General features: G+C 46.3%; 43 protein-coding genes, 1 CRISPR repeat array and 1 riboswitch (1 of these 45 only partly in view). Of the genes, 39 read left to right on the plus strand and 4 right to left on the minus strand.

Annotation, left to right across the window (positions count from 1 at the left end; genetic code table 11):
• The 9 genes from pepT to cas2 form a co-directional block, all read left to right on the plus strand.
• A protein-coding gene (gene pepT / locus DW677_RS10030; RefSeq protein ID WP_117483149.1) for a peptidase T crosses the window boundary here: on the plus strand, positions 1-83 show its 3' portion. Its footprint begins 1,159 nt before the window's first position; 83 of the gene's 1,242 nt are visible here — the last part of the coding sequence; its start codon lies off the left edge, out of view; it ends in the stop codon at positions 81-83.
• A 238-nt stretch (positions 84-321) separates the two neighbouring features.
• Positions 322-1,071 (plus strand): YoaK family protein, encoded by a 750-nt coding sequence (locus DW677_RS10035; protein WP_117567091.1) that lies wholly within the window; start codon positions 322-324, stop codon positions 1,069-1,071.
• Between the two features lie 353 nt (positions 1,072-1,424).
• Complete coding sequence (cas3, locus tag DW677_RS10040; RefSeq protein ID WP_117567093.1) at positions 1,425-3,584, plus strand: CRISPR-associated helicase Cas3'; 2,160 nt, start codon at positions 1,425-1,427, stop codon at positions 3,582-3,584.
• A 432-nt stretch (positions 3,585-4,016) separates the two neighbouring features.
• Positions 4,017-4,673: a type I-C CRISPR-associated protein Cas5c gene (cas5c, locus tag DW677_RS10045; protein WP_117567115.1), complete on the plus strand. Its 657-nt coding sequence runs from the start codon at positions 4,017-4,019 to the stop codon at positions 4,671-4,673.
• Complete coding sequence (gene cas8c, locus DW677_RS10050; RefSeq protein WP_117567095.1) at positions 4,670-6,418, plus strand: type I-C CRISPR-associated protein Cas8c/Csd1; 1,749 nt, start codon at positions 4,670-4,672, stop codon at positions 6,416-6,418. Before cas5c ends, cas8c begins: the two co-directional genes overlap by 4 nt.
• The gene (cas7c, locus tag DW677_RS10055) at positions 6,415-7,329 is read left to right on the plus strand and encodes a type I-C CRISPR-associated protein Cas7/Csd2 (RefSeq protein ID WP_117567097.1); all 915 of its coding nucleotides are present in this window, start codon (positions 6,415-6,417) and stop codon (positions 7,327-7,329) included. Before cas8c ends, cas7c begins: the two co-directional genes overlap by 4 nt.
• Positions 7,326-7,991: a CRISPR-associated protein Cas4 gene (cas4, locus tag DW677_RS10060; RefSeq protein WP_117567099.1), complete on the plus strand. Its 666-nt coding sequence runs from the start codon at positions 7,326-7,328 to the stop codon at positions 7,989-7,991. Before cas7c ends, cas4 begins: the two co-directional genes overlap by 4 nt.
• Positions 7,988-9,019, plus strand: a complete 1,032-nt coding sequence (cas1c, locus tag DW677_RS10065) for a type I-C CRISPR-associated endonuclease Cas1c (RefSeq protein WP_117567100.1) — start codon at positions 7,988-7,990, stop codon at positions 9,017-9,019. Before cas4 ends, cas1c begins: the two co-directional genes overlap by 4 nt.
• 10 nt (positions 9,020-9,029) lie before the next feature.
• Entirely contained in the window at positions 9,030-9,320 is a 291-nt protein-coding gene (cas2, locus tag DW677_RS10070) for a CRISPR-associated endonuclease Cas2 (protein WP_117567102.1), read from the plus strand.
• Between the two features lie 182 nt (positions 9,321-9,502).
• A CRISPR array of direct repeats spans positions 9,503-11,458; the repeat unit is 32 nt; unit sequence GTCGCCTCCCTCGCGGAGGCGTGGATTGAAAT.
• 194 nt (positions 11,459-11,652) lie between these two features.
• Here cas2 and DW677_RS10075 read toward each other — a convergent pair.
• Complete coding sequence (locus DW677_RS10075) at positions 11,653-12,540, minus strand: LysR family transcriptional regulator (protein ID WP_165859938.1); 888 nt, start codon at positions 12,538-12,540, stop codon at positions 11,653-11,655.
• A 177-nt stretch (positions 12,541-12,717) separates the two neighbouring features.
• Here DW677_RS10075 and DW677_RS10080 point away from each other — a divergent pair, with 177 nt between their 5' ends.
• The 6 genes from DW677_RS10080 (at position 12,718) to DW677_RS10105 (ending at position 21,416) form a co-directional block, all read left to right on the plus strand.
• Entirely contained in the window at positions 12,718-14,112 is a 1,395-nt protein-coding gene (locus DW677_RS10080) for a TIGR00366 family protein (RefSeq protein WP_117567105.1), read from the plus strand.
• Between the two features lie 18 nt (positions 14,113-14,130).
• Positions 14,131-15,879 carry a M28 family peptidase gene (locus DW677_RS10085; RefSeq protein WP_117567107.1) on the plus strand — a complete coding sequence of 583 codons (1,749 nt, stop codon included), beginning with the start codon at positions 14,131-14,133 and terminating at the stop codon, positions 15,877-15,879.
• Positions 15,876-17,060: a M20 family metallopeptidase gene (locus DW677_RS10090; RefSeq protein WP_117567109.1), complete on the plus strand. Its 1,185-nt coding sequence runs from the start codon at positions 15,876-15,878 to the stop codon at positions 17,058-17,060. Before DW677_RS10085 ends, DW677_RS10090 begins: the two co-directional genes overlap by 4 nt.
• 96 nt (positions 17,061-17,156) lie before the next feature.
• Positions 17,157-18,458, plus strand: coding sequence for a citrate:proton symporter (locus DW677_RS10095; RefSeq protein WP_117471798.1), 1,302 nt, complete (start codon positions 17,157-17,159; stop codon positions 18,456-18,458).
• 102 nt (positions 18,459-18,560) lie between these two features.
• Positions 18,561-19,253, plus strand: a complete 693-nt coding sequence (locus DW677_RS10100; RefSeq protein ID WP_117469574.1) for a response regulator transcription factor — start codon at positions 18,561-18,563, stop codon at positions 19,251-19,253.
• 9 nt (positions 19,254-19,262) lie between these two features.
• Positions 19,263-21,416: an ATP-binding protein gene (locus DW677_RS10105; protein WP_117567110.1), complete on the plus strand. Its 2,154-nt coding sequence runs from the start codon at positions 19,263-19,265 to the stop codon at positions 21,414-21,416.
• A gap of 360 nt (positions 21,417-21,776) precedes the next feature.
• Here DW677_RS10105 and DW677_RS10110 read toward each other — a convergent pair whose 3' ends face one another.
• From DW677_RS10110 to DW677_RS10120, 3 genes are all read right to left on the minus strand, one after another.
• Positions 21,777-22,301, minus strand: a complete 525-nt coding sequence (locus tag DW677_RS10110; protein WP_242992145.1) for a heme-binding protein — start codon at positions 22,299-22,301, stop codon at positions 21,777-21,779.
• Positions 22,302-22,416: 115 nt separating this feature from the next.
• Entirely contained in the window at positions 22,417-22,962 is a 546-nt protein-coding gene (locus tag DW677_RS10115; protein ID WP_117469576.1) for a BMC domain-containing protein, read from the minus strand.
• On the minus strand, positions 22,959-24,314 hold the full coding sequence (locus tag DW677_RS10120; RefSeq protein ID WP_117469577.1) for a 4Fe-4S dicluster domain-containing protein: 1,356 nt from the start codon (positions 24,312-24,314) through the stop codon (positions 22,959-22,961). The genes DW677_RS10115 and DW677_RS10120 overlap by 4 nt, the downstream gene beginning before the upstream one ends.
• A 351-nt stretch (positions 24,315-24,665) precedes the next feature.
• Here DW677_RS10120 and DW677_RS10125 point away from each other — a divergent pair, with 351 nt between their 5' ends.
• The 24 genes from DW677_RS10125 (at position 24,666) to DW677_RS18310 (ending at position 47,839) form a co-directional block, all read left to right on the plus strand.
• Entirely contained in the window at positions 24,666-25,046 is a 381-nt protein-coding gene (locus DW677_RS10125; RefSeq protein ID WP_117469578.1) for a BMC domain-containing protein, read from the plus strand.
• Between the two features lie 49 nt (positions 25,047-25,095).
• The gene (eutP, locus tag DW677_RS10130) at positions 25,096-25,566 is read left to right on the plus strand and encodes a EutP/PduV family microcompartment system protein (RefSeq protein ID WP_117469579.1); all 471 of its coding nucleotides are present in this window, start codon (positions 25,096-25,098) and stop codon (positions 25,564-25,566) included.
• Complete coding sequence (locus DW677_RS10135; RefSeq protein WP_117469580.1) at positions 25,563-26,138, plus strand: DJ-1/PfpI family protein; 576 nt, start codon at positions 25,563-25,565, stop codon at positions 26,136-26,138. The genes eutP and DW677_RS10135 overlap by 4 nt, the downstream gene beginning before the upstream one ends.
• 258 nt (positions 26,139-26,396) lie before the next feature.
• Positions 26,397-28,958: a glycyl radical protein gene (locus DW677_RS10140; protein WP_117567112.1), complete on the plus strand. Its 2,562-nt coding sequence runs from the start codon at positions 26,397-26,399 to the stop codon at positions 28,956-28,958.
• 22 nt (positions 28,959-28,980) lie between these two features.
• On the plus strand, positions 28,981-29,898 hold the full coding sequence (locus DW677_RS10145; protein ID WP_117471800.1) for a glycyl-radical enzyme activating protein: 918 nt from the start codon (positions 28,981-28,983) through the stop codon (positions 29,896-29,898).
• A gap of 27 nt (positions 29,899-29,925) precedes the next feature.
• Positions 29,926-30,717: a propanediol utilization microcompartment protein PduB gene (gene pduB / locus DW677_RS10150; protein WP_117471801.1), complete on the plus strand. Its 792-nt coding sequence runs from the start codon at positions 29,926-29,928 to the stop codon at positions 30,715-30,717.
• Between the two features lie 99 nt (positions 30,718-30,816).
• Entirely contained in the window at positions 30,817-31,095 is a 279-nt protein-coding gene (gene pduA, locus DW677_RS10155; protein WP_117469584.1) for a propanediol utilization microcompartment protein PduA, read from the plus strand.
• Between the two features lie 84 nt (positions 31,096-31,179).
• Positions 31,180-31,977 (plus strand): hypothetical protein, encoded by a 798-nt coding sequence (locus DW677_RS10160; protein WP_117483139.1) that lies wholly within the window; start codon positions 31,180-31,182, stop codon positions 31,975-31,977.
• Positions 31,978-32,080: 103 nt separating this feature from the next.
• The gene (locus DW677_RS19070) at positions 32,081-32,683 is read left to right on the plus strand and encodes a BMC domain-containing protein (RefSeq protein ID WP_117483138.1); all 603 of its coding nucleotides are present in this window, start codon (positions 32,081-32,083) and stop codon (positions 32,681-32,683) included.
• Between the two features lie 40 nt (positions 32,684-32,723).
• The gene (locus DW677_RS10170) at positions 32,724-32,987 is read left to right on the plus strand and encodes a EutN/CcmL family microcompartment protein (RefSeq protein ID WP_117469587.1); all 264 of its coding nucleotides are present in this window, start codon (positions 32,724-32,726) and stop codon (positions 32,985-32,987) included.
• Positions 32,988-33,020: 33 nt separating this feature from the next.
• Positions 33,021-34,334: an aldehyde dehydrogenase family protein gene (locus tag DW677_RS10175; RefSeq protein WP_117483137.1), complete on the plus strand. Its 1,314-nt coding sequence runs from the start codon at positions 33,021-33,023 to the stop codon at positions 34,332-34,334.
• 14 nt (positions 34,335-34,348) lie between these two features.
• Positions 34,349-35,533, plus strand: a complete 1,185-nt coding sequence (metK, locus tag DW677_RS10180; protein ID WP_117471804.1) for a methionine adenosyltransferase — start codon at positions 34,349-34,351, stop codon at positions 35,531-35,533.
• Positions 35,534-35,645: 112 nt separating this feature from the next.
• Positions 35,646-35,924: a propanediol utilization microcompartment protein PduA gene (pduA, locus tag DW677_RS10185; protein ID WP_002568818.1), complete on the plus strand. Its 279-nt coding sequence runs from the start codon at positions 35,646-35,648 to the stop codon at positions 35,922-35,924.
• Between the two features lie 80 nt (positions 35,925-36,004).
• Positions 36,005-36,646, plus strand: a complete 642-nt coding sequence (locus DW677_RS10190) for a phosphate propanoyltransferase (protein ID WP_117469589.1) — start codon at positions 36,005-36,007, stop codon at positions 36,644-36,646.
• A 25-nt stretch (positions 36,647-36,671) separates the two neighbouring features.
• Positions 36,672-37,484 (plus strand): ethanolamine utilization protein EutJ, encoded by an 813-nt coding sequence (eutJ, locus tag DW677_RS10195; protein ID WP_117469590.1) that lies wholly within the window; start codon positions 36,672-36,674, stop codon positions 37,482-37,484.
• A 34-nt stretch (positions 37,485-37,518) separates the two neighbouring features.
• The gene (locus DW677_RS10200) at positions 37,519-38,934 is read left to right on the plus strand and encodes an aldehyde dehydrogenase family protein (RefSeq protein WP_117469591.1); all 1,416 of its coding nucleotides are present in this window, start codon (positions 37,519-37,521) and stop codon (positions 38,932-38,934) included.
• Positions 38,935-38,971: 37 nt separating this feature from the next.
• Complete coding sequence (locus DW677_RS10205) at positions 38,972-40,087, plus strand: 1-propanol dehydrogenase PduQ (protein ID WP_117469592.1); 1,116 nt, start codon at positions 38,972-38,974, stop codon at positions 40,085-40,087.
• 112 nt (positions 40,088-40,199) lie between these two features.
• Entirely contained in the window at positions 40,200-41,531 is a 1,332-nt protein-coding gene (locus DW677_RS10210) for a PocR ligand-binding domain-containing protein (protein ID WP_117471805.1), read from the plus strand.
• Positions 41,532-41,534: 3 nt separating this feature from the next.
• The gene (locus DW677_RS10215) at positions 41,535-42,575 is read left to right on the plus strand and encodes a response regulator transcription factor (protein WP_117469594.1); all 1,041 of its coding nucleotides are present in this window, start codon (positions 41,535-41,537) and stop codon (positions 42,573-42,575) included.
• A 71-nt stretch (positions 42,576-42,646) separates the two neighbouring features.
• Positions 42,647-43,360: an MIP/aquaporin family protein gene (locus tag DW677_RS10220; RefSeq protein WP_117469595.1), complete on the plus strand. Its 714-nt coding sequence runs from the start codon at positions 42,647-42,649 to the stop codon at positions 43,358-43,360.
• Positions 43,361-44,180: 820 nt separating this feature from the next.
• The gene (locus tag DW677_RS10225; protein ID WP_117469596.1) at positions 44,181-44,921 is read left to right on the plus strand and encodes a hypothetical protein; all 741 of its coding nucleotides are present in this window, start codon (positions 44,181-44,183) and stop codon (positions 44,919-44,921) included.
• A 110-nt stretch (positions 44,922-45,031) separates the two neighbouring features.
• On the plus strand, positions 45,032-46,429 hold the full coding sequence (locus tag DW677_RS10230; RefSeq protein WP_117469597.1) for an ATP-binding protein: 1,398 nt from the start codon (positions 45,032-45,034) through the stop codon (positions 46,427-46,429).
• 57 nt (positions 46,430-46,486) lie between these two features.
• Positions 46,487-46,654: a helix-turn-helix domain-containing protein gene (locus tag DW677_RS10235; RefSeq protein WP_117471808.1), complete on the plus strand. Its 168-nt coding sequence runs from the start codon at positions 46,487-46,489 to the stop codon at positions 46,652-46,654.
• 836 nt (positions 46,655-47,490) lie between these two features.
• A riboswitch (cyclic di-GMP riboswitch) is annotated at positions 47,491-47,566 on the plus strand.
• 99 nt (positions 47,567-47,665) lie between these two features.
• Positions 47,666-47,839 carry a hypothetical protein gene (locus tag DW677_RS18310; protein WP_158553092.1) on the plus strand — a complete coding sequence of 58 codons (174 nt, stop codon included), beginning with the start codon at positions 47,666-47,668 and terminating at the stop codon, positions 47,837-47,839.
• The last annotated feature ends 36 nt before the right edge of the window (positions 47,840-47,875 follow it).

The following is a 47,875-nucleotide window of genomic DNA, read 5'->3' on the forward strand; positions in this document are numbered from 1 at the left end:
TCTGCATTCAGTCCATGGAGAAGACAGTGGAGCTGCTTCTTAAGATCGCAGAAAAGTTTACGAAGGTTGAGAAGCAGGCATAAAATCCGGATCAGGATATGGCTGTTTAGAAAATGCGGGAGGCGCTGGATGTCGCTTCCCGCTTTTCTTTTTGGATGTATGAATGTAATTTAGAACATGGCTTTATGTTGAAGGGGCAGATTATTCATGATATAATGAGCGAAAGTGAGTCAGAAGCGTGCTTGCACGGTTATGGCGAACGGCGAAATTAGTGAGTGACGAAGTCACGATATAATCATGCGCAGAAAGGCGGTACAGATTATGATAAAAACGATTCAAAGACGTCTGGACGCGATCCTGCATTGGAATATTTCCTTTGTGGGCGGTTTCCTCGGCGGTTATGCAATCCTTTCCCATGCCGGAGTCTTCGGCTCTGCACAGACAGGAAACCTGATGGAGATGGCTTCGAACGTCCGATTTATGGAATGGGAGGAATTGGGACTCCGTCTGCTGGCGATGGTGATCTTCGCCTGCGGTGTGATCGCCTCCTATATGCTGACAAACTATACAAACTTACATATGCGGAAGCTGGCGATCTGGGTGGATGCGACCGGTCTCGGACTTACGGCCCTGCTGCCGGATTGGTTCTCGCCGATTGCGGGTGTTTACCCGATCTTTTTTTGCTCAGCATTCCAGTGGGGGGTATATTCCGGCGCAGATGGTTTCAACAGCGCGACGGTTTTCATCACAAACAACTTCAAACAATCCGTCCTCGGCTGGACGCAGTATGCGTTGACAAAAGATAAAGAATTTAAGAGAAAAGCCGTGCTCTACAGCAACACGGTACTTATGTTCTTTCTCGGTGCCCTCCTCGGTGTCACCGGTGTAGCTGCCTTCGGCAACGCACTCGGTGCCTGCGTAGGCTTTATTCCCCTTGCTGTCGCGCGGATCTTTATCAGCATCGGTGAACTTCCGATAGAAGATGAGACTCCGGAGGAGACAGAGGAGGAGGCAGAAGAGATGATGGAAGAGGCGAAGATTTTGGAGAAGGAAGAGAAGAAGAAAATTTAAAAATTGGATATTTGATGAACGGGAATGGGCAGTTGATTCAGGGATGGGTCGGCTGCCTGTTTTGTATATCGGGAAATGCCGAAAAATTCCCTGGTACACAAAAAGACACGAATGTGCGAATGATAGTAAACGCTCCAAAAATCACCTAAAAGGCAGAAAAATATGGTAATATAAGAGTTATATAAAAGGTAAATTCTGTGGATTCAGGTGCGGCTCAGTCAGGAAGAGAAAGCTGACGGAGAAAACGGAGAAAACTGGGATCTGCGAGATTTGCAGGTGATGGCGGCTATTTTCAGACATGGAATAATATCAGGAATTCGTTGCAGAGAAGAAATGAACTGAAAGGAGACAGTATGAAATATCTGGCACACATAGAAGGGGAACGGGAACAGACCATAAAAGAGCATTCCATAGGAACTGCCGAATTGGCAGCAATGTTTGCTAAAGCATTTGTCAAAGATGATTGGGGATATTGTGTCGGAATGTTGCATGATATTGGTAAGTATTCTGAGCAGTTTCAGAAGAAAATTCAGGGAGACAACAATATTAAAGTGGACCATTCAACTGCAGGAGCAAAAGTATGCTATGAGATGGGTGGCTTATATGGGATCTTAAGCTATTGTATTGCCGGGCATCATGCAGGTTTGCCGAATACGGGGACTATATCAGGATTGGATAAATCGAGTCTGTTTGGACGATTGAAGAAAGGGGTGGATGATTTTAGCCGTTATAAAGATGAAATAAACATTCCATGTTTAAAAACATTTCCTTTCAATCCCCAGAAGACGGTAACTCCGGATTTTTCACTAAGTGTTTTTATTCGGATGATGTATTCCTGTCTGGTAGATGCGGATTTTTTAGACACAGAATATTTCATGGAGAATGGAGCAACAAATCGAGATGCGGGCGATCCGTTAAATAAGTTATATCAAAGATTATACAACCATGTAGGCGGTTGGCTGTCAAATGAAAATTTGGAAACTATTAATGGACGGCGCAGTGAAATTTTACGACATTGCATTGCTTCAGGAAAAGAAGAACCGGGAATGTTCCGCCTTACGGTGCCAACCGGAGGAGGAAAAACATTGGCATCTTTGGCATTCGCTTTGAAGCATGCAATCGAATACGGGATGGAACGGGTAATTTATGTAATTCCATATACGAGCATAATTGAGCAGAACGCAAAAGTATTTCGGGATATATTGGGCAGCCAAAATGTTCTCGAAAATCATTATAATGTGGACTATGAATCTTCCGAGGAATTTCGACCAATGCAGCTTGCAGCGGAGAACTGGGATAAACCAGTTATTGTCACAACGAATGTTCAATTTTTTGAGTCCTTGTTTTCTAATAAATCCTCGAAGTGCCGGAAATTACATCGAATTGCAAATAGTGTGATCATATTTGATGAAGCGCAAATGCTGCCAACTGACTATCTAATCCCATGTCTGGCGGTGATGGAAGAGCTGGTTCAAAACTATCACTCAAGTCTTGTTCTTTGCACTGCAACACAACCTGCATTGGATGGATTGTTTCGGAATAAATGGAATATTCGCGAATTATGTCCGAGAAAAGAAGAGCAGTTTCAGTATTTTACGAGAACAAGTTTCCGGACAATTGGCAGAATCAGTGAGGACGAGCTTGTGGAACGTTTAATGGAAGAAGAACAAACACTTTGCATTGTCAATACAAAAGCGCGGGCACAATCCGTGTACGAAAAATTAAAAGGGAATGGAAAAGAGCACGTGTACCATCTTTCCACATCAATGTATCCGAAACATCGAATGTCCGTGCTTCAGAAAGTGCGGGAGAGATTAAAACAGAAAGAAGGGGAGTGCAGAAAATCCTGTATTTTAATAGCCACGAGTTTGGTGGAAGCAGGAGTTGATCTTGATTTTCATTCGGTATACCGTCAGCTTGCGGGAGTTGATTCTATGATTCAGGCTGCAGGTAGGTGCAATCGTGAAGGAAAACAGGCAGCAGAAGATAGTAATGTCTACATCTTTTCATTGGCGGAAAGAGAGTACATGCCGGGGCAGAGAAAACAAATGGATGTAGCAAACTCGCTTATGAACCGGGGGATGGATTTCTCGGACCCAGAAACTGTTGAACAATATTTCAGAGAATTGTATTATCTTCAAAGAAATGTTTTGGATAAAAAGAATATCATGGATGAGTTTAAAAAGAACAGTTACAATTTCTCGACAGTTGCAAAAGAGTTCAAACTGATAGAAGAGAATACCATTTCGATTTTGGTGCCGCGCGAGGAAGAGGCGAAACAGATCTTAAGCGAAATTCGTTGTAAGGGATATACGAAATCATTGATGAGAAAAGCAGGACAGTATTGTGTTAATGTATACGAGAAAAATTTTAAAATGCTGTATGATGCCGGGATGCTTCGGGCAATATCGGAGGATATCAAGGATTTGTATGAACTTTGTAAAGAAGATGAGTATGCGAAGGAATGGGGGCTTACATTAAAAATCGAATCGGGGATGGGAGTATTTTATTAGCGGTCGGGAAAAAGGATCGTTAATTGTTTCTAAAATGGAGGTCCAACGGGATAAAACGTTTTATCCATGTTGGACCTTGCTTCATGTTGGCGTATTTGTCAACATTTCAATCCACAGCTTTAATTAAAGTGAAAGCTGACATTTAAATTATAATACAAAACAATATAGTTGTGTAAAAAATATGAGACTAATACAGATCCATTTACTTATGCTAATGCAAATAAAAAGTTTATTTCGTTGATAAATAAGCAAACAGAATTATGAGGCTATTGATTTTATGATAGGGGTGTGATATAGTATAACTGTAAAATAACAGACAATAATTGATAAAAATTCAAAATGCGTAACATTAGTGCGTTGACGTGCGATGTATACTTTGAATTGTGAAAATCAAAAATCACATGAGCATTACAGGAAGAGGTGATGAAATTCATGAGTGTAAAAGTAAAGGTTTGGGGTGATTACGCTTTGTTTTCCCGTCCGGAGATGAAGGTGGAACGTTGCAGCTATGATGTAATCACACCGTCAGCAGCACGAGGAATTCTCGAAGCAATATACTGGCACCCAGGTCTTAGATGGGTAATTGACAAGATTTATGTAAACAAACCAATCCGGTTTACCAGTGTACGGAGAAATGAGGTAAAGAGCAAAGTTTCTGCCAATAATGTATTGCAGGTTTATAATGGTGCAGATAAACTACTGTACATAAATACAAAAGAGGATATTGTCCAAAGGGCTTCGTTGATTCTTTGTGACGTAGAGTATGTGATCGAAGCGCACTTTGAAATGACTGACAAGGCAAATAGCACAGACAATCCAGGCAAGTTTCAGGATATTATGATGCGAAGGCTTAAACGGGGAGAATGTTACCATATGCCATGTTTTGGCTGTCGGGAGTTCCCGGCAAATTTTGCTTTGTGGGAAGAAGAAAAATGTGATTCGTATTATGAAAATGTTCCGGAGAAGGATTTGGGCTTTATGTTATATGACATAGATTATACAGATCCTGATCATATAGAGCCTATGTTTTTCCGCGCAGTCATGAAACATGGCATAATCGATTTAAGGAATTGCGAGGTGATACGGTGATACTTCAGGCACTTGTAAAACAGTATGAAAATCTGGCAGCAGACAATCGTGTGTCCAGAGAAGGTTGGTGTGAAGCAAAAGTATCATATGCAATTGATCTGGCGTCAGATGGCACGGTCAGAGGTTTTATAAACTTAAAAAAGGAAGAAGAACGTGGCAAAAAAAAGGTCTTGGTTCCGGATTTCAGAAATGTTCCCCAGATGGTAACGCGATCTTTAGGAGTAGCGGCAAATTTTCTATGTGATAATTCCAAATATATGTTGGGTCTGGATAAAGATGGAAGCTCAAAACGAATGCTGGATTGTTTTCAGGTCGCGAAAGAAAAGCATTTAAAACTGTTAGGCAGTGTGGAAGGAGAAATGGCATCTGCGATCCGGGCATATTTTGAGAATTGGGATCCTGAGCATTTACCGGAAGATTTAGCCCAAACAGCAATCTGGGAAGAAATCACAGATGGCGGCAATCTGATTTTTATTTTGAATGGGTTGGAAGCTCAAGAAGATGAAGCAATCCGGTCAATGTGGGATCAAATGCAGATATCCGGTACCGAGACAGAAGATGAGGCGATTGGAACTTGCTTAGTTACCGGAGTGAAGACGAAGGTATCTCGAATCCACAGAGCAATCAAAGGTGTTCCCGGAGCACAATCCAGTGGTGCAGCACTGGTATCTTTTAATGCTCCGGCGTTCGAATCATATGGGAAAGAACAAAGCTATAATGCTCCGGTAGGAAAATATGCAGAATTTGCTTATACAACAGCACTGAATTATCTTTTAGCACAGAGAAAATATACATTTCAGTTAGGTGATACGATTGTAATATATTGGGCGGATAACGGACAACAGACCTATCAGGATATTTTTTCGTTTTCTCTTGAGCCAACCATTGATAATCAGGAGACGATATATGAGATTTTCGAATGCATAAAGAAAGACCAGCCTATTGAAATAAAAGACATTAGCTTGGATCCGGATCAAAAATTTTATATTTTAGGTCTTGCACCGAATGCCGCAAGAATTTCCGTTCGCTTTTTCTATCAAAATTCATTTGGAAAGATTTTGGAGCATCTGTCGGAACATTATGAACGCACCAGAATTGTAAAGCCATCATGGGAAACGCAGGAATATATAGGAATACGAGAGATGTTAATGGAAACCGTTAATATGAATTCTCGTGATAAAAACCCTGTCGCTAATATGGCATCTATGGTGTTGCAGGCAATACTTGCAGGCGGACGTTATCCGGCGAGCCTTTATACGGACACATTAATTCGAATTCGGGCTGACCAGGGAGATAAAAAAATGACCTGGGGGCGTGCCGCAATTCTCAAATTATATCTAATACGAAATACAAATTGGAAGGAAGGAGTGAATTTTATGGGATTAAATAAAAACTGTAAAGATCCGGCATATTTGCTGGGACGTTTGTTTGCAGTACTTGAATTTGTTCAGAAGGATGCCAATCCGGGAATTACTTCTACAATTCGTGATAGATATTTTAATTCCGCCTGCACGACTCCAGCATCAGTTTTTCCTATCTTGATTCGACTGAAGAACAGTCATATTAAGAAGCTGGAGCGCGATAATACAGGAACAAAAGTCTATTATGAAAAACTGTTGACAGAGATCCTTGGCGAATTGAATAAAATTCCGATGCGCCTGACTTTGGAAGAACAGGGAATGTTTGATTTAGGATATTATCACCAGTTACAGGATAAATATACAAAACGGGAGGATAAGGAATGAGCGAAGTGATTAAAAACAGGTATGAATTTGTAATATTGTTTGATGTAGAAAACGGAAATCCGAACGGAGATCCTGATGCGGGAAATTTGCCGCGCATTGATCCGGAAAGTGGTTTGGGGCTTGTTACAGACGTTTGCTTGAAACGAAAAATTCGAAATTATGTGGAAACGGTAAAAGAGGGAGAGAAAGGTTACCAGATCTATATCCGAGAAGATGTTCCGTTAAATAGAAGTGACAGGAGAGCCTGTGAGGTTCTTGGAATTACGGATACTGATGATAAAAAGGTGACAGAAGGTCTGAAAAAATTAAAGAAGAATGATCCTGATGCAGATATTAAAATTCGCGATTATATGTGTCAGAACTTTTTTGATATTCGTACTTTTGGTGCGGTCATGACAACATTTATGAAAGCCTCTTTAAATTGTGGACAGGTCAGAGGGCCGGTTCAGATTGGATTCGCGAGAAGCATTGACCCGGTGATCAGCCAAGAGGTTACAATTACAAGAGTAGCAATTACGACTGAAAAAGATGCTGAGGATAAAAAAACAGAAATGGGACGGAAAAGCATCGTGCCATACGGACTTTATAGGGCAGAGGGTTATATATCGGCAAATCTGGCACGAAAAGTGACGGGATTTTCTGAGGAAGATTTAGAACTTTTATGGGAAGCAATTATAAATATGTTTGAAAATGATCATTCGGCCGCAAGAGGAAAAATGGCTGTTCGTGAATTGATCGTATTTAAACACAGTAAAGAATTAGGAGATTGCCCGGCATATAAATTATTTGGCGCAGTGGAAGTGACAAGAAAGAATGATGTCATGTATCCGAGAAATTATCGTGATTATGAGGTTACTATTCACGAAGAACAAATACCTGAATCTGTTGAAGTGAAAAGGATGATTGAATGAGTTATTCTGAAGATGACTATTTGATGATATCAGGAATTCAGCATTTCAAATTCTGCAGAAGGCAATGGGCATTTATTCATATTGAGCATCAATGGGCAGAAAATGAGCATACAGTAATTGGTGAATTGATGCACAAAAAAGCACATGATCCATATCTGACAGAGAAAAGAAAGGATGTAATTTATGTACGAGCCCTTCCTGTGCACTCTAAGGAAATGGGTGTGACCGGTGAATGTGATGTCGTTGAGTTTCATAAGTGTGAGGACGGTGTAAGTTTGCACGGTCATAGAGGATTGTATTCAATACATCCGATAGAATACAAAAAAGGCAGACCGAAACATACGGAAGAGGATATTTTGCAGCTTACAGCACAGGCGATGTGTCTGGAAGAGATGTTTTCGACAGAAATTCCGGAAGGCGCACTTTTTTATGGAGAAACCAGGCGGCGTGAGATCGTCAAGATCACACAGGAACTTCGGACTGAAGTACAGGATATGTTTTTGGAGATGCATCAGTACTATCAAAGAGGCTATACGCCAAAATCAAAGTACAGTAAGGCATGCCAGTCGTGTTCCTTAAAAGATATCTGTCTTCCCAAAATGAATCGTTCCGGAAGTGTAAAGGAATATATTTCAAAGAGACTTACGGAGGAAGAAGAATGAAAAAACTGCTGAATACATTGTATGTAACGTCTGAGAACAGTTATCTGGCACTGGATGGTGAAAATGTCGTCATTTATGAGCATCAGGATGAACTCGGTCGGCTGCCTCTGCATAATCTTGAAGGAATTGTCTCATTTGGATATCGCGGCACGAGTCCGGCGCTTATGGGTGCATGTGCAGACAGAAATATTTCTTTGTGCTATATGACACCACAGGGAAAATTTCTGGCACGTGTAACGGGAAGAGTTCATGGAAATGTACTTTTACGGGAACAGCAGTATATGAGCAGTAAAACAGAGAAGATAGGATTGGAGATCGCAAAAAATTGTATAACCGGAAAAGTATACAATGCCCGTTGGGTCATTGAGCGGGCATTGCGAGATCATCCGCTTCAGGTTGATACGGAACGATTGAAAAAAGCTTCATTTCAATTGAAGGAGGCGCTTAGTCGAATTCAGGACAGTATTTCAAGAGAACAGCTTCGGGGATATGAAGGTGAGGCTGCCAGTATATATTTTGGAGTATTTGACGAACTGATTTTGCAGCAGAAAAAGGACTTTTTCTTTCATGAACGAAGTAAGCGGCCACCTATGGATAATGTAAATGCGTTGTTGTCGTTTGTGTATACATTATTGACAAATAATATCACGGCAGCATTGGAAAGTGTTGGATTGGATCCGTGTGTTGGATATCTACATACCGATCGTCCGGGAAGAGCATCACTGTCGCTTGATCTGATTGAAGAATTACGCCCTGTAGTAGCAGATCGATTTGTTTTATCCTTGATCAACAAAAAAATCGTAACAGGAAAAGACTTCAAACAGAAAGAAAATGGAGCTGTTTTGATGGATGATGACTGTCGAAAAAAGCTTATAACGGAATGGCAGAAGAAGAAAAAGGAGGTTATTACCCATCCATTTTTGAATGAAAAAATAGAATGGGGAATGGTTCCGTATGCGCAGGCTATGCTTTTAGCACGATATCTACGCGGAGATTTAGATTCCTATCCAACATTTTTATGGAAATGAGGTGAGACATATGTTAGTATTAATTACCTACGATGTAAACACAGAAACAGCAGCAGGGCGTGCGCGTCTTAGGAAAGTTGCCAAGCAGTGTGTAAACTATGGAAGACGCGTACAGAATTCTGTTTTTGAGTGTATCGTAGATAACGCACAATGTATCATGTTAAAATCACTTCTTGCAGACATTATTGATGTCAGCGTTGATAGTCTCCGTTTTTATTACTTGGGAAACAAATATGCAACCAAGGTGGAGCAGATCGGTGTTGACAAGGGAATAGCTGCCGATGATGTGCTGATCGTTTAAATACAAGTCGGTGCGAACCAAAAGCATACATGAAAATGCTAAGGGATTCGCACCTGAAAAAATGCACAAAAATTATGAAATACATTGATTATTGGAATGGATAATTCACATTGAATGGAGATTTATGTACAGTATGCTGAAAGGAAATGTGATGTTTTAGATGGATTTTAGTAATCAATGCTGTCGCCTCCCTCGCGGAGGCGTGGATTGAAATACCATAGCTTAATGCATCGCTATAAACAGTAGGGTCGCCTCCCTCGCGGAGGCGTGGATTGAAATCAGTTTTAAAGTAGCTTATATAAAAGATAATGGTGTCGCCTCCCTCGCGGAGGCGTGGATTGAAATAATAACACTGCCGCCATCAGCTATGCCCTCATTTTGTCGCCTCCCTCGCGGAGGCGTGGATTGAAATAGATACGTAGTGCGTAACTGATCACTTGTGTAAGTCGCCTCCCTCGCGGAGGCGTGGATTGAAATGTCAGACGATCGGAGATAAGCTCCGACCGTCTTGTCGCCTCCCTCGCGGAGGCGTGGATTGAAATTAAAAAGGAGGAGTATGGAAAGCAAGAATCCCACGTCGCCTCCCTCGCGGAGGCGTGGATTGAAATTTAAGCGGCAGGAAGGGATTGAGATCATCCGTCGTCGCCTCCCTCGCGGAGGCGTGGATTGAAATGTAAGTGGAATACTCGCTTGCGTGTAACCATGCTCGTCGCCTCCCTCGCGGAGGCGTGGATTGAAATCTTTGCTATGTCGATATACTCGTCAAGCGGAAGAGTCGCCTCCCTCGCGGAGGCGTGGATTGAAATACACGAAGATCGGTGGATATACGCCGGCCGAAGACGTCGCCTCCCTCGCGGAGGCGTGGATTGAAATGCCTGGTTAAAGGCCGCGATTGCTTTCTTCGCGAAAGTCGCCTCCCTCGCGGAGGCGTGGATTGAAATCACGAAGATCGGTGGATATACGCCGGCCGAAGAGGTCGCCTCCCTCGCGGAGGCGTGGATTGAAATTTACTTTCTGCAAACGATCAACGCCGTTCAGCTTCCGTCGCCTCCCTCGCGGAGGCGTGGATTGAAATTACTTCTGTAAAGTCGGAGGCATATTCTCCTTTGTCGCCTCCCTCGCGGAGGCGTGGATTGAAATATATGGTGGGAAGGTTTATAATGATGTGGTTGGAGGTCGCCTCCCTCGCGGAGGCGTGGATTGAAATATCAATGATAACATACTGCTCATAATCTGTGTTAGTCGCCTCCCTCGCGGAGGCGTGGATTGAAATAATCGTTGATTGCGTTGAAGAGGAAACTTTATACGGTCGCCTCCCTCGCGGAGGCGTGGATTGAAATCTCAGATGCCCCTTTGGAGTTCAGAAGTTCGTCAAAGTCGCCTCCCTCGCGGAGGCGTGGATTGAAATGGATTGGTATTCTCCTTATACTCCTCGCAACAGGTCGCCTCCCTCGCGGAGGCGTGGATTGAAATGCGCCACCCACCCCGGAGGATGTGAGGGAATATTGTCGCCTCCCTCGCGGAGGCGTGGATTGAAATATACGGCACAGAGCCGCAGGAGAACGGCATACAGGAGTCGCCTCCCTCGCGGAGGCGTGGATTGAAATGACAAGATTCCAAGAGAATCGCGAGAGGAAGCCTGTCACCTCCCTCGCGGAGGCGTGGATTGAAATCGTGAGAGATGGGACGAAGTGAGAAAGTCCGTGATGTCGCCTCCCTCGCGGAGGCGTGGATTGAAATGCACAAAACAACACAAGTCATAAATGCTCCTTATCGTCGCCTCCCTCGCGGAGGCGTGGATTGAAATATAAAATTCCATCCACTTAATAATACCGTATCTGGTCGCCTCCCTCGCGGAGGCGTGGATTGAAATAAGATGGAATAGAAGTTTACTGCTTACCGGATGGGTCGCCTCCCTCGCGGAGGCGTGGATTGAAATCATTCAAAAAACGGTCATAACTTCTTAGGAGACTGTCGCCTCCTCGCGGAGGCGTGGATTGAAATATCGCGGACTGCTGCCTCGAAAAACGGGAAGGCCGGTCGCCTCCCTCGCGGAGGCGTGGATTGAAATCCGTCCAACGAAAGCCTTATCTCCTGCTTGTTCAACGTCGCCTCCCCGCGGAGGCGTGGATTGAAATATGTGTCACAAATCGCTATCATCTTGCAGAGGTGTGAATCAAAAAATCCATCCCCCCCATTGCAATTCCCCGCTATTTTTCATATACTTATAATATGAGTGGATAGATGCAGCCGCTATGTGTTGGGCATTTTGCCTGCCGTAGTTGAACGGGGCACTATCCACTCTTTTATGCTTATGAACAATCAATAGCCCTCACGCGGACTCCCGCAGCAGCCGGATCAGCTCCTCCATCGCCGGAAGTGTCTGTTTTCCTTTCAGCGTAACGATGGAGTAGCTGGTAGTATCAGCTGGATTTCCAATCCGGAAGCAGCGGACAGGCTTGGGATAGCGGAAATTTTTCATGTACTGGTAGAAGTTGAATGCGATTCCATAGCCTTCTGCTGCGAGCTGACAGGCAGATTCAAGATTTTCAAGGAGAAAGACCTGTCCCGGTTCAGCGTGATCATAAGCAATGGCAAGGTCTGTGTAGTGTCTGGAGGACTGCTCCGGCTTTTGCAGGATAAAACGTTCCCCGTTAAATTGTTTGAGATCGATCCTTGGACATGGATCTTTCCGGCTTTTCTTTGCCGCGCCCGCGCACAGTGGGTGATCGGCGGAGACAACAGCGACCATATAGTCCTTATAGAGAGGACGGTATTCCAGCAGCGGATGGCTGGAGGATTCGTTTACGATGGCAAAATCAAGCTCTCCGGCAAGCAGATGCCGGATCATCTGCTCAGTAGATTCCTCGTATGGGACCAGCTTCACATCCGGATAGCGGGCGGAAAAAACAGGCAGTGCCTTCGCAAGAAGATAAAGTGTTCTTCTGGGATGGATTCCGAAACGGATCGTTCCCGAAGAGCCACCCATGTATTTTTGAAGCTCATTTTCATAATGGGCTTCTATTTTTATCATCTCTTTTGCATGTTCCAAATAGATCTTTCCGGCCTCGGTTGGGACAAACTGTTTCCCGATCCGGTCGAAAAATCTTGTCCCGGTGCGTTCTTCAAGATTTCCTAAAAATATGCTGAGGGCAGGCGGAGAGATATGCAGGGCTTGCGCCGCATCCTTAATTCCCCTGTGTTTTTCAATTTCAAGCATATAGAGCTGTTCCCGCATATCCATGGCGTTTCGCTGGTCCTTTCCCTGAATAAATATTTGCAATTTCGCATAAAAATAAACAATATTAAATAAAACAATAAAAATATTAAACTTGCTTTAATTTTATATCTTGATTATAGTCTAAGAAAGAAAACAAATCAAGGAAGGATTGGAAGTATGAAACCATTAAAAGAAAAAAAGCCTTTTCAGGCGCCGCACACATTTGTGATCCTTGTAGCGCTGATTCTTCTGGCAGTCGCAGCCACTTATGTTGTGCCTGCCGGAGAGTATACCCGGTATACGGATGAGGCGACAAACAGAACCCTCGTGGAAGCGGGGAGCTTCCATTATGTCGAATCTCATCCGGTAAGCTTTTTAACCGTTCCGGCACTGATCTACAGGGCGATCGTAAAGGCGGCAAGCACAGTTACGTTTATCCTTATTATCGGCGGCTCTTTTGAGATCATCACATCCACAGGGATCCTCACAGTTCTCTGTAAGAAGATGGCGAAAGCCTTCCGCGGCCGCGAGTATTTTGTGATCCCTGCATTTCTGCTGTTATTTTCTGTTTTTGGAACAACGATGGGAATGTCTGCCGAGGTCATGATCTTTGTGCCGATCGGAATTGCCCTTGCGGCATCTCTGGGACTTGACAAAGTGACAGGTACCGCAATGATTGCTATGGGCGCCGCATCCGGATTTACAGCCGGAATCCTGAATCCCTTCAATGTCGGTGTTGCTCAGGATATTGCGGAGATCCCGATGTTTTCCGGTATGGGATACCGCATTTTTATTCTCGGAGTTCTTCTGGTGATCGATACGGTCTACATTACCTGGTACGCAAAGCGCGTGAAAGCGGACCCGACAAAGAGCATCATTTACGGAGAGCCTGAGGACCAGGAATTTACTTTCGATGATACAGAAGAAGCGCTGAACCTGACCCATGGTCTGACTCTGGTAGTGATCGTAGCCGGCTTTGCGGTCCTGATCTATGGACTCAGTAAGCTCGGATGGTATTTTGAGGAGATGTCTGCGATCTTTATCGCGATGGGTGTGCTCTGCGGTATCGTGAACCGCTATAGCCCAAACAAGATCGCCGCTACGTTCGGAAACGGAGCGAAGGGAATCGTTGTGGGAGCTCTGATCGTTGGTATTGCCCGCGGTGTTGAGCTTGCATTATTTGACGCGATGATCCTTGACACCATCGTCCATGCGATCGCAAGTATCGTAAACATTCTTCCGCAGTCCTTAAAAGCCATCGGAATGTTCCTTGCACAGTCACTTGTCAACTGTGTGATCACCTCCGGTACCGGACAGGCCGCGGTTACCATGCCTCTTATGGTACCGGTTGCGGATCTGATCGGTATTACGAGACAGACAGCCGTCCTTGCGTTCCAGCTGGGAGACGGATTTTCAAACTCTGTTCTTCCGACATCCTCTGCGCTGATGGGTTATCTCGTCGTTTCGAAGATCCCGTATGTTAAATGGTTAAAATTCATGATGCCGTTATTCCTGATCTGGACATTCTTCGGATGTCTGTTCATGCTTGGGGCACTCATGATCGGCTATTAAGACGGAGGAAAAGAGAAGATGCAGGATTTTGAAGTGAAGGAGCGTTTAAGAGAACATCTGGAGTACCTTTGTTCGTTCGATAAGCTCTCTGGTGAACCGGAGGCGTATCGCGCGGTCGAGTATATTCTTGATGTATTGGAAAAATCCGGGATCTCCTGCCATGAGGAGGATTTTCCGGCTTATCTGAGCAATCCGGTGAGCAGTGTCCTTATCGCAGATGGTGAGGAGTTCCCATGCCGTCCAAGGTCTTTCTCGGAGAGCACAAAAGGGAGGATCGAGATCCCACTGATCTACGATTCCGGAACAAAAACGGAAGTCTCCCTTTCAGATCAGAAACGGTTTATGGAAACAGTTGCCGGAAAGCTTGTCCTCGGGTACGGATTTGATGAGCGTTATGCAAAATTGCTGGAGCAGCATGGAGCGGCTGGGTGGATCCAGATCTGGACCTCCGACGAGGACGCGGTCCATGAGGACACGGTAAGCCCTGTCTGGGGAACTCCGGATATGGACTCATCTCTGTTCCAGTTACGGATGCCGGTGGTTGCCGTCTCAAAGCCCTGCGGGGAGAAACTGATCCGGAAGCTGAAAATATATGAGGCAGAAGGAAAACAGCTTTTTGCGCAGCTTTCCAGCGAGGTGGACACATGCGTAAAAAACGTCGCGCTGCCGATCGCCGAGATCCCGGGAAAGAGCAGGGATTTTGTCCTGCTCTCCGGTCACTATGATACCTGGTACCGTGGCGCTTTTGACAACTGCACGGCAAATGCGCTGGCTCTGGAGCTTGCCTGTTATATGAAAGAACATCAGGATGAGCTTTTCTATTCCCTGCGGATCGCCTGGTGGCCGGGACATTCCAATGGGCGCTATATGGGATCCACCTGGTATTGTGATCACCACTGGGATGAGCTTGAGGAGTACTGCATCGCTCACCTGAATCTTGATCTTCTGGGATCAAAAGGAGCAGACCATACGCTTGCGATCCGGACAGCGGGGCTTGAGGGCGAGGAATGGCTGAAAGAGCAGGTGCGGAAGGTAGATCCGGCGGCGGAAATGATGTTTGGGCGTATCGGGCGGGGAGCGGACCAGTCGCTCTGGGGCGCAGAGATCCCATATCACATCAATCCCCGTTATGAGGCGAAAAAAGAACGAAAACACTCGGATGCTCCGGGTCCCGGCGTGTACTGGTGGCATACGATCGACGATACCTTTGACAAGATCGATCTTGACGGGCTTTTGCGGGACGGAAGAGTCGTGGGCGTTCTGTTGTATGAACTCCTCTCGAAGGAGAAGCTTCCTGCCGATTATAGCAGCTATGCAAAAACCTGGCTCCCATACTTTGAGACGTTAAAAAATTCAGAGGAGCATGAACAGGCGGCGGATGAGATCGAAACACTTCTAAAAGAGGTTCTGGATCGTTGTGAAACGCTTGAACATATATGGGGAACGGAGAAGATCGAAGAACATAACCGCCTTTGCCGTCTCGTCGGAGGAGTTTTCAGCCGTCTTATGCACTCCACAGGCTCCGCGTATGAACAGGATACTTCTTTTGCATATGGTCCGCTGCAGCTTCTTAAAGCTTCCGCGAAGGCACTCCCTGAAAACAGTCCCGCGGATTGGAGCCTGTTCTATCAGACAACATTCGTGAGACAGAGAAACCGGATGGTGACGGAGCTTAGAAAACTGCTGAAAGAGATCGATCTGGAATTCAGGAATGGATCGGATCGCTTTGGATCTTCACGAAATTGTGACAGGAGAATGGAGATATGAAGAAAGAAACAATAAAGCAGGCCGTTGCGCCTTACATGGCAGAGCTTACCAAAATGGCAGACAGGATTTATGATCTGGCGGAGCCGGGACTTGAGGAAGTCCGCTCCAGTGCGATCCTTACAGATTATCTGGAAAAAAAAGGATTTCAGATCGAGCGCGGGATCGCAGATCTCCCGACTGCTTTCCGTGCTGTCTATGAACAGGGAAACGGAGGTCCTTCCTTTGGATTTCTCGCAGAGTACGACGCACTGAAAGGGATCGGTCATGCCTGCGGTCATCACATGCAGGGACCGTCTGTGATCGGAGCGGCCCTGGCACTCCGGGATCTCTGTAAGGATCAGCCCTATAAGATCGTGATCTACGGGACACCGGCGGAGGAGACGATCGGCGGAAAGATCATTATGAAGGAGAAAGGGTGTTTTCAGGATATCGATCTTGCGCTCATGATGCATGCAGCCCCCAATACCTGTGTCGATGTCCGCTGTATGGCACTTGAGTGCTTTTACGTTACCTTCCATGGGGTAGAAGCTCATGCCGCCATGAGCCCGCACAAAGGGAAGAGTGCCTTTGATGCCGCGCTTCTTTCCTTTCAGGGGATCGAGTTTATGAGGGAACATGTTCTTGAGGATTCCAGAATGCATTACACGGTTCTTGATGCCGGCGGTCCATCGAACATCGTTCCGGGAACGGCAAAGGCAGAGTATACACTTCGCTCTTATAGTACGGATTACTTAGAGAAGGTCATTGTTCCGAGATTTCAGGACATCATAAAGGGTGCGTGCCTGATGACGGGAACGACCTGTGAGATAGAGAGAAGCTATCCGTTTCAGGCAAAGATCCCGTGTCTGACCCTGAATGACCTGATCATGGAAAATGCCAGAAAATTTGAGGCACCACAGCTCGCCGGACCGCGTGAAAAGACGGGCTCCACGGACTTTGGAAATGTTATGTATGATGTGCCCGGATGCTGCATCCGCACAGCGTTTGTGCCAGAGGGTACCGCGGCGCATTCGCAGGAATATCTCGATGCGGGAAAGACGGAGCGGGCTCATGAAGCGATCCGGTCCGGTTCGGAGATCCTTGCGGGAACATGCATCGACATGATTGAAAGACCAGAGCTTTTGGAACAGATCAAAGAGGAGTTTCGGAAGCGGAAACAGGAAGAAATCGCAAAAATATGACAAAATTGTCATTTTCCAGTCATGAACAATTAAACTGCTGTCTGTAAAATATGAATCTGTAAGGAATTTAACAAATATCCAGAAAGGAAGATGATTATGACAGCAGCTATTGGTTTTCTGATGATCATCGCGATCGTAGCACTGCTTTTAAAGGGCAAAATGTCTCCGATCGTGGTACTTGCGGTGATTCCGGTCATTGCAGCCCTGATCCTCGGCTTCTCCCCGGTGGAGGTCATGGACTTCATTGCGGATGGAATCAAAACCACCACAAGCAATGGTATCTTATTTATCTTTTCAGTAATTTATTTTGGTGTTCTGGCAGACACCGGACTCTTTGATGTTATCGTAGGCTGGCTGGTAAAAAAAGCCGGAAACAATGTAATTGCGGTCACTGTAGTTACAGCGCTGATCGCAACGATCGCTCATCTGGACGGTACTACGGCTGTTACCGTTCTCATTACGATCCCGGCGATGTACCCGGTATATAAGAAGATGAACATTGACTCCCGTATCCTTCTCTGCCTGACAGGTGCCTGCATGGGCGTTATGAACCTGCTTCCGTGGGGCGGCCCGACAGCGAGAGCGGCTACTGTACTCGCTATGGATGCCACTGAGTTATGGCACATGCTGATCCCGCTTCAGGTTGTTGGCCTGATGATGAACATCATTCTTGCTGTACTCCTCGGCATGTTAGCCATCAAGCATGGTGCCGGCGCTGGAAAGGGCGTAGAGGTGGAGTCCGATGAGAAAGAGAAGAAAGAGGCAGCTGATTTAAGAAAATCCAACGCTTATCTGATCTTCAACTTCTTACTTACAGTAGGTGTGATTGCCCTGTTATCCACAGGTATCGGTAAATCCTATGTGATCTTCATGCTTGGTCTTTGCATCCTTCTGGCTGTCAACTACCCGAACCAGAAGACTCAGGACAAGCTGATCAAGAAGCACGCTCCGGCAGCCCTGATCATTTCCGCAACACTGTTTGCCGCAGGTGCTATGGTAGGTGTCTTCGACGGAACCGGTATGCTGGAAGCAATGGCAAATGCGATCATGGCGATCATTCCGGCAGCTCTTGGAAAGTACGTTCACATCATCTTTGGTATTCTGGCGCTTCCGCTTGGTCTCTGCGTTGGAACAGACGCATACTTCTATGGCATCATGCCATTAGTTATGCAGGTAGGCGAGACCTATGGCGTGGCTTCCCTGAATACTGCCCTGACCATGCTGATCGGTAAGAACCTTGCGTTAATGGTAAGCCCGTTAGTACCGGCAACTTACCTCGCGATCGGTCTGACAGGAACAGAGCTGAAAGATCATATGAAATTCAGCATTCCGCCGTACTACATTATCAGCCTTATCATGCTGGTATTCGGTGTGATTCTTGGCATTGTTGCCATCTAAACGATACATGACGAATGAAAATCCTGTTCTGCAGTACGGATCTTGTACCGCAGAACGGGATTTTTTGCTATAATGAAAGAAAAATGACGCAGGAGTAAGGTTATGAATACAGAAAAGATCCTACTGGTGGACGATGAGCGTGCGATCCGGCTGGCTGTGCGGACCGCCCTGACCCGTGAAGGAATGCAGGTGACGGAGGCAGCCGATGGAAGTGAGGCTCTGGAGCTTTTAAAGAAACAACAGTTCCATCTGGTGATCCTGGACGTAATGATGGAACATGTGGGTGGTTATGATGTGCTGCAGGCAATGCGCGCCGCTGGAGACCACACGCCGGTCATGATGCTGTCGGGAAAATCCGATGAGATGGATCAGGTGCTGGGGCTCGGCTTTGGCGCGGACAGTTATCTGACAAAGCCGTTTCATACTGCGATCCTGATCCAGACAGCAAAGGCGCTGATCCGCAGAAGTCAGATCTACAGCCAGGGAGCATCCGGAGACACCGGGATCCGTAAGGGTCCGTTTACGGTAGATACCTTAAAGATGGAGTGCCTGAAAAACGGTGAGCCGTTAAATTTTACTGCCAGAGAGATGACCCTGTTCCGATTCTTGATGGAGCATCCGGGACAGGTGTTTACGAAGGAACAGCTTTATACCCAGGTATGGAATGAGGCGGTGGTGGATGACAATACCATCACCGTCTATGTGAAACGGATCCGGAACAAGATCGAGGATGACCCGAAGCAGCCCCGGTATCTGAAGACGGTACGTGGAATCGGATATATGCTGAATGTGTAGGAATAAAAAATGGAAGAATTTTTAAATAAAAGGAAATCAAGACTGGTGGCGGTCAGTCTGTTGATCATTTTATCAGTGGTTGTGATATTTGCAGGTTCCCGGCTTTACAGTCAATACCGGGAGCAGGTGATCCGGACGGAGGAAAGTCAGCTTTTAACCATGGCGGGAATCGTCGGAAATAACCTCAATTCCTACATGGAACAGCAGCTTGAGGAGATTGACCTGTTTTATTCCCAGGAAGGAATGCCGGAAAATGTCTGGGCGGAGTATGGCGGAATCAATGCGAGGACAGCTTACTTTTTAAAGGAAAATGTAGGGGTCTATAACTGGATTACTGTAACGGAACCGGATGGAACAAAATTCCGGTATGAACCGGGGAAAAAGACGTTTCGGGAATCTGCGGACGGAGAAGTGAAAGCAGTGGCTTCGCAGGACGGAAATCATCCTGCAGAGATCACGGGAAAGGAAATATCGGATCAGACGGGATGGTATGAGCTTTATATTGAGAAGAATGTCCCTGTCGGATCTGAGGTCTATATGCTCACATTTGCCATGGACCTTGGAGCGCTGTATGAGAAGATCGTCGCGCCGGTAAAGATCGGAGAAGCCGGATATTCCAGCGTCAAAGACCAGAATATGAACATCATCATGCACCATGTAAAGAACCAGATCGGTCTTGAAGCGGTGGATGGACGTATTGAGAGGTATCCATATCTTGACATGAGCAGCCTGAATGCCTGGATCATGAGGCAGGAAAATGAGAACTCCGGAACCGGTGTGATCGATACATATGTATGGGATGATCCTGAATTAAAAAGAGTCCGCCGCGTCGTTGCGTTTCAGGCGATCTCGATTCAGGGAGAACGCTGGATCGTCAATTCCACACTGCCGGTCCATGAACTTTCGGGACCGCTTGAGAGCATGATGACCATGCTGATCGGCGTGATGATCCTGTACATGCTGATCCTTGCGGTGATCATGGTATTTTTCCTGAGAAACCGTTTTCTGGCGGAATCCCAGCAAAAGGAGATCACGTATCTAAAAGAGATCAATCATGGAATGGAGATGCTCGTCCAGAAAAACAACGAGATCCGGCATTACCAGCGAATCCAGTCGCTGGGAATGATGGCGAGCCACATTGCGCATGAATTCAACAATTATCTGACACCGGTGCTGATCTATGCGGAGCTTCTTGAAAATGATGAATCCATCTCTTCCGAAAATCAGGAGATGATCCATGAGATCACAAAGTCGGTGGATCAGGCATCGAATCTGTCAAAAGAACTGCTCGCCTTTTCCAGACAGGATACCGGTGTGCGGCTGGAACCACTGAACTTTACGGAAGAAGTCAGGAATGCGGTATCCATCGTGCGACAGCTTGCCCCGGCGGCGATCACGTTGAAAACAGAGATCACGGAGGAACCGCTATATGTGTTGGGACGCAGACGGATGGCGGAGCACATTTTGATGAATCTCTGCAAAAACGCGTTTCAGGCTATGGAAAAGACCGAGAGAAAGGAGTTGTGGATCCGGCTGGCGGCAAAAGGGAATGATGCGATCCGCCTGCTGGTATCTGATACCGGCTGCGGAATCGGAGATGATGCCATGCAGAAGATCTTTGAACCGTTCTACACAACAAAAGGATCGAGACAGGGTACCGGACTCGGTCTTTCGGTGGTTCGGAATATGGTGACATCGGTCGGTGGAACGATCTGTGTAGAGAGCAAAGCGGGTGAGGGAACAACATTTGTCATTGAGATCCCGCAGAACGGCCCGGAAGTGGAGGCTGACGGCCGGAAACGGCTGAAGCATGTACAAAAGATCGCCATTGTATCCGGCGAAGAATCTGCAAAGACCTGGAAAGCGGCCGCATCTCACAGCCGGAAGACAGTGGATCTGTACGCACACCCGGCGGCCCTTATCGACCGGGTCCAGAAAGATCCGTCAGCCTATGATCTTCTGATCGCGGAGTACACACTGCCGACCATGAACGGAATCGAGCTGTGTGAGGTGGTTCGCCGCATCAATCCGGAAATTCGCCTGATCCTCATCGCGGAACAGGGAGGAGCCGATTTCGAATGGTACCTGAATAACGGCATGATCGACCGGTTTATGCTGAAAGATGAGTTTGCGGAGGAATTTGCGGAGATGTTTGAAGGGTAAACAGAGAAGAATCCATTGTGGAAAACGGGAGCGGCAGGACCTGACTCCGTTGCAGGAAGTATCCCACCTCAATGAAAAAGGAAGCAATCGAAAAGGCAACCGCAGACCTCAACCCTATTCTCATCTCGCAGATCGACTTCACATTCAAAGATGATGAAGAAACACTTAAGAAGCTTTATGGTTTGATGTAAAAGATTATCCCGACTTTTTTGAGATATTTTCACAGAAAAACGGTGTATTCCGCCAGAATTCCTGATAATCACAAAGCCGGGATAAGTGGTGTAAGAGGACGGGAGCTAATCACTCCCGTCCTACTCGATTTTCTGTCAGCTTTCACTGATTAGAACCATTCATGGGGTCTCACATATGTTCATCTTGATATGCCTGAGTCATTGCTTCCGCAACGGCTGTATCCTGTTCAACGGTGCCGCCGGATACGCCGATGGCTCCGATGCAGCACGTTCCTGAGAATAAAGGAATGCCGCCGCCAAAGAGACAAAATTGACCTGGGTGGGTATTTTGGAGACCATACAGAGGTTGTCCGGGCAAAACGGAGGCAGCGGATTCTCCTGTAGGAGACCGGAGAGCCAAAGCGGTAAAGGCCTTTGCCTGAGCGATGGAAAGACTTGCAAGAAGAGCTCCGTCCATCCGGTGCAGGGCAGTCAGATTTCCTCCCTCATCCACTACGGCGAGTACCATGGGAACGCCGATATGGATTGCTTTTTGCTCTCCGGCTAAAATGAGATGCTTCGCCTGCTCCAGGCACATTCGTTCTTTTCCGGCTGCTTTCAGTATAGCTTTTGCAAACAGCTTCAGATCTGTGTTGCTGTCAGATATGCCAGGAATCCTATTTTCAAATCTACATTGCTTATCAGAATCATTCAAATCAAACACCTCCTGTCGATTTCAAAGATTGTGTGTAACGGTTTCGTACCTTACGATTGCGTTACAAACTTGTCACGGTTAGAGTCGATCCCCGACTAAGAGAAAGAACTTATGATTACAGCAGATGTCTGTATAATTCAGGATCCGGATGGGCAATGACAACACTGTCTAAGACCATACCGGTGCCTTCTGCCGATTTTATTCCGGCATCCACGGAGGCGGTGACAGCGGATACATCACCGGTCATGGTGACAAAGGACTTGCCCCCGATACCGGTTCCGAGCCGGATTTCCAGAAGATCCACATCCGCAGCCTTCGCTGCAGCATCGGCAGCCAGAATGGCAGCTGTGACAGAGAAAAACTCCATAACCCCTAATGCACGAAGCCGCTCCGGGGCAGAAGACATATTGATGGCTTCAACGACCTGCGGATGGATCCTAGGCAGGATAAGGCGGTCGATCACATTTGAGGACGAAGCAGCCTGACCTGCGTCAAGAGCCGCTTCTACGGAAGAGACTTCGCCGGTAATTAAGATCTGGTACTTTCCCGGACAGCTGGGACGGGCGGCGATCAGAGCAATGTCTGCTGCCTTGATCATTTCATCGGCAGCGAGAATTCCTTTCGAGATACTGTTTAATTCAAGAAAACCTATGGTAATCATTGTCCGCCTCCTTTTTTAATTACGACAAAGCGATCCGTTACTTCTGTAACGATTCCTTCGATGCTTGCATGGATCCGTGCGCCTAAGCTGTTTTCAGGCATCTGACCGACAAGCGCTCCTTCGGATATGGTCTGACCGGCAACAACAACAGGAACGCATGGCGCTCCGATGTGCTGTGACAGTGGGATAGATACCTGCTCAGGCTGAAGCTCGAGGCATTCTGTGATCTTATAGTCATAGTAAGCATCCACGCCGAGCCTTGTAGCGATCCGGTGGGAAGAAACGCGGCGGTATTCCCGCTCCGGAAGCTGCTGCAGTGGTTCGGTCGGCTTCTGGTAACGGAAGCCCTGTTTGCGGAGAAGCCCTTTCATGTAGAGATTGACCTGGCGCGGATAGATTCCCATCGGACAGGCATAATTTTCACATAAACCACATTCGCTGCAGATCATAGCCTGCTGCACATCCTTATCGGAAAGAAGTGTTTCCGGATCCTCACAGAAGGCCAGTTTCCGCATGATCATGTGAGGCTTTAACGGATGTCCGGTGAGATAACGCGGACACATCTGGGTACAGTAGGAACACTGGATACAGCTGGTTTTAGCAAGTTTTAATGAGAGTGCAACCGGAACAGATTTTTTATGAATCAGCTCTGTGTCCTCCGGAAGCACCACAAATCCGGAGGTGGTTTTTGTAACGACCAGATTTTTCGCTTCTTCTTTTGTATAAAGCTTACCCATCATAGGACCGCCGACCAGTACATGGTAATCCTCAAGGGATGTACCGCCTGCCATGGCAAGGCAATCGGCAAAGGATGCGCCGAGCGGAGCATGAACAATGACCGGATTTGCCACGGCGCCTGTCATGGTCAGGTATTTGCGGGTAAAGATCTGATCCCGGGAAGCCTGATAGATGGAATACATGGTAGCAGTATTGGAAATTACACATCCAACATCCAGAGGAATACCGGATGGAGGAACGGTTCTTCCTGTTACATCGCATACCATGATCTGCTCATCACCTGCCGGGTAGAAGTTTTTCATCCGGAAGAGCTTAACCGGGGAAGCAGTCTTCTTGATCGCTTCCGTAAGTGCGTTGATTTCTTCATCGTAAGTCTCCTTTAATGCGATGTAGATGTGGGCAGCGCCGGTCATAGCACCGGTCATGGCTGCAGCGGTCACGATCTCTTCCGCCTTATTTACCATAAGCCAACGGTCGGTGCGCAGCAGAGGCTCACATTCTGCAGCATTGACGATCAGGTATTCAACTTTACAGTTCAGCTTTTTGTGGGTGGGGAAGCCTGCTCCTCCACAGCCGACAATTCCGGCAGCTTCAATCTGCTTTAGAAGTGTCATGGGAAAACCTCCTTGCTGACCGCCATATAAAAGACAACGGGAGGGCGGTCTGATATAAGTTTATTATACGGGGCTGCAGACCCTTGCGCAATTTACAGGGAAAAGGAAAAAAAGGTAAAATTGAAATATAAGGATAAACAGAATAGTGAGCTGGAAAGTCTTAAAAATACATAAAACAGGTTTGATTCCTGTAAAAAAGGTGCCAGAGACCCATGATAGAATAAATAGAGTATACAGGAAGGACTTATATAGAACGTACGTGGGACGTATGCAGGACCTGATAAGTGATTCCGCGGATCGAAGTGAAAATGTTCTTAACAGAGAATATAAGGAGAGGAGGAGAGGCTTTATATGGAGATCAAGGAATGGAACGGAAGCCAGAATGATCTGATGCGGATCATCCAGGAATCCGTTCCCGGCAAGCAGATCACAATGGCTCATATTATTTCCAGTCCGGATCCGGTGATCTATAAAAAGCTTGGACTGGACCCGAGGATTGATTACAAAAAGGCAGCGATCGGTGTTCTGACCCAGACACCCAGCGAGACAGCCATTATCACCGCAGATCTGGCCCTTAAGGCTGCAGCGATCGAGATCGGTTTTATTGACCGTTTCAGCGGAACGCTGATCATCACAGGGACGATTTCAGATGTGGCGATCGCATTTGAAAAAATTTTGGAGTACACAAAACGGGAACTTGGATTTACAGTCTGCCCGATCACGAAGGCATAAAACGCCTTAGGTGTGTACAGGAAATATCCCTGCCTGCGGAGGTGGAAACGTGAAAAAAATTATGCTGGTAGGGAGAAGCGGAGCCGGAAAGACGACGCTTACCCAGGCGATGAAGGGGAAAAAGATTACTTATCATAAAACCCAGTACATCAACAATTATGATGTGATTATTGACACACCGGGGGAGTATGCGGAGAACAAAACTTTAGCCAGGGCCCTGGTGATCTACTCCTATGAAGCGGATGTGGTAGGGCTTTTGATGAGTGCGGTGGAGGACTACTCTCTTTACAGCCCCAATATCGTCTCTTTAGCAACCCGCGACGTGATAGGAATCGTCACTCAGATAGACCGGGAAGATGCGCGGGTTGATTTGGCAACCATGTGGCTGGAACTTGCAGGGTGCAAGAAGATCTTCTATGTCAATTCCATTGATGGAGAAGGCGTAGGAGATATTCTTGACTATCTGAGAGAGGATGGGGATGTGCTTCCATGGGAGAAAGGAGGAGATGAGACACAGTGAAAAAGGTACTGATGATTGCTGGGGATTTCACAGAGGATTATGAGGTCATGGTCCCCTATCAGGCTCTTTTGATGGCAGGGGTTGCTGTGGATGTTGTATGCCCGGAAAAGGAAAAAGGGGATAACATAAAAACGGCGATCCACGATTTTGAAGGAGATCAGACTTATACAGAAAAGCCGGGACATAAGTTTACACTGAATGCGTCCTTTGCGTATCTGCGTCTGGAAGAGTATGACGGGCTGTTTCTGACAGGCGGCAGAGCACCGGAATATCTGCGGCTTGATGGCCGCGTGTTAGATATCACACGTTATTTTATGGAGCTTCAAAAGCCGGTGGCGGCGATCTGTCACGGCGTCCAGATATTGACTGCAGCCGGTGTGGTAAAGGGAAAGACATTAACTGCTTATCCGGCAGTAAAACCGGAGGTGGAGATGGCCGGAGGAATCTATGTGGAGAAAGAGCCGTGGGAGGCTGTGACAGATGGAAATCTTACGACATCTCCTGCTTGGCCGGGAAATCCGGAGATCCTTAAGAGCTTCTTAGTGCTTCTGGGAGTACGGATTTTCTCATAGGATGCCTGCAGCCGGTTGAAATTAATTCGCCATAAAAAGGCCTGTCTGCACGGATATAAGTGAGAGCGGTATGTGACTTTGCGGCATGGCTGAATAGTTATAAATAGTAATAAAAAAATACACGGATGTCTGAATTTTACATAGAAACGGTTTTATATGTATTCGTGCATTTTATCTGTTTTATCGTATGATAAGGATATGAGCGTCAGAGATTTAACAAAATCTCAAACTATACAATAAATTTTAAGGAGGATACTTATGATTTCAAGAGGTTTTTCAGAGCCGACCGACAGAGTCAAGAGACTTAAAAAAGCGATTGTGGATGCGATTCCGTATGTAGAGTCCGAGAGAGCAGTTCTGGTAACGGAGTCTTACAAAGAGACCGAAGGTCTGTCCCCGATCATGCGCCGTGCGAAAGCTGCAGAGAAGATCTTTAACAATCTTCCTATTACGATCCACAAGGACGAGCTGATCGTCGGAGCAATCACCAAGAACCTTCGTTCTACAGAAATCTGCCCGGAGTTTTCCTATGACTGGGTTGAAAAAGAGTTCGATACCATGGGAACCAGAATGGCTGACCCGTTCCAGATTCCGAAGGATACCGCCAATGAGTTAAGAGAAGCTTTCAAATATTGGGAAGGCAAAACCACCAGCGCACTGGCAGATTCCTATATGTCTCAGGAGACCAAGGACTGTATCGCAAATGGCGTATTCACAGTAGGAAACTACTTCTACGGCGGCGTTGGTCATGTTTGTGTTGATTACGGCAAAGTATTAAAGATCGGTTTTACCGGAATCATCAAACAGGCTATCGATGCTATGAATCAGATGGATCTGATGGATCCGGAGTATATTAAGAAGAAAAACTTCTACGAAGCAATTGTGATCACCTACAGCGCAGCTATCAACTTTGCTCATCGTTATGCAGCAAAGGCAAGAGAGATGGCAGCCGGCTGTCCGGATCCGGTAAGAAAAGCAGAGCTGCTTCAGATCGCAGCTAACTGTGACCGTGTTCCGGAAAGAGGAGCAACCAACTTCTACGAGGCTTGCCAGGCATTCTGGTTCGTACAGATTCTTCTTCAGATTGAGGCAAACGGCCACTCCATTTCCCCGGGACGTTTTGACCAGTATATGTATCCGTACCTGGCTATGGATAAATCTATTTCCAAAGAGTTCGCTCAGGAACTGGTAGATTGTATCTGGGTTAAATTAAACGACGTTAACAAGACAAGAGATGAAATCTCCGCTCAGGCATTCGCTGGATACGCAGTATTCCAGAACCTCATCGTAGGTGGTCAGACCGAAGACGGACTTGACGCTACCAACGAAGTTTCCTATATGTGTATGGAGGCAGTTGCTCACGTTAAACTTCCGGCACCGTCCTTCTCCATCCGTGTTCATCAGAATACACCGGACGAGTTCTTATACAGAGCTTGCGAGGTTACGCGTTTAGGACTTGGTGTTCCGGCTATGTACAATGACGAAGTTATCATTCCGGCACTCTGCAACAGAGGCGTTTCCCTGGCAGATGCAAGAAGCTACTGTATCATTGGTTGTGTAGAACCGCAGTGCCCGCATAAGACAGAGGGATGGCATGACGCAGCATTCTTCAACATTGCTAAGGTTCTTGAGATCACACTGAACAATGGTAAAGTCGGCGACAAGCAGTTAGGACCGCAGACTGGTGATATGACTTCCTTCCACAGCGTAGATGATATCTTTGCAGCTTACAAGAAGCAGATGGAATACTTCGTATACCACCTGGCAGAGGCTGACAACTGTGTAGACTTTGCTCATGCTGAGAGAGCTCCGCTTCCGTTCCTTTCCGCTCTGGTTGATGACTGTATCGGAAGAGGTAAGAGTGTTCAGGAAGGCGGCGCTATCTATAACTTCACAGGTCCGCAGGCATTTGGTGTTGCTGACTCCGGTGACTCCATCTGCGCAATTAAGAAACATGTATTTGAGAATAAAGAAGTTACCATGGAGCAGTTAAAAGAAGCTCTGGCTAACAACTTTGGTTACAGCTGCACAGCAGGCGCTCCGGCAGCAGCTCCGGCTGATGATGAAGCGAAGATCTACGAAGCAGTGAAGAGAATCTTAAGCAACAACGGTTCTATCAACATTGCAGAGCTTCAGGCACAGTTAAGCACAGGCACCTGCGGATGGGAGAGCGGAAGACCGAATTACACAGCAGGAAATCCGGCGCCGTCCAATGAGCAGTTCGCTAAGATCAAGAGAATTATGGAGAACACTCCGTGGTTCGGTAATGATGATGACGAAGTAGATATGCTGGCTAGAAAATGTGGTCAGATCTACTCCTACGAGGTTGAGAAATATAAGAACCCGAGAGGCGGTCAGTTCCAGGCAGGATGCTATCCGGTATCTGCAAACGTATTATTCGGTAAAGATGTATTAGCACTTCCGGATGGACGTTTAGCTCATGCTCCGTTAGCAGACGGCGTTTCCCCGAGACAGGGTAAAGATACAAATGGTCCGACTGCAGCAGCTATGTCCGTTGCAAAGCTTGACCATGAGAACTACTCCAACGGTACTCTTTACAATCAGAAGTTCCTTCCGTCCGCACTGGCAGGCGATGAGGGCTTAAAGAGATTCGCAGCGGTGGTTCGTACCTACTTTGATCACAAAGGAATGCACGTACAGTTCAACGTTATCGATAAAGAGACCCTTCTGGAAGCTCAGAGACATCCGGAAGAGCACAAGGATCTGGTTGTTCGTGTAGCAGGCTATAGTGCACAGTTCACCGTACTTGCAAAGGAAGTTCAGGACGATATCATCAGCCGTACCGAGCAGTCCTTCTAAATTAAGAGAGAGGGGAGCCGTCATGGATTCTATCAATTATAACGCATCAGGAACAGTCTTTGATATACAGAGATTTTCCCTCCACGATGGCCCGGGGATCAGGACGATCGTATTTTTGAAAGGCTGTCCCCTTTCCTGTAAATGGTGCAGCAATCCTGAATCACAGAACATGAAGCCGGTGATCATGTATAAGAAAAATGAGTGTCTTCACTGCGGGCGTTGCATCAACGCCTGCAGCAGAAAGGCAATCAGTTTTGAAAACAAAACCTTTATTGACCGGAGTATCTGCACCGGCTGCGGAGAATGTGCCAATGCCTGCCCGGCAGGAGCGTTGGTTGTGAAGGGCAAGACGATGACGGTTCAGCAGCTGATCAGGGAGCTGAAAAAGGACGCTACCACTTACAGACGTTCGGGAGGAGGAATCACTCTTTCAGGAGGAGAGCCTCTCGTACAGTATGAATTTGCCGCAGAGCTTCTGAGAGCATGCAAAGCGCAGGGTTGGGATACAGCAATTGAAACGACAGGCGCAGGCATCACGGAAGCAGTTGAAAAGGTAATTCCTTATGTGGATACAGTCCTTCTTGACATTAAGCACCTTGATACAGAGAAGCACAAAAAGTTTACAGGAATTGGAAATGAACAGATTTTAAAGAATGCAGCCAGAATCAGTCAGATCTCGAGTACAGTAGTTCGTGTTCCGGTTATTCCGGGCTTCAACTACTCGGAAGAAGAAATCAGAGCGATTACAGAGTTTGCAAAAACGCTGCGGGGTATGAGGACTATTCATCTGCTCCCGTATCATACCTTTGGCGAAAATAAATATGATCTGCTGGGACGTGATTATGCACTGGCAGACATTAAACCTCTGAAACCTGAGGAACTGGAGCATCTGAAAACCATGGTGGAACGGGAAGGTTTCCAGTGCATCATAGGCGGTTAATAACAGAATTAAAATGGAGGGATCAGAATGGATCAGCAGTTAATTGAAAAAGTTATGAGACAGGTATCTGATGAGCTTGGAATTAAAACAGAAGAGTGTAAAGCTGAGAGTGCTCCGGCAGAGTGCGCATCTCAGAATATCGGCATGACTGAGTTCGTAGGAACAGCCATGGGCGATACCATCGGACTTGTGATCGCAAGCGTAGATCCGATGTTAAAGGATGTTATGAATTTAGGCAAATTCCGTTCCATCGGAATTATCGGTGCAAGAACCGGTGCCGGCCCGCAGATCTGGGCAGTTGATGAGGCTGTAAAGGCTACTAATACAGAGATTATTTCTGTAGAGCTTCCGAGAGATACAAAGGGCGGCGCAGGTCATGGAAGCTTAATCTACATCGGTGCAGAGGATGTATCCGATGCCAGAAGAGCGGTAGAGATCGCACTTCAGGCAGTTCCGAAATATTTCGGCGATGTATACGGAAATGATGCAGGACATCTGGAGTTCCAGTATACCGCAAGAGCAAGCTACTGTCTTGAGAAAGCTCTCGGAGCACCGGTAGGCAGAGCATTTGGTATGACATGTGCAGGTCCGGCAGCAATCGGAACTGTTCTGGCCGATGTTGCAGTAAAGGCAGCAAATGTTGAAGTCGTTGGTTATACTTCTCCGGGTGCAGGAAGCCATTCAAACGAGGTTATCTTAACCTTTACAGGAGATTCCGGTGCAGTCAGACAGGCAGTAAAAGCAGCGATCGAAGCCGGAAAGAAGATGCTTGGCGCACTTGGCGATGAGCCGAAGTCATCCACAACACCGTACATCTAAAAACAGGATGTTGGGGCAAAAATCCTTTTGTAGGCAGACCTACGCCGAATTTCAGGCTTTTTGACTTCAGGCAGTAAATAAAATTTAGGAGGTTCTTATATGAATTCAGATGCATTAGGCATGGTTGAGACAAAAGGTCTCGTAGGCGCTATTGAGGCAGCTGATGCAATGGTTAAAGCAGCGAATGTATCCTTGGTTGGATATGAAAAAATTGGTTCCGGACTTGTTACCGTTATGGTACGCGGCGATGTAGGAGCTGTGAAAGCTTCTGTAGATGCAGGCGCAGCTTCTGCAAGAGCAGTTGGCGAAGTTGTATCTGTACACGTAATTCCGAGACCACATACAGATGTTGAGAAGATTCTTCCGCATATGGATTAATCGTCAGTAGGGAGGTGCTGCAGAACCAGATCCGGGTAGAAGCCAGAGCAGGTTTTGCAGCACCTTCTGAAATGAGGTGGAAATGTGAATATCAGCGAAAAACAGCTGCGTGAAACCATTATCCGGGTCCTTGCCAGGATAGAGGCAGAGGAAGGTCTTTTCCCGGTGACGAAGAAAAAGAAGATCTATATGGTCTGCACCGGCGGCTGGGATGAGCGGTATCTGAAATTTCTGAGAACGGTTCAGACGGACCGGGAAACAGTAATACCGGTGCTGACAGAGAAGCTTAGAGGTCAGGAAATCAAGTTCACAGGATACGGATGTGAAAGCATTCAATATCTGAGCGGAGAGGTTCCGGCAGATCTGGAGGATTCCGTTACCGTATTTCCGGTGGTTCCGAGAGACTTGGTTTCCAAGACAGCTCTTTGCATAAGCGATACACCGCAGACACAATGGATCACTTCCTGTATGGAAGCCGGAAGCAGGATTGTTTTTCTGATCTCCGGTCTTTCTCCCTTTAGCGGACGAGAGCCAAAGGCATATGTAAACAGGATTTTGTCGTACTATCGAACCGTGTTGGAATACGGCATAGAGCTTACTGGTGAGTACGAACCGAAGCCGGATAAGAAGCCGGCTTATGAAGAAACGCAGCAGGTTTACCGCCCGGCTGTTCTTCCTGTAACAGGCGGGATATCCGCTCAGACAGGAATGGTTAGAAAAAGCACGAAAAAACGTGTTATTTCTTCCAGAGATGTAGAACAGTATCAAAAAGGCGGTGTTCTTCTGGTGACAGAGGATGATATTATTACAGATCTGGCAAAAGACAGGGCCAGATTCTTACAAGTGAAATTTATGACAGAAGATGGGCAGCAGCGCTTTTAAACATTTTAAATAAAAGTTAAAAGAGAGCAGTTGAACATTGATAACTGAAATCCCGTTTCTGGACACATGTGTGAACAGTAACGAACATTGAGGTGAATCAGATATGAAACAGGCACTGGGATTAGTTGAGATTGCCGGACTGTGCATCGCTGTCGCAGCAGCAGATGCCATGGTGAAGGCAGCAAACGTAGAACTGGTGGAGCTGGAACCGGCTAAGGGCGGCGGCTATATGACAATCAAGGTCGTCGGCAATGTTGGTGCAGTCAATGCAGCTGTGATGGCAGGATGCCAGATCGGTAAAGAACACCAGAAGCTGGTAGCCTGGAAGGTAATTCCCCGTCCATCCGATTTTGTGGAAGATACATTTGTGATTCATAAGGCAGAAGAGCCGAAAGAGCCGGATCCAGATCCGACTCCGGAACCACCGGTAAAAACCCCGGAAGAAGCTCCGGAAGTGACTCCGGAGGAGGAACCTAAGGCAGCACCGGAAGAAAAGCCGGAGGAAACTTTGGTGGAGACACCGGAGGAAGCACCTCAGCCGGAGGACAAGGATTCCACAGAAGATAAGGTCGCAGAGGACAAGTGTGCAGAAGATGAGCCTGCACAGGAGGAAAAGGAGGTGTCGGAAACTCCGAACGAATCGGAGAATCCACAGACAACTGCAACACCGAAACGGCCTTCCAGGAGAACATCCAGAAAAAAATAAAAGATGACGGCGAAAAGCCGCTGAAAGGAACGTGAACAGAATGAAACTGGCAAAGATTACAGGAACGGTAGTAGCAACACGAAAGGATGAATCACTGGTAGGCTACAAGCTTATGATCATCCGCAAAATCAATGGCCATGGTGAATTTATCGGCGAAGAAGAAGTGGCAGTTGACTATGTGGGCGCCGGTATCGGTGAGACAGTTCTCATTGGCCAGGGTTCTTCTGTCCGCGTGGATGAGAAGAAGCGGCAGGCCGTAATTGATATGGCAATTATCGGAATTGTAGATAATATTGATATTTAATTAAAAACGCTGAAAGAAAGGAGGGAGATCAGAATGAAAAGCAGTGTCTATTCTAGTGTAAGTGAAGCGGTGATGGCGGCCAGAGGAGCCTTTGGACGATACAGCGAACTGACTCTGAATGAGAGAAATGAAATATTAGAAGCAGTCAGAACAGCGGTCAGACCCAAGATTGCGGAACTGGCAGAAATGACCGTAGCTGAAACGGGAATGGGAAATGTAGCTGATAAGATCGAAAAGCTGAAATTGGCGGTTGAAAAAACACCGGGGATCGAGGATCTGATCACAGAGGTGAACACCGGAGATCATGGAATGACACTCTATGAGCTATCTGCATTCGGAGTGATCTGTGCCGTTCATCCATGTACCAATCCTTGCGCAACCTTGATCAGCAATACGATCGGAATGCTGGCGGCAGGAAACGCTGTAGTGCATTGTCCTCATCCGAGAGCGGTGAGAGTCTCCCAGTATTTGACAGGAATCATCAGCGATGCAGTAAGAAATATTTGCGGGATCGACAATCTGGTAGTGACAGTCAGCGAAAGCCTGATGGGATCGACCAAGGAGATCATGAGCCATCCGGATATTGATCTGATCGTTTGTACAGGAGGCGCGGGATCTCTTCGTCAGGCAATGTGCTCCGGGAAAAAGGTTATTGGGGCAGGACCTGCAAATCCTGTAGCGATCGTAGATGAGACAGCCGATATTGAAAAGGCTGCCAGAGACATCGTGCAGGGTGCATCCTTTGATAACAACCTGATGTGTACTTCGGAAAAAGCAATCGTGGTCGTGGAATCAGCAGCAGACGAGCTGATCGCCCAGTTGGAGAGAAACGGTGCTTATTATACAAGAAGTGCCGAGCAGATTGACCGGCTCTACAATGCAGCAGTAACCGAAGACTTTGTCATCAATAAAAAAATGGAAGGACAAAGTGCAGAAACAATCCTGGATACAGCGGAAATTCCTCACAGAAAAGGAATCAAGCTGGTCGTGGCAGAGACAGACCGTATGCATCCCTTTGCTACGCTTGAGCTTTTAATGCCGTTAGTACCGATCATCCGTGTAAAGGATTTTGATGAGGCTTTGGAGACGGCTCTTGATATTGAACAGGGGTATCGTCACACGGCGACGATCCATTCAGAATCCATTGAGCACATGAACCGGGCGGCAAAGAAGCTTCAGACAGCAGTATTCGTGAAAAACGGTCCATCTCTTCTGGGAATCGGTTTTGACAAGGAAGGTCATACAAGCTTTACGATCGGAACCGTCACAGGAGAGGGAACTACGTCAGCGAGACATTTTGCCAGAAGAAGACGTTGTACGCTGACCAGCGGATTTTCCATTCGCTAAAGGCAGGTGAAAACATGATACTCAAACGGGAGGACGATTACCTGGTTACATCCGAATCCGTGACAGAAGGACATCCTGATAAAGTGTGCGATCAGATTTCGGATGCAATTCTGGATGCATATCTCGCACAGGACCCGAAGTCAAGGGTGGCAGTGGAAACCATGGTGTCAACCGATATGGTAGTTCTGGCAGGCGAAGTTACATCCAGGGGAACTGTAGATGTGGTGAAGACAGCCAGAGAGGTGATCCGCGACATCGGATACACAGAAAAGGGAAAAGGCTTTGACGCTGACACCTGCATGATCTTTACCAATCTTCACAATCAGTCTCCGGATATTTCCATGGGAGTAGGAAAGGGAACGGAAGGTGAAAAGGAGGTACTGGGCGGCGGCGACCAGGGCATTATGTATGGATATGCCTCAGATGAGACAGAATCGCTGATGCCGCTTCCCTGCAGCCTGGCAAACCGGCTCACAATGCAGCTGGCGGCCATCCGAAAGCAGGGAAAAGCAGATTTCCTCTATCCGGACGGCAAAAGTCAGGTGACGATGCGGTACCGGGCAGATGGAACACCGGTCTCCATTGAAAGCATTGTGATTTCTGCCCAGCACCATGAAATCGTGCCAAAGAGTGTTCTGGAAGCAGTCATCCGCTGTCTTGTCATAGAACCGGTGATTGACAAAAGGTGGCTGACAGAAGAGACGAGGATCCACATCAATCCGACCGGAAGATTTGTCATCGGCGGTCCTGCCGGAGACACCGGATTGACCGGAAGGAAGATCATGGTAGATACCTACGGAACCATCGGAAAGCATGGAGGCGGAGCATTTTCGGGAAAGGATCCTACGAAAGTAGACCGTTCCGCAGCTTATATGGCCAGATATGTGGCGAAGAATATCGTCGCCGCAGGTCTTGCAAAGCGGTGTGAAGTGGCTCTTGCCTTTGTGATCGGAGGCATTGAACCGGAAGCGGTGACAATCAATACATTCGGAACCGGAACACTTTCCGACGCAGCACTTTCCGATTTAGTAGAAAATGTATTTTCGTTCCAGGTGGCGGACATCATCTCTCAGCTGGAGCTGAGAAAACCGCAGTTTCAAAGGACAGCAGCTTACGGTCATTTTGGCCGGGAGAATCAGGGCTTTAAATGGGAGGATACCGATAAGGCCTGGATTTTAAAACAGCTGTCAGCACAATAAACAGATAAGTCGAAGATATGTGAAATCTGACACAGGCTTCTGATCAGCATAAGCTGACAGACCCATTTCGTCAGGGATCAGGAAAAGAATAGAATAACAGGAGGACAATACTATGTCGAACGAAGCATTAGGAATGGTTGAGACAAAAGGATTAGTAGGAGCAATTGAGGCGGCAGATGCTATGACAAAGGCAGCAAACGTTGCATTGATCGGATATGAGAAGATCGGTTCCGGACTTGTTACCGTTATGGTACGCGGCGATGTAGGTGCAGTGAAAGCTTCTGTAGATGCAGGTGCAGCGGCAGCAGCCAACGTGGGACAGGTTGTATCCCAGCATGTAATCCCGAGACCTCATACTGATGTAGAGAAGATCCTTCCAAAGTCTTTATAATTCATTCATATATGTAAAGGGGTGAGGTGCAGTTCCTTTAGGGAGCTGCACTCCACCAGAACAGGGAAAAGGTGAAATCCATGGTTGATGAAAAACTTGTAAAGCTGATTACAGAACGAGTGATCGAAAAAATCAGAGAATATCAGACATATAAAATTCCCATTGGAGTTTCTAACCGCCACGTCCATGTTACGAAGGAAGATTTAGAGATCCTTTACGGTCCTGGATATGAACTGACGAAAAAAGGCGATTTAAAACAGCCCGGTCAGTTCGCTTCCAATGAGACTGTTACAGTCAGAGGACCGAAGGGAGAGTTTAAGAATGTCCGGATCCTGGGACCTGTAAGAAGTAAAAGCCAGGTGGAAATTTCTAAAACAGACAGTTTCCGTCTGGGGATCAAACCGCCGGTCCGGGAGTCGGGTGATCTGGCAGGAACTCCGGGAGTTGAACTGGTAGGACCTAAGGGAACGGTCGCTCTGCCGGAAGGTGCAATTGTCGCCCTGCGTCATATCCATATGACTCCGGAACAGGCTATGGCCATGGGAGTGAAGGATAAAGATGTGGTAGAGGTAGAGACGTTTGGTGAGCGCAGCGGCGTATTCGGAGATGTCCTGGTACGAGTTTCCGATAAGTTTTCACTGGAAATGCATGTGGATATCGATGAAGCGAATGCATGTGCGCTGAAGAACAATGATTACGTAATTCTGAGAAAGAAAAACTAAAACGAAAACAGGGAAGAGGGGTTGTATGCTGGTAGAAAACAAAGTGCTTGCAGAATTTGCAGAATTGATACGGGAGAAAAAGACACAGCCCTATTCGGGTGAGCTGAAGACCGGTGTGGATCTTGGAACCGCCAATATTGTGATTGCTGTAACGGACTCGGAGAACCGTCCGGTGGCCGGAGCATCTGCCCCCTCCCACGTTGTAAAAGACGGTATTGTTGTAGATTTTATCGGAGCGATCCGTACGGTGAAGGAACTGAAAGCCCAGTTAGAAGAGCGGCTTGGTGTGTCACTGGATACGGCTGCCACCGCGATTCCGCCGGGAATCATGTCAGGGAATGTCCGTTGCATCTCCAATGTTGTGGAGGGAGCGGGATTTGAAGTGACCAATGTGGTGGACGAGCCGACAGCGGCAGCAGCTGTTCTTGGAATCACAGACGGGGCTGTGGTGGACGTAGGCGGCGGAACCACCGGAATCAGTATTTTGAAGGATGGAAAGGTGATCTTCACGGCAGATGAAGCCACAGGAGGAACCCATATGACACTGGTACTTGCCGGTTATTATGGAATCTCCCTGGAAGAGGCGGAGGAGCTTAAAAAGGATCCGTCTAAAGAAGCCGATGTATTTCCGATCATCAAGCCGGTGGTGAGCAAGATGGCGTCCATCGTGAAGCGGTTCCTGGAAGGACAGGAAGTCGATAAAGTCTATGTAGTAGGCGGTGCCTGCTGTTTTAAGGAATTCGAAACGGTTTTTGAAAAAGAACTGGGAATTCCGGCAGTGAAAACAAACGATACCCTGCTGGTCACACCTTTGGGAATTGCATGGAGCAGCAGATAAGGTCAGGACAATCGAAAGAAGAAGGTGTAAATACATGGAAATGGATATGAAAGTAATCGAGCAGTTAGTCGCGCAAGCGTTAAAAGAGATGAAGGCTGAGGAGCCGGCTGCATTTGTAAAACCGAAGGAAGAAACGTACGGTGTATTTGCTACAATGGATGAAGCGATCGAGGCTTCTGCAAAAGCTCAGAAAACGCTTTTATTCTCCAAAATCGAAGACCGCCAGAGATATGTGGACATAATTCGTGCTACGATCTTAAGACGGGAAAATCTGGAGTTGATCTCCAGAATGGCAGTGGAGGAAACTGCGATCGGAAAATATGAGCATAAGCTGATCAAGAACCGTCTGGCAGCAGAGAAAACACCGGGCACAGAGGATCTTGTAACAGAAGCTCAGACAGGAGATCACGGTCTGACCTTAGTAGAGTATTGTCCGTTTGGTGTGATCGGAGCAATCACACCGACAACAAACCCGACCGAGACCATCATCTGCAACTCAATCTCTATGATCGCGGGCGGAAACACCGTTGTATTCAGCCCACATCCAAGAGCAAAGAAGGTTTCCCAGCTTCTCGTTAAGATGTTAAACAAGGCGCTGATGGATGGAGGAGCACCGGCAAACCTGATCACCATGGTAGAGGAGCCGTCCATTGAGAACACCAACAGAATGATCGATCATCCGGGCGTTCGTCTTCTGGTAGCGACCGGTGGTCCGGCAATCGTAAAGAAGGTACTTTCCTCCGGAAAGAAAGCAATCGGAGCAGGAGCAGGAAATCCTCCGGTCGTAGTCGATGAGACCGCAGATATCGAAAAGGCAGCAAAGGACATTGTGGACGGCTGCAGCTTTGATAATAACGTACCGTGTATCGCGGAGAAGGAAGTATTTGCAGTTGATTCGATCTGCGATTACCTGATTCAGAATATGAAGCTGAACGGAGCTTACGAGATCCGGGATGTGGAGACGATTGAACGCCTGGATGCGCTGGTAACAAACGAAAAGGGTGGTCCAAAGACTTCTTTTGTAGGTAAGAGTGCAAAATACATTCTTGATAAGCTGGGAGTTCCGGCAGATGATAACGTAAAGGTTATCATTATGGAAGTAGGAAAGAATCATCACCTTGTTACAGAGGAAATGATGATGCCGATCCTTCCGATCGTAAGAGTATCCGATGTGGACACTGCGATCGAATATGCGCATGATGCAGAGCATGGAAACCGTCATACGGCTATGATGCATTCCAGAAATGTGGAAAAGTTAAGTAAGATGGCAAAGCTTCTGGAAACCACGATCTTTGTAAAAAATGCTCCGTCTTATGCAGGCATTGGAGCAGGCGGAGAAGGTCATACAACCTTTACGATCGCTGGACCGACCGGAGAGGGCTTAACCTCTGCCCGTTCCTTCTGCAGAAAACGCCGCTGTGTAATGTCTGATGCATTCAGCATTCGCTAAGAAACACAAAACGGAACGCACATAGGAGTGAATGTGTATGTCAAACGTGTATATTAAAACAAAAGTCCGCTCCGGAAAAGAGGCCATGAAATATCTGGGCAAGTATAAGAACAAAACGGTTCTGATCGTCTGTGATAAGTTTATGGCGGAAAACGGAAGCGTGAAGACTGTAATCAATGCGATTGACTCTAGTTGCCGGATCGAGATGTTTGATCAGGCAGTTCCGGATCCCACCACAGAAGTGGTGGGAAACGGGCTGGATAAGAGCGCAAAGGTACAGCCGGATGTAGTCATTGCCTTTGGCGGTGGCTCTGCGATCGATACGGCCAAAGGAATCATCTACTTTGGAATCAATAGCGGATTGATGAAAAAACCGATCTTCATCACCATTCCGACGACCAGTGGAACAGGATCTGAGGTTACCAGTGCAGCAGTTATTACAGACGTAGAAAGTAAGTCAAAGCATCTGATCTTAGATAATGATATTCTGGCGGATATTGCGATCCTGGATCCGACCCTGACACTTTCGGTTCCTCCGGCAGTTACAGCCAATACCGGAATGGATGTTCTGACACATGCGTTGGAAGCATATGTAGCCAGTGGCGCAAACGTATTTTCAGATGCATTATCTGAGAAAGCAGTTGAACTTCTTTTAGAATCACTGCTTGTCTGCTATAAGGACGGAAAAAATCTGGAGGCCAGAAATAAAATGCATGAGGCTTCTACACTGGCTGGTATGGCGTTTAATACAGCCGGACTTGGAGTCAATCACAGCATTGCCCATCAGCTCGGCGGAACCTTTCATATACCGCATGGGCTGGCAAATGCCATGCTTTTAACCAGGGTGATTGATTTTAACTGTGAAGAGAAGCAGATATTGGATAAATATGCGGCAATGGTTTACAAGGTGAAGCTGGCCAGCATTACAACACGTCCGCAGGAGGCTGTGAAGATCCTGAAGGAAGTGATCCGAATGATGATGGCAGCGATGAATATGGATGACTCCGTGGAAAAATTTGGTGTATCCAGAGAGGATTATGTCTCCCAGTTAGATAACATGACAGAAAATGCTCTCAAGGATAACTGTCTGAATACGACTCCGCGAAAAATAGGGGCCGGAGAGATTCGTCAAATTCTTCTTGAAATCTATTAAAACTTTCTGAAATATGGTATTATCTTAACAAAGACTGCAATATTTTGGGATTACCGTGAGCATGCAGTCGGTTGCTGTAGTGATATGATATGGATGGAAGGTAAGGGTTACAATGGAAGGATTTAATCAGAATACCAGTTTGAAACAGTTCGAATTAAATGAAAACTCAGTATTTTCTCCATCGTCCGGTACTCCCGGAGAGAATGAACTTGATATTCTCAGCTTGTTTGGAAAAGAAAAATTGGAAAACATCCAGCAAAGTCTCTCAAAAGCGACCGGACTGGCTTTTGTTACCGTGGATTACAGAGGGGAACCGATCACGGAAAGCACCAGTTTTTCTGAATTTTGCTCGATGGCAAGAAATGACAGCCAACTGAGTCTGCGCTGTAAATCATCGGATGCCTTCGGCTCGATCCAGGCGGCTGTCATGCAGAAGCCAAGTGTCTATTTTTGCCCGTGCAGTCTTCTTGAGGTGGCGATCCCGATCGTTGTGAAGGGGCATTATTTGGGAGGCTTTATCGGAGGACAGATCCGTTGTGGTGATGCACCGGAGGATATCAGCAGGCTGGAGAAAGTAATGACATCGGCATCCGTTGGAGGAATTGTTGAGGAAAACAGGGCTCTTCTGGAGAAGATTCCGGAATACTCCTTTGAAAATTTCATGGACATTGTGAATCTGGTCTTTCTGATCATCAATCAGCTTGGTGAGAATAAAATGCATCTGCAGATGCAGAAGGAGAAACACCAGAAGCTGGTCAAAAAGCTCTGCACGTTCAATCAGAAGCTGGCGGAAGAAAACAACCAGAAGGATCTGAAAATCCTGAGGCTGGAAGCAGCGCAGGATGCCGGAAGCATTCTCGATACCATGATCTCTCTGGTCAATCTGACCGTGATCGAGAATGCTCCACGGACCGGTGAAGTGCTGAAACAGTTGATTGATTATGTCCGATATTCTTCTATGGAGAAAGGAACCTTTGTCAGTGTATCCAGAGAGCTGGAGCAGGCAGAACGCTTCCTTGCGATACAAAAACAGAAGCTGGGAGAGCGATTAAATTTTTCCATTCAGGTACCCAAAAATCTGACAATGCAGAGGATCCCTTCCGATGTTCTTCTTCCGTTTGTCAAAAGTGCTGTTTACTATGGCGTTATGATGAAACGGGACGGAGGAGAGGTGACGGTAAAAGGTTACTTAAGCGGCGGAAGGTGTGTGATAGAGGTAGAGGACAATGGCCTTGGAATGAATGAAGAGGAGCTGCAGATTAACTTCGAAGCATTTAATGACAGGCATGAGGGATACTATATCAGCCGGGGAAAGGATCACGCCCAGCTGAAAATGAAGAAGATCTTCGGTGACAGCTATGAAATTATCATCGAAAGCAGTAAAGGAAAAGGACGCAGAACAGTGATCTGTTGGCCTGAAAATTTCAGTGAAAGGATGAAATAGCCTATGTACCGTGTCCTTTTGGCAGATAATGATATTCTGTCCCAGGAAGCACTGAAAATCATGATTTCCAGAATAGACGGTTTTGAAGTCTCCTCCCAGGTGGATAACGGAGATGATGCAGTCCGTCTTTGCCAGGCGGCAGAATATGAGGCTGTATTTATCAATGCATTCCTTCCGGGACTGACTGGAATCGAAGCGGCACGCCTGATCCGACAATCTTCTCCCGATACGGCCGTGTACCTGATGACAGCGTATCCAACCAGCATAGCCGCTTATGAGGAAATAAGAGAGTGTGCCAGCGAGATCGTTGAAAAACCGATTTCTTTCCAACAATTGAATTTTCTTTTAAGCAATTTGAAGACAGGAAATGAGAGTTCGGTGCAGCCTTGTCTGAACCGCCTTCTGTCTCTTGTAAAGCAAGGGGATTTTCAAAAGGTATACAATCTTTGCGGACCGCTGACGAAAGAGATCTATCAAATCTGTCAGGAAGATCCGAACCAGTTATATAAGGTGTTTTCTTTTATCGGACAAAGCCTTTTAAACACAACAAAGTTTTATGATGAAGAAAGTCATGATATCGGAGCATTATTCCCGCTGAATGAAGGTCTGATCGAGGAACGCATGACAACAGAATTGTGGCTGTTCCGGGTGATGGATTATATATTTCAGAAAAACAGTGCAAACCGTTATCCGCTTCTTCAAAACGTATTTCTGTACATTGAAAGCAATATAAAATCAGAGATCAGTTTGAATAAGATCATTACAAACTGTTCGATCAGCCAGGGATATCTGAGCCGTATCTTTAGGGAACAGTTTCAGATCAGTGTGATGGAATATCTTCATATGAGAAAAATTTATCTTGCAAAAGGATATTTTTATTTTACCGATGACAGCATTGCCGAGGTGGCTTTCCGATTGGGATATAATGAAAGCAGTTATTTCAGCAAGGTGTTTAAGAAGTATGAAAATATGACGGTAAAACAGTATAAAGCACAGATCTGTAAAGCGCAGAAGCCGAACGAAGCGGATTTCGGTTCAAGCTAACCGCCTTCGGAGGGGAAGGCGCCGGAGCAAGACATGACTGGCTGACAGAAACAAACATGAGGGGGTTTCATATGATGGCATATATCGCAGAATTTATTGGAACATTTATGCTTATTCTTTTAGGTGATTCGGTTGTAGCAAACGTATCGCTGAATAAATCAGGAATGAAGGGTGCGGGTACGGTTCAAATCACATTGGCTTGGGGTCTTGCCGTTATGGTTCCGGCTTTTATCTTTGGCGCAGCTTCCGGAGCGCATTTCAATCCGGCACTGACACTGGCTCTGGCAATTGACGGAAGCATGTCCTGGTCAATGGTTCCGGGTTATGTGATCGCTCAGTTCGCAGGTGCATTTTTAGGCGCTTGTGTTGTTTATATGATGTTTAAGGATCAGTTTGATGCAACCGAAGAAGCAGGAACAAAGCTTGGTGTTTTCTGTACAGGAGCAAGCGTTCAGAATATTCCGAGAAATATTTTCTGCGAGGCAGTGGCTACCTTCGTTCTTGTATTTGCGATCAAAGGACTTGGAAATGTAGCAGGAGCAGCGGATATTGGATTAACAAATATCCTTGTATTTGGCATCATCGTTTCCATCGGTATGTCCATGGGCGGTCTGACAGGATATGCGATCAACCCGGCAAGAGACCTTGGTCCGCGTTTTGCACATTCTGTACTTCCGATCAAGGGAAAAGGCGATTCCAACTGGGGATATGCAGTTGTTCCGTTAGTAGGACCGATCATCGGAGCAATCGTTGCTGTTCTTTTATATGGAGTTCTTCCGTGGTAAAAAAGAAATAGGAGCATTTTAGTCAATTCCTGTTGAAAAATGTTGAAAAAATATGTCGCGGCAGTTATGCTTGGATGAAGCAGGGCACTTCTCTCGATTGGAGATCTGGCTTTCACTGAGAAACATTTGCGATGGCTTACCACCTGAAAGAGATGGGAGTCTTATCTGACTGGGATATATATACATCATGGTAGACAAAAAGGATGGACAAGATGCAGGATCGTGGCGCAGACATTAAAAAGAGGAAAAGATAAAAAAATCAGGGGCATGCGACCCGTTTTTTCGGGATCCGCATTGCTCCTCTTTTGCGTTCTGTTTCTTTCCAGATGTCAGAAGGAAATTTTGACTGTGAGATAGCATGGGGAATGATTGGAATCGTATAATAGAAAAGATTATCGAGGTATGCAAGATGATTTGTGAGAAGTTAAACAAACTCCCTATCAGTATTGAACTGGGTACAGTCGTTACTGCATACACAATGACTGTCCATTGAATGAAGGAACGTTATCTGAAAAAATTCAACTTTTCGAGGTTCCCGGATTTGGCAAATATTCGGAAAACTTGATAAAAAGTTCGACGATAGGAACTCAGAAAACACCTCACCTTGACAATTACACATTATGTTATATAGAAATGATGTGCGGTTGTCAACTGCAAAATGACGAACACACCCTGCCGGTGATCATTCACCTGCCTGCCACATACTGAAAGAAACGAACACAAAGGATAAGGGTGTTGTTGCATTGGTGGATGAGTGGGAGAACGTCACGGACATGCGCCTGACCCTGGACGGATATCATTGGGACAATGAAAGAAAGATGTGTTCAAGAAACGCTATGCGGAAACAAGGGATGGTCTTCTGACCGATAAAGCCCTGCATTGTGTGGACACCCGGATTCATGAACAAAGCGTTGTGCGGATCTTACGTGGACGATGGGAACCGTTTATCGCAGACGCACTGAAAAACGGATGCAAAGCGAGGACCAGAAGCACGGAGCGGTGGACGGTTTTGGAGCTGACGGACCAAAGAACCGGAGTGTCCATGGAGGTCTGCGAGCAGGATCCGGAGCCCGGATACCATGGAGCGACCGTGACGTGCTTCGCGAATGAAATTGCCGGAAAAGAATTCCGGGATGTGTTCCAGCAAGTGGGGCTTACGGAGGATGACATAGGCCGTTATATGGTTTCGACAGAGTCTCTGCCACCGGTAGAGCAGAAGATCCTGGCGGTAGCCGATCCACAGGGACGACTGGGAGCACTCACAAAACAGGCAGAACGGTTCCTGACCCATGTGGATACAAAAGAAATCTTACATGCGGATCAGAGGGAGAGGACGATTTTAGGATTAAAGGAAATGCTCACACCGGAACGCGCGGAAGAGCTGCACGTAATTGCGGATCGTTATCAGCAAATTTATCATGACAAAAAGCAAAAAATGTACGCATACAACAGACGAGCCGAAGGAATAGGGGAGCGCGACCGCCCTGTAAGGAGCATCTGGTCTTACAAAGAAGCCGCGACCGTTTTTTTCGGAAACGTTCGTGGTAATCTGAATGTGTGATAGACTTGTCGGATATCTTTTCTTGACTTTGCGTGCGATCTGATTTATTATACTTACAAAAGTAACTCACGAGTTACTAACTCACGAGTGCAATTATTGGAGGTGAACGAATGAGTCAGTTCTATTGCCGTGATGATGAACTTCGAAAGCTGAATAAACGATATGCAGGTGATAAATTTGAGTGCATTGTTATCTATGGCAGGAGGCGTGTTGGTAAAACAGCATTGATCAATGAGTTTTGTAAGGATAAACCAACCATTTTCTTTTCCGCTTTGAATACGACAGGCAAAGAAAATCTGGAAGCACTTTCAAAGTCGATCATGAGTTTTGAAAGACCTGATATGGAGTCCGCACCTGAATTTCGATCTTATGATGATGCCCTGGATGAGCTGACAGCACTTTCTAAAGAGAGACGGATTGTCTTCGTTATTGACGAGTATCCATATCTTGCGAAAGCAAAGCCATCCATTTCAGCAATGTTGCAGCACATTATTGACCACAAATGGACAGAGTCCAGAATGTATCTGATCCTTTGCGGTTCGTCTATGAGTTTTATGGAAAGCCAGGTACTCGGCAAGGAAAGTCCGCTGTACGGCAGACGCACTGGTCAGTTTAAGATTGAGCCACTGGATTATAAAGAAACAGCGGTATTTCATCCAGGCTTGTCTGCGGAAGATAATTCCCTGATTTATGGAATTACTGGAGGCGTTCCGCATTATATCAACAAGTTGGATGTAAAGGACAGTGTGGACGAGGCCCTGTTGGATAATTTCTTCGACCGTTCCAGTTATCTGTATGAGGAGCCAGGAAATCTATTGAAGCAGGAACTCAGAGAACCGGCTATCTATAATGCAATCATCAAAGCGATTGCAGAGGGGGCTTCTCGTCTGAACGATATTAAGATGAAGGTTGGCGAGGAAAATTCGGTCGTATCAAAGTATTTAAAAACGCTGATTGGCCTTGGTATTGTCAAAAAGGAAACTCCGATTGCAGAAAAACCAGGAAAGAAAACCATCTATCTGCTGGCTGATAACTTCTTCCGTTTCTGGTATAGGTTTGTGCCTGTCAATATGAGCGCCATTGATTCTGGCAGAATTACAAAAACTTACCAGAATGCCGTAAAGCAATATCTTCCAGATTACATGGGCTTGATATTTGAAAAGATGTGTCAGGATTATCTGCTTTATTATTCTGACAATCTTCCGATTGAACTGAGCAAAATCGGTCAATGGTGGGGTACAGATCCGAAAAAGAAAAAGCAGATACAGATTGATATTGTTGGAACACCTGTTTCGGGTAAAGACTATATTATTGGTTCGTGTAAGTACAGGAACGAGAAAATTGGTGTGGATGAACTCGATCTGATTAGAGATTATGCATCCGTCTTCGGAAATGGCAGCAACTATTACTATTATATCTTTTCGAAAGGCGGTTTTACGGATGGACTTCTTCAGGCACAGGAGCGGGGCGAGGTTAAGCTGATAACGCTGGAAGATCTTTACAGTTGAAAGGAATAGTATGCTGTATTATAAATTAGACGTGTGTGCTACATTAAAGGCAAAGTGTTGGACAAGCTCGCGCTGCAGAAAAACGGCTACATGACAGCCGGGACTTTTGTAAACATCCGGGCAGGGAAAATGGTAAGCCCGGATAAACTGGACGCGATCTGCGACTTACTGGATATGCAGCAGGGAGATATCATCGGGTTTAAACGAGGCAAAGAGGACGTATAACTGCCGGGAATATGAGGCTCTTAATCGCATGTCGCGGTCAAGGGCCTTTTTATCCGGACGGAATCTATGATGAGGGCGGAAGGGCTGTATTCGATACTGTCGTTCGGACTAAACCCCATTATCTGCAAATTTTGCATAAAGTTACCAAAAACTGTTATCCGCAAAACGAAGATATAAAACCGATAAAAATTAATGCACATTTCGCAGTCCAATCGAGTAGGAGGCGGTTAGTTACCGCCTCCTACTCGATCTGATTTGCGTTTTAAAGTTTTATGTGACAAATAAAATAACCTATGATATTATAGAAACAATATAAGCGAAAATGACTTTTGCGGAAACAAAAGTGTCTTTATATTTTTTCTCGTATACTTCCTAGTTACTTACAGATAGAGAAGCATATTGCGGATAAAATAACATCTTTACGTGAAAAGCGTGATATCAGTAAATACAGATTATCGCAGCTGCCGGGTATTTCCCTGTCGTCACGGGGAAGAGTCATGGAGCAGGAAACAGTAATGTCAATGCTTCGTGGACTTCGGAAGTAGGAGAACAGTTCGAGTATATGTATCGGCTGTTCTTTTTTTGCTTTGGAACATTAAAACGGTAATTTTTTCTTGTGTATAGTAGAACGTTAAAGTATAATAAAATCAGTTTCTTTGCATAAGTTTAACCGAATCAGGTAAATCCCCTGCTTCAATTGCGAAAAGCAATAAGTAGTGGGTGGGGATTTGCTTGTATCAGGAGGAGTGGAAACTTCTTCTGATAAACTGCGGAGCAGTTATTTGGTTATGAGCAAGTAGCAAAGCGGATTGAAAATATCCGCTGGACAAGCTTAAAAGGATGATCGGCAAACCAGATGAAAGTCTGGGACGCAAAGCTACAGGGCCTTTAAAATGGCAGCCAGTTGCATGAAATGAGGTGCACTGTCTGTCTGACAGTGTTTTTTTATGGTGTTATTTCATAGACGTAACAATAATGATTTTATCAGGAAAGAATGAGGAAAATAAAAGTATGAAAAAGGTAAAACATTGTCTGATAGCAGTGGTGTCGGGGGTACTTGTAGCAACTGCTGTCTTGTCTGGATGCGGACAGTCAAAGAAAAAAGTATCTAAAAACGATGATCATCTTACCGTTTATCTGTGGGAAAATCGTTTGATGAAAAATATTGCACCCTATATCCATTGAAGTGCTATACTAACGTTGTAACAGTAGTGGCTAATA

This window comes from Clostridium sp. AM25-23AC, assembly GCF_003435125.1.
Taxonomy (GTDB): Bacteria; Bacillota; Clostridia; order Lachnospirales; family Lachnospiraceae; genus Pilosibacter; species Pilosibacter fragilis.

Coding starts and splice junctions, on each gene's coding strand:
- DW677_RS10145 (WP_117471800.1), top strand. CDS start 28,981: ATGGATTCTATCAATTATAACGCATCAGGAACAGTCTTTGATATACAG.
- DW677_RS10210 (WP_117471805.1), top strand. CDS start 40,200: ATGGAAGGATTTAATCAGAATACCAGTTTGAAACAGTTCGAATTAAAT.
- DW677_RS10175 (WP_117483137.1), top strand. CDS start 33,021: ATGAAAAGCAGTGTCTATTCTAGTGTAAGTGAAGCGGTGATGGCGGCC.
- DW677_RS10095 (WP_117471798.1), top strand. CDS start 17,157: ATGACAGCAGCTATTGGTTTTCTGATGATCATCGCGATCGTAGCACTG.
- DW677_RS10215 (WP_117469594.1), top strand. CDS start 41,535: ATGTACCGTGTCCTTTTGGCAGATAATGATATTCTGTCCCAGGAAGCA.
- DW677_RS10170 (WP_117469587.1), top strand. CDS start 32,724: ATGAAACTGGCAAAGATTACAGGAACGGTAGTAGCAACACGAAAGGAT.
- DW677_RS10220 (WP_117469595.1), top strand. CDS start 42,647: ATGATGGCATATATCGCAGAATTTATTGGAACATTTATGCTTATTCTT.
- pduA (WP_002568818.1), top strand. CDS start 35,646: ATGTCGAACGAAGCATTAGGAATGGTTGAGACAAAAGGATTAGTAGGA.
- DW677_RS10085 (WP_117567107.1), top strand. CDS start 14,131: ATGCAGGATTTTGAAGTGAAGGAGCGTTTAAGAGAACATCTGGAGTAC.
- DW677_RS10230 (WP_117469597.1), top strand. CDS start 45,032: ATGAGTCAGTTCTATTGCCGTGATGATGAACTTCGAAAGCTGAATAAA.
- metK (WP_117471804.1), top strand. CDS start 34,349: ATGATACTCAAACGGGAGGACGATTACCTGGTTACATCCGAATCCGTG.
- DW677_RS19070 (WP_117483138.1), top strand. CDS start 32,081: ATGAAACAGGCACTGGGATTAGTTGAGATTGCCGGACTGTGCATCGCT.
- DW677_RS10190 (WP_117469589.1), top strand. CDS start 36,005: ATGGTTGATGAAAAACTTGTAAAGCTGATTACAGAACGAGTGATCGAA.
- cas5c (WP_117567115.1), top strand. CDS start 4,017: ATGAGTGTAAAAGTAAAGGTTTGGGGTGATTACGCTTTGTTTTCCCGT.
- cas2 (WP_117567102.1), top strand. CDS start 9,030: ATGTTAGTATTAATTACCTACGATGTAAACACAGAAACAGCAGCAGGG.
- DW677_RS10140 (WP_117567112.1), top strand. CDS start 26,397: ATGATTTCAAGAGGTTTTTCAGAGCCGACCGACAGAGTCAAGAGACTT.
- DW677_RS10120 (WP_117469577.1), bottom strand. CDS start 24,314: ATGACACTTCTAAAGCAGATTGAAGCTGCCGGAATTGTCGGCTGTGGA.
- DW677_RS10080 (WP_117567105.1), top strand. CDS start 12,718: ATGAAACCATTAAAAGAAAAAAAGCCTTTTCAGGCGCCGCACACATTT.
- DW677_RS18310 (WP_158553092.1), top strand. CDS start 47,666: ATGAAAAAGGTAAAACATTGTCTGATAGCAGTGGTGTCGGGGGTACTT.
- pduA (WP_117469584.1), top strand. CDS start 30,817: ATGAATTCAGATGCATTAGGCATGGTTGAGACAAAAGGTCTCGTAGGC.
- cas7c (WP_117567097.1), top strand. CDS start 6,415: ATGAGCGAAGTGATTAAAAACAGGTATGAATTTGTAATATTGTTTGAT.
- DW677_RS10200 (WP_117469591.1), top strand. CDS start 37,519: ATGGAAATGGATATGAAAGTAATCGAGCAGTTAGTCGCGCAAGCGTTA.
- DW677_RS10105 (WP_117567110.1), top strand. CDS start 19,263: ATGGAAGAATTTTTAAATAAAAGGAAATCAAGACTGGTGGCGGTCAGT.
- cas1c (WP_117567100.1), top strand. CDS start 7,988: ATGAAAAAACTGCTGAATACATTGTATGTAACGTCTGAGAACAGTTAT.
- DW677_RS10100 (WP_117469574.1), top strand. CDS start 18,561: ATGAATACAGAAAAGATCCTACTGGTGGACGATGAGCGTGCGATCCGG.
- DW677_RS10090 (WP_117567109.1), top strand. CDS start 15,876: ATGAAGAAAGAAACAATAAAGCAGGCCGTTGCGCCTTACATGGCAGAG.
- DW677_RS10035 (WP_117567091.1), top strand. CDS start 322: ATGATAAAAACGATTCAAAGACGTCTGGACGCGATCCTGCATTGGAAT.
- DW677_RS10075 (WP_165859938.1), bottom strand. CDS start 12,540: ATGCTTGAAATTGAAAAACACAGGGGAATTAAGGATGCGGCGCAAGCC.
- DW677_RS10205 (WP_117469592.1), top strand. CDS start 38,972: ATGTCAAACGTGTATATTAAAACAAAAGTCCGCTCCGGAAAAGAGGCC.
- pduB (WP_117471801.1), top strand. CDS start 29,926: ATGGATCAGCAGTTAATTGAAAAAGTTATGAGACAGGTATCTGATGAG.
- cas4 (WP_117567099.1), top strand. CDS start 7,326: ATGAGTTATTCTGAAGATGACTATTTGATGATATCAGGAATTCAGCAT.
- DW677_RS10115 (WP_117469576.1), bottom strand. CDS start 22,962: ATGATTACCATAGGTTTTCTTGAATTAAACAGTATCTCGAAAGGAATT.
- cas3 (WP_117567093.1), top strand. CDS start 1,425: ATGAAATATCTGGCACACATAGAAGGGGAACGGGAACAGACCATAAAA.
- eutJ (WP_117469590.1), top strand. CDS start 36,672: ATGCTGGTAGAAAACAAAGTGCTTGCAGAATTTGCAGAATTGATACGG.
- DW677_RS10125 (WP_117469578.1), top strand. CDS start 24,666: ATGGAGATCAAGGAATGGAACGGAAGCCAGAATGATCTGATGCGGATC.